Here is a 57,671-nt window from a genome sequence, read left to right as displayed (position 1 = left end):
GAGCGTGTGGCTGCGGCAAACTGGTTGAGTGTGCTCGACGGTGACCCCGAGCTCGAGCCGAGTGGCCCGCTTTGGGGGCGGGGCTTAGCCCTTAGTCACGGCGCTTGCCTTGAGTTTGAGCAGCGGGCGCTCGAGGCATTTGAACTCTGGTGCTCGGCGTTAGAAAATGTCGGCCTTCAACAGCAAAGGCGCGCTCTGGTATTGAGGCCGCGCTTTATCGACTGGGAATTTGTCGATAAGTCCGTGGTGCTGAAGCTCGAGCTCGAGCCCGGCCAGTTTGCAACCTCGGTGCTGAGAGAATTAGCAATATTGGAACAACCCGAGCGTTAAGGTTAGAAATCGTGGATAACCTCAGTTTTCAAGGTGTGGGCATGACGTCCAAGCGCACGAGGGATCGTTTGGTCGCTCGCCTGCAAGAGCAGGGTGTCACCGATCAAGCGGTGCTGGATGTGGTGGCCAATACGCCTCGCCACCTGTTTATCGATGAAGCCCTGTCCCATCGCGCGTATGAGGATACGGCGCTGCCGATAGGTTTTGGGCAGACCATCAGCCAGCCCTACATCGTTGCGCGGATGACGGAGTTGGTTCTGGCTGCGGCTGCTGAACCCAAAAATGTGCTTGAAATTGGCACTGGCTGCGGATATCAAACCGCTGTATTGGCGCAGTTGGTGCCGAAGGTGTTCAGTGTCGAGCGCATCAAACCGCTGCAAGATAAAGCCAAGCAGCGCTTAAAGGGGCTCGGTATTCGCAACGTTGAGTATCGCTACGCCGATGGCGGCTTTGGCTGGCCCGAGCGCGAGTTAAGCTTCGACGCAATTTTGTCGGCAGCGGCGCCGCGCAGCTTGCCGCAGAGCCTGTGTGATCAGCTAGCACCGGGCGGCGTGTTGGTGATTCCTATTGGTGCGGACACACAAGAACTTACAGTTGTCATCCGCGATCGGGAAGATACAGACAAGTTTCACAAGCAGGTCTACGAAGCGGTCAAGTTTGTTCCGCTCTTATCTGGGCTCGCCTGAGCCTCTCGTCTATTCAAATTAAGGACTTTTTATGTCATCCCGCAGTATCAAGGATTACCTGAAGATCAGTGCTAAAGGCATGGCCATGGGCGCGGCCGATATAGTGCCCGGCGTTAGCGGTGGAACCATTGCTCTGATTACGGGTATCTATGCTGAGTTACTGAGCAGCTTGAGGGGCTTGACGCCGGCCAAACTTGCGGTGCTTGTCAAAGATGGGCCGCTGGCCTTTTGGCAGAGCATAAACGGCAATTTTCTACTGGCCTTGTTCGCCGGCATCCTCTTAAGCATAAAAACCTTAGCTGGTCTTGTTTCCTGGGCGCTCGAGCATCACCCTCTGCTGTTGTGGGGCGGCTTTAGCGGCTTGATTTTGGCTTCGCTTGTTAGTTTGTATCGCCAGCAGGCGCGTTGGCAGTGGCCGCATATTGTACTGTTTGCGCTCGGCGCAGCCTTGGTTGTCGGCCTGGCCCTGGCCAAGCCGACTGAGCTTCCGGCTTATTGGTGGGTGCTGTTTCTAGGTGGTTTTATCGCCATCAGCGCGATGATTCTGCCGGGCATATCCGGCAGCTTTATTCTGCTTTTGCTCGGGCTCTACCCTCAGGTGCTCAAAGCGGTTGAGACACTCGACATTGTCGCACTGGCTGTATTTGCTCTAGGTTGTATTTGTGGTCTTTTGTTGTTTTCTCGTTTTCTTAGCTGGCTTTTATTGCGTTGGTATCAGGGCACTCTGGCGGTCATGCTCGGCTTTTTGCTCGGTTCACTTTATGTTACGTGGCCCTGGAAGCAGGTGCTCGAAACCACCATTGATCGGCACGGTGAGCCGCGCGCGCTGCGCCTGGCCAATATCAGCCCCGAGCAATACACGCTTTTAAACGGCGAAGCGAATCAATGGCCTGCGGTGCTGCTGTGTTTTGCCCTCGGCGCTGCCCTGGTTTTTATTTTAGATCGTTTCAGTGGCAGCTCTAAGGCCCAGGCTTAACGCACTGTTTTGGATGACTGCCTCGGAAATGTGCGGTCAATGCTAGAAAAATGTGCTTTTTGTTATAAAAAATATAGACTTTTTAGCGATGCATACGTGGAAAGCTATTTCATCCAGTTCTAAGACTCATAGGTTGTAGTAATAAAAAAGTGTGGGTTTTTGGTGGTGTTGATCTAAAGGTGACGGGGCGCCATGCTTAGGCTGTTTAATATATTAATCATATTTTTTGTGCTTTTGAGCTGCAGCTCACAGACAAAGCTGGCGCCCGTGGTCGACGCCCGTCAGCCCCCCGGCACCGCGCTTACCTACCATATAGTTGCACCCGGCGAGACGCTCTATAGCATCGCCTGGCGCTACAACTTGAACTATAAAAAACTCGCCAAAAACAACGGAATTGGCCGTTCTTACACTATTTACCCCGGGCAGAAACTAAGCCTTGTTGGCGGCGGCAAGGCGGCGCGTAAGTCGAGTGCTGCAAGCGCAAAATCTAGTACCAAAACCAGTTCTGTTGGTACTAAAGTCGCACCCAAGGCCGAGCCCACACGTTTAAAAAATCAAGCAGCCGGGCCTAAAAATCATACGGCAAAAAAAAGTGCACAAAAAAAGCCCAGCTGGGCCTGGCCGGCAAACGGCCGTTTGATTACGCGTTTTAACGCAAATTCGGGGCTGAGCAAGGGGATTGATATCGCCTCAAATTTGCGAGAGCCTGTCCGTGCGGCATCTTCGGGGACGGTTGTTTATTCCGGTGAGGGGCTGCGAGGCTACGGCAAACTACTAATCATCAAGCACAGTGATAAATATTTAAGTGCTTATGCTCACAACCACCGCTTGTTGGTGAAAGAGGGGCAGCTTGTAAACAAGGGTGAAAAGATTGCCGAAATGGGTGAAACGGGCACGGACTCAGTCAAACTGCACTTCGAAATTCGTTACGACGGAAAACCTGTTGACCCTCTAGCCTATTTACCGCCGAGGTAGTTACAAAGGAAGTACTAAAAGAAATGGCGCTGCTGCCGACACATAACTACTCGAGAGTTTGTTGTCAGCATCCGAATCAAACTCGGTGGGGGAAAAGAGAGGGATGTAAGAATCTCTTGGAACACAACTAATAGCGACCTAAATAGGTTTGCAAATAACCAAGCAAGAGGTACGGATTATGGCAGTGCAAGAGCTCGATGCAGTTTTTGAACAAAGCAACAATGCAGTCATTTCACCAGCAACGGCCGAGAACAAGGATATTAAAAAGAGTTCGCCGGCTAACGAAGTACCTAAGCGAAAGCGGACACGTCGTGCCAACGTTGTTGAGACCGATATCGAAGATACCAATGAGCGCAGCTTAGATGCCACTCAATTATATTTAAATGAGATTGGCTATTCTCCTTTGCTCAGCGCTGAAGAAGAAGTGTATTTTGCCCGTAAAGCTCTGCGTGGCTGCGAGGCCTCGCGCAAGCGCATGATAGAAAGCAACTTGCGTTTGGTAGTTAAAATCAGTCGCCGTTATATCAATCGCGGCTTGGCCCTGCTCGACTTAATTGAAGAGGGCAATCTGGGCCTGATTCGCGCAGTGGAAAAATTTGACCCCGAGCGCGGTTTTCGTTTTTCAACTTACGCAACGTGGTGGATTCGCCAGACCATTGAACGTGCGATTATGAACCAGACACGCACGATTCGCCTGCCTATTCACGTGGTGAAAGAACTCAATGTGTATCTGCGTGCGTCACGTGAACTGAGCCAAAAGCTTGACCATGAGCCGACAGCCGAAGAAATCGCCAATTTGCTTGAGCGCCCGGTTGCCGATGTAGAGAAAATGCTTGCTTTAAACGAGCGAGTGACATCGATGGATTCGCCCATCGGCCCAAGTTCTGACAAAACTTTGGTCGACACAGTACCGGATCAAAATGTCAGTAACCCTTCGTCAATTCTGCAAGATAACGATTTAACAGCAAGCCTCGATAAGTGGCTTGACGACCTAAGTGAAAAGCAGCGCGAAGTCATCGCTCGCCGCTTTGGCCTCAGGGGCTACGAGACCAGTACTTTAGAAGAGGTTGGTCGCGAAATCGGTTTAACCCGCGAGCGCGTTCGCCAAATTCAAGTTGAAGCCCTGCGCCGCATGCGCGATATCCTTGAGAGTCAGGGCCTGGATGCGACCGCATTGTTTGGTGTTGAGTAAAATACGTGGGCCAACGGCCCTTGTTTAGGCGGGTTCCTTACCTGTTTGAAGAGTAAAAAGCGCAGATACAAAAAAAGCCGCATCAAGCGGCTTTTTTTGTATCTGCGTACAAGCGTTTGGGTGTTGTGTAGCCCTAACGCTCGAGATACTGCAGTTTGTTTTCAACGCCGTCCCATTCGGCGTGATCGGCCGGGGCGTCTTTTTTCTCGGTGATGTTCGGCCAGACTTCGGCAAGCTCTGCATTGAGCTCAAGAAATGCTTCCTGATCTTCAGGCAGCTCATCCTCGGAGAAAATGGCATCTACCGGGCACTCGGGCTCACACAGAGCACAGTCGATGCACTCATCCGGGTGAATTACAAGAAAGTTTGGACCTTCATAAAAGCAGTCAACGGGGCACACTTCAACACAGTCGGTGTGTTTACACTTGATACAGTTATCGCCAACGACAAAAGTCATTTTCTTAGTTCTCCGTTAAATAACGGCGCGCATTTTAGCGAATGTGTGCATTTTTGTAAGCAAAAAGTGCAGATAAGCTAAATAAATTGCGCCGATATTTTTGATATTAACCATCGGTTCTACAGTTATAGCAGCTCTTTTAGTTTATATAGGGCTTCTAAAGCCTGGCGCGGGCTGAGCTCATCGGGCTCCAGGCTTTCGAGTTTCTGCTCGGCTGCAGACGGGCCGGAGCTGGCAAATAGGTCCGCTTGAATAGTGTTGGCACTCGCTTTTTGCTGTTTGGGTTGCGCGGTGGTGGCGTCGGATGCTTGCCCGGCTTCGAGCACAGCCAGCTGATGCTGAGCCTGCGCTAAAATAGCGCTTGGAATACCCGCAAGCTTGGCAACCTGCAAACCAAAACTCTTGCTCGCCGGGCCACTTTTAATATTGTGCAGAAACACAATGTCGTCGCCGTGCTCGGTTGCATCCAGGTGCACATTGCTGACGCCGCGCAAGCTGTCTGCGAGTTCTGTCAGTTCAAAATAGTGTGTCGCAAACAGGGTAAAGGCCTGAATTTCACGGGCCAGGTGCTCGACGCAGGCCCAGGCCAGGCTGAGGCCGTCATAGGTGCTGGTGCCCCGACCGATTTCATCCATAAGCACCAGGCTCTGAGCGCTGGCATTATTTAAGATATTCGCAGTTTCGGTCATCTCAACCATAAACGTCGACCGGCCGCCGGCAAGGTCGTCTGATGAGCCGATGCGCGTAAAAATACGATCGACCAGCGGCAGCTCGGCTTCACTTGCCGGGACGCAGCTGCCTATTTGTGCCAGTAACACAATAACCGCAGCCTGGCGCATGTAGGTTGATTTACCGCCCATATTCGGGCCGGTGATCAGCAGCATTTTCTGGCGCTCATCAAGCTCGAGGTCATTGGGTACAAACGGGCCGTCGAGTACTTTTTCTACAACGGGGTGGCGGCCTTCGCGGATCATCATGTGTCCGCTTTCGCTGAGCTTGGGTTTGCAGAAATTCAGCGCGGCGGCGCGCTCGCCGAGTGTGCACAAAACATCGAGTTCGGCTACGGCTTCGGCACTTTGCTGCAGCGCGACCAACTCGCCGGCGATCCTTTCGACCAGTTCATCGTAGAGCGCTTTTTCGCGGCTGAGGGCACGGCTTTTTGCCGACAGAGCTTTATCTTCAAAGGTTTTTAGCTCGGGGGTGATAAAGCGCTCGGCGTTTTTAAGTGTCTGCCGGCGAATGTACTCGGTTGGCGCGTCGACGGCCTGAGCTTTACTAATTTCAATGTAATAGCCGTGCACACGATTAAAGCCGACCTTAAGTGTCGATAGGCCGGTGCGTTCTTTTTCTTGCTGTTCAAGCTTGACTAAATAATCGCCGGCATTGCTGCTGATGGCGCGCAGCTCGTCGAGCTCACTATCAAAAGCTTCGCGTATGACACCGCCGTCGCGAATAACAACCGGTGGGTTATCAACCAGAGCGCGCTCAAGCAGAGCGTGTAGCTCGGGGAATTCAGCGATGTTTTTTGCCAGAGCGCAAAGGCGCTCGCTGTTACTCTGCGCTAACACGGCCTGCAGGGCGGGGTAGCATGCGATGGAACTGCACAGGCGGCTTAAATCTCGCGGGCGAGCCGAGCGCAACGCGATGCGGCCGAGAATACGCTCAAGATCGCCGATGTTTTTGAGCTCATCGCGCAGCTGCTCTGTGTGAAGTGCCGTGCGCAGTTCGTCGACCGCGTCTTGGCGCAGGCGTAGCGTGTCCAAATCGCGCAGGGGGTTGTTGAGCCAGCGGCGCAACATACGCGAACCCATTGCCGTTTTACTGGTATTGAGCACGTCAAACAGGCTGTTTTCTTCATTGCCCTGAGCGTTTTGGTCGATCTCCAGGTTGGCTCGGGTGGCGGCGTCGAGCTGCACACTGCGCTCGGGGTTTTCCTGCTGCAAACTGTATACGTGACTGAGCTCTGTGCGCTGAGTTTCCTGCGCGTAATTCAGCAGGCAACCGGCAGCGCCGATGGCGGCGGTCAGAGCCTCACAGCCAAAGCCAGCAAGATCGCGCGTGCCGAAGTGGCGGCACAGCTCGCGCTCGGCGCTTTCAATATCAAATTCCCAAGGCGCGCGGGCGCGCAGGCCCGGGCGTTCGGCAAGCAGGTTTTTTTCCGCCATATTTTCCGGTAGCAACAATTCCGCTGGGGCGAGCCTTGCGATTTGATCGAGCAGCTGTTCGCTGTGCTCAACTTCGAAGGCGCTAAATTTACCGCTGCTCATGTCCAGCGTTGCGATACCAAAGTGGCCCCCGCCAGAACACGCGGCAACTAACAAGTTGTCTTTTTGTGCATCCAGCAAGGCCTCGTCGCTCACTGTGCCCGGTGTCACAACACGCATGACCTTGCGCTCAACCGGACCTTTGCTGGTTGCAGGGTCGCCAACTTGCTCACAAATGGCGACCGAAACACCAACTTTAACTAGCTTGGCAAGATAACCTTCGGCGGCGTGATAGGGCACGCCGGCCATTGGGATGGGTTCGCCACCACTTTTGCCGCGCGCCGTCAGGGTGACGTCGAGCAACTGTGCGGCGCGTTTGGCGTCGTCATAAAACAGTTCGTAAAAATCGCCCATGCGATAAAAAACGAGCTCGTTTGGGTGTTCGGCTTTGATCTTTAAATACTGCTGCATCATCGGCGTGTGTTGGGCCGACTTGTTTTTATCGCTCATGCTCTTGTGTGCTGATTGTTTGAGGTTTTTAGGCGGCTAGGCAATGGAATAAGCCAGAGCTTGCGGCTTTCTACAAGGCAAAAAGGCGGCCCTGGATGCCAGCTTTTACAGCCTGTTCGCGAGGGCGGCAAGCATAGCACAAGCGTCGTCAGGCTTGAAAAGTATGCACCGCGCAGCAATGCTGCCTTACTGCTTAGATGCTATCTTTGTGTGGTCTATACAGGTATTATCTTCGATTGTATGGAAAACCATAAGCAATTAAGGGGTATGGTGTGAGTGAGTTGGTTTATTACGATCTGAAAGGCGCGGCGACGATGTCTCCGAGCCTGCCCGTTCAGGTCGCAAGGGAGCTTGGGCGCCGCATTGTTGCCGGCAATATAGAACCTGGCTCGCTAATTGACGATGAAAACGCCTTGGCCGAGCGCTATCAAGTCAGCCGTGTGGTGGTGCGCGATGCGGTGAAAATTTTAGTTGGCAAAGGCATGTTGGATGTGCGTCGGGGCATCGGCACACGTGTTAAACCTCGCGGTCAGTGGGTTATGCTCGACGATGATGTCTTGGCCTGGCATTTGAGTTCGACACCTAAAGCTGAGTTTCTCAAGCAGTTGATGGATATTCGCCTGGCTTTTGAGCCCAAAGCCTCGCGCTGGGCAGCCGAGCGCGCAACCGATGAGGATATTGATGATATTCGCGCGGCGATAGAGCGTATGGAAAGTGACGTAGGCGCCGTTGAGAACTTTATTGTTGCGGATGCCGGCTTTCACCGAGTGGTGCTCAAAGCCGCGCACAATGAGTTTCTCGCTGCGATGGAAGGCGTTATTTACTCGGCCATTATCGTCAGTGTCAATATGACCAATCAGGATCCGCGCAAGAATAAAAGTACCGTGCAATACCATCGCGATGTATTTGAGGCGATTGCCGCACGCAACGGCGACAAAGCAGAAAAGCTGACGCAAAAGCTGCTCGATGACGCCTGTCGCAAGCTGAAAAAGAATGTCGAAGGTTTCGCAGGTTTATAAGTTTGCGCTTATTCCGCTTTTATACATTTAGAGAAAGCCTCGCTTAGCGGGGCTTTTTTTTGCCTGAATAGTAGCTTGTCTATGCGTTTTTAACCGGGGATCTGCGCTGGTGGCACTATAGATTCTCTGAGTCGGCATTTGTGCTTCAAATGACTAAACTAGTTGAATTGTTAAACATCATATGTTTATATTTGTGCATTAACTTGCCGTTACTGCTGTAAGCAAAAGCTTGCGCGTCCCGGCATGACTCATTTAGCGTTGGGAAGACCATGGCTTATAGCAATAATAATGTAACAAAATACGCCCTGATCGCCGCTTTCGGTGGTTTTATTTTTGGCCTGGATTTTATGAATATTTCAGGCGCAATCCGCTATATCAGTTCTTTATTTGAGCTTGATGACCTGCAGACGGGGCGCGTGGTTGGTATCGGTTTTCTCGGTGTGGTTGGCGCACTGCTGTTTGTCGGTACGCTGTGTGAGCGCTTTGGCCGCCAGCGCGTATTGTTGGCCATCGCCCTGGCTTATTCGCTGTCGTCGATACTCTCAGCCTTTGCGCTGAGCTATGAAATGCTGGTTGTTGGCCGCTTAATAGGCGGCGCTGCCTTTGCGTCAATTACTGTATCGGCAATGTATATCGGTGAGATCGCGACACCAGACAAGCGAGGTAAATTTGTTTCGGTCAATCAGTTGATGATTGCACTGGGAGTTTTCCTGGCCTCAGCGATCAACTTCTTTTTAATTAAATATCTCGATGATATTCGCTTGTTAAACGCTGAAAATGTCTGGCGCTTTATGCTTGGTGCGGAACTCATTTTCAACGCCGTATGGGTGGCGCTGGTTTTTCGGCTGCCCGAATCTCCGCGCTGGCTACTTAAAAAGGGGCGCGAGCAAGAGGCGCGTGCAGTATTAGAAAAGACGGTTCCACCAGAGCAAGTTGACAGCACTATAAAAGAAGTTGTTGAAAGTTTTCATCAGCAAAGCAGTAGTAATACCTTTACCCAGTTAAAGCGCCTGTTCAGCAAGCGTATGACTCTGGTTCTTTCCATTGCAATTGTCTATGCGGTGGTTCAGGGCGGTACCGGCATGAATGCGATCTTGTCTTTTGCTCCAATGATTTTTGAGCAGGTAGGCATGAGTACGGAAGATGGCTTTATGCAAACGGTGATTATGTCCGTGGTCAATCTTGCCGCAGTTTTTATTGCCATATTTTTTGTTGAAAAACTCGGCCGGCGTTTTCTGACACTGGCGGGCTTAATCCTGGTCGTTGTTGCGCACCTTTCCAGCTGGGTAGGTTTTAAAGACAGCGACTACCACCTCGATGAACTCGCAATGCAGAGTATAAGCCAGGAGCTTCAAGGCAAAGGTATAGACCTTGCCAAGCTTGAGCCGATGCTCGGTCAAAGCTATCAAAACGATGTCGAGCTAAAAGCTGCACTTGCTCAGCACTTAAGTAAAAAAGAGTTACCGCTGGCGACCGGAGCAGTCATTAATCACAGCATCGATGGGGTAAAGCCAGCTTTAGTTCTATTCGGTATTTTTGCCATTATCGCCGCATTTAATATGTCGATTGGCCCGATACTCTGGGTGATATTGTCGGAAATATTTCCCAATAACGTGCGCAGTGTGGCGCTGCCATTTGCTGCGATGGTACAAACGCTCTCGTCGTGGGCTATTAGCGAGCTGTTCCCGTGGAAGCTAAATACCTTTGGTGCTGCCAATGTGTTTTTGCTGTATGCGGTGATTGCTGTTGTCGGTTTTGCACTGATGTACATGCTGCTGCCGGAAACCAAGGGTAAATCTCTTGAGACGATTGAGAAAGATTTGGTTCCGGCCTAAGTGTTTTAGCTTTAGATTGCCGCAGCGCCTGCGTGCTCGGCAACTGGCCGTGTAGCGACTTTTATTAGGTATTTTATTATATGACAAGCAAATTCAGCCACAAAAAAACAGAGATAGATACTTCTGCAAGCCCCCATGTAAAACTGCGCTCCGTTAATATGGGCGACTGTCGATGGACAGAAGGTTTTTGGGCGGAAAAAACGAAATTGTGCGAAGAGACGATGGTTCCGTACATGGGGGAGCTACTAAAGGGGGATGTCGGTCACGGTTTAAACAACCTGAAAATTGCCGCAGGTTTAATGCAGGGTGAATTTGGTGGTGAGTACTGGCACGACGCTGATTTTTTTAAATGGATGGAAGCGGCCTGTTATATCTATGGCTTAAATGGCGAGCAAAAACTGCTTGAGGAGCTCGACGAAATAATCGAGGTCATTGCCGCAGCTCAGGAAGACGACGGCTATCTGCACGCCTACATTCAGATCAACGGCATCGAGCATTTTTCAAACCGTAAATATCACGAAATGTATAACTGCGGGCACCTGTATACCACCGCTTGCATTCACCACCGCATGACGGGTAAATCAAACTTGCTTGATATTGCGCTAAAAAACGCTGATTTACTGCTGAAAACCTTTGGCCCGAACCCGCCTCACTTGCGCCGTTTTGGTTTTAATCAAACCCAGATTATGGGTTTGGTTGAACTCTACCGAACGGTTGGTAACAAGGCCTACCTTGAGCTTGCCGAGCAGTTTATTAACAATCGCGGCCAGTCGGAAATGGTGCACGATTCAAGTACTGAGGGTTATCCGATTGGCGATATGGTGCAAGAGCGTGTGCCTTTAAGAGAGGAAACAGAAGCAGCTGGCCACGCGGTACTAGCGCTTTATTATTATGCCGGCGCTGCAGATGTGTATGCGGAAACAGGCGAGCAGGCGTTGATCGACGCGCTTGATCGCTTGTGGAATAACGTTACAGAGAAAAAGATGTATGCCACCGGTGCCGTTGGCCAAACTCATTACGGAGCATCGCCGCGTCGAGACATGATCGAAGAAGGTTTTATCGACGAGTATATGATGCCCAATATGACGGCCTACAATGAAACCTGCGCAAATATTTGCAATGCGATGTTTAGTCATCGCATGTTGGGCATTAAAGGTGAGTCTAAATACGCAGATATTATGGAGTTGGTGTTACACAACTCCAGCCTGTCGGGCATTAGTGTCTGTGGTAAAAAATATTATTACGCCAATCCACTTAGAAAAATTCACGGCGCTCGCGATTACGAAAGTATGAATACCGAGTCGCCGGACCGCGAACCCTATCTATTTTGTTTTTGCTGCCCGCCAAACTTGGTTCGCACCATCGCTAAGTCGTCGCTGTGGGCTTATGGTTTGGCTGAAAATGGTATTTCAGTCAACCTCTATGGCGGCAACCAGTTGTCGACAACGATGTCCGACGGTTCCCAACTGGCGCTTACTCAGACGACAGACTATCCGTGGCAGGGCGCGGTAAAGATTGTTATCGACGCCTGCAAAGAGCAGGCATTTGATATTTTACTGCGTATACCTCAGTGGTCCGACGAGGCGAGCTTACGTATTAATGGCAAGCCTGTTGAGCTCAGTTTAGTTCCCGGTGAGTTTGCTAAGCTCACGCGCGAGTGGCGTGCAGGCGATGTTATAGAGCTTGATTTGCCTATGCCGATTACCCTGATTGAAGGCCACCATCGCATCGAGGAAGTGCGCAACCAAGTGGCGTTAAAGCGCGGCCCCGTTGTTTATTGTATTGAATCGCCAGACCTTCCCGAGTCGGCGAGTATTACCGATGTATATTTACCGAGTAATACCTCGTTTAGCTTAAAGCACCAGGCGGGGCTGCTCGGTGGGGTGAGCACCATTCACGCAGATATACAGCTGCGCCAAGACAATGAGCCGGGTATGTACAGAGCCGTATCAAAGCCGAACTTTGTTTCGCAAGCTGTGCAATTTGTGCCGTACTACAGCTGGTCGAATCGCGGTGAGGCAGAAATGACGGTATTTATGCCGGTTATTTGGTCTTAGCTGGCCGCATCACTTTTTTCTTGTATGCCATCCAGGCGCCCTAAGCGGCGCCTTTTTTGTGCGTGTTATTTCTTTTTTCGGCTTATCAGTAAATACGCATAAAAGTCTCCCTTATTTCAGTTTTTACGTTTAAAAACATAAAATATATATTGAATGATCAAACATCATATGTTTTTATAGTTGCTATGAGTGAGTTGATCTATTACGACTTAAAAGGCGCTGCCACAATTACCCCGAGTTTACCGGTACAGGTAGCGCGAGAAATGGGGCGCCGCATTGTCTCTGGTGCCTATGCCGCGTCAGAAATGATTGACGATGAAAATGCGCTTGCAGACAGATACCAAGTTAGCCGGGTGGTGATTCGCGACGCGGTCAAAATACTTGTTGGCAAAGGTTTATTAGAGGTTCGCAGGGGGCGTGGAACCCGAGTTCGCCCGCGCGATCAGTGGATGATGTGGGACGACGACGTATTGGCGTGGCACTTAACGGCAACACCAAACCCTAAATTCCTCGATGAACTGTTAGATATTCGCAAAGCTATAGAGCCCGTTGCGGCGAGCTGGGCCGCTGAGCGAGCATCGGATGAAGATATAAAGCGTATCGGCGCGGCGTGCGTAGCGATGGAAAATGAAAAGGGCAGTATCGAAAACTTTATTGTTGCCGACGCTCGTTTTCACCGAGCAGTATTGCGAGCCGCCCACAATGAGTTTTTAACGGCGATGGAAAGCGTTATTTATTCAGCATTGCTTTTAAGTGTAAGGGTAACAAACCAGGACCCGCGCGAGAACGCGGTATCAGTACCCATTCATCGCGAACTCTATGAAGCTATTGCCAGCCGCAACGGCCCGCTTGCAAAGCGAGCCGTTGAAAAGATGTTGACAAGTGTTTGCGATCGTTTAGCGCAAGCTTGTAAATCAGTTCGAGCCTACAGTTAGCGGCAAAGGAGTGCCCATTTTTTTACGCGGTATGAATTTTTGTAGGCACAAAGGATTAGCGGTTACACGAAGTACGTACTGTTAATAACGTATAAAAACAACAATAAAAAAGCAATAAACAGCTCGACCTTGGGGTCTGAGTGCCAGGTGAAGCACCGTTGACGTATTTGACAAGGGTGTCGGCAACTAGATGCGCTTGTTGCGTCATCAGGTTGAGCCAGAACATTTCTGGCTCAACCTGTATGTCTTAGTGCAGAAGTACGAGAAGAATAATATGAATAAAATCACATACACTTTAGCCTGTTTAAGTTTGGTGTTTTCGCTGCAGGCCTGCGCCAAAGAGCAAACACCAAATGCACATGGTGTTGCAGGGGAAAAACCCAATATTGTACTTATCTTCAGCGATGATGCCGGTTATGCGGATTTTGGCTTTACCGGAAGTGATGAGATCCGTACGCCTAACTTAGACAAGCTCGCATCACAAGGCATGGTATTTAAGCAGGCCTATGTAAGTGACCCCACTTGTGGCCCGTCCCGCGCGGGTTTAATGACGGGCAAATATCAACAGCGCTTTGGTTACGAAGAAAACAATGTTCCGGGATTTATGAGCCCTGTGTCGGCGCTAAATTTCGACGATATGGGCCTGCCCTTAAGTGAAAAAACCATTGCAGATTACTTGAAAACAGCGGGCTATCAAACGGCGGTATTTGGTAAGTGGCATCTGGGCAACGCCGATCAATACCATCCGTTAAAGCGAGGTTTTGATGAATTTGTTGGTTTTCGCGGTGGTGACCGAAGTTTCTTTGCCTATCCTGAAGAGCGCCTCCAGTCTTCCGACCCAATTTTTCAAGATAAGCGTATGGAAAAGGGTTTTGCCAACTATTTTGAGCCGGATTATTACCTGACAGATTTTCTCGCTGATCAAACCAATGACTTTATCAAACGCTCGGTTGCTTCAGATAAGCCGTTTTTTGCCTACGTGTCTTTTAATGCACCGCACACACCGATGGAGGCGACAGAGCAAGACCTAGCGAAGTTTCCAAACCTTAATGGAACTCGAAAAACCTATGCGGCGATGATGCTTGCCATGGATAGGGCCAGTGGCACAATTCTATCAACGCTCAATGAGCTTGGTGTTGCCGACAATACCATTATTGTATTTACAAATGACAACGGCGGCCCTTCTGATAAAAACGCTTCACTTAATAAACCCTTAAGTGGCACTAAAAGCAATCATTTAGAGGGCGGCATTCGAGTGCCTTTTTTGATTAAATGGCCGGGTGTGATCGAGCAGGGCAGTCATTACGACTTTCCTGTAAGTACACTTGATTTGCTGCCAACATTTTCTGCGGCGGCGGGGCTTGATACATCTCTGGCCGATATTGACGGTGTTGATTTACAGCCGTTTATTACCGGCAAGACAAACGCTCGTCCACACGAATACTTGTATTGGAAAAAAGATGCACGCGCATCAATTCGCAAGGGCGACTGGAAACTTATACGTTTTCCAGACCGACCGGCGGAGCTTTATTTTATCTCCGCTGAAGATGTTGGTGAGCACAATAATTTAGCCTCACAAGAACCACAGCGATATCGGGAAATGTATAAAGCTTTGTTCGAGTGGGAGCTCACGCTTGAGCGACCGCTGTGGATGCTGAAAAAAGAATACGAAAAATACGATATAGATCGTATGGACAAATATCGCTAACTCACCTTTGTCACGGCCAAATATCTGGGTTTGGGGATTTAATAATCTGGTGGACGGGTTCGGTTTTACCGAAAGCCTAAAAACAATAGCAATAGTGGAGAAACCACATGAGACGCAACTTTAAATTACACGCGCTTTCCGCCGCGGTTATGGGCGCTTTTGTCAGTGCGCCTATTTATGCGCAGGAGGAAGCGGCGACGGAAAATGACGAGAATCTATTAGCTGAAGAGCTAATTGTTACCGGTTTTCGCCAATCTGTTGAACGCGCAGTTGATTCAAAGCGTTTGGCCGATACGGTCAGCGATTCAATCTTTGCAGAAGATGTGGGTAAATCTACCGACCAGAATATCGCCGATGCTCTGTCGCGCATCACTGGCGTTAGTGTTACTGAAGAGTCAGGCGAAGGGGCTCGTATCACTGTTCGCGGTGCAAGCCCAAGCCAAAACGTTATTTCGATGAACGGTGTTGAATTGACCGGGGGCTTAGCCGGCCCGGGCGATGACGCAACCTCCAATAACAGTGTTGATTTAAGTTCGTTCTCCGCCGATATTTTATCGTCAATTAATGTAATCAAAACAGCTGCAGCAGACCAGAATGAAGGTTCTTTAGGCGCGAATATTGAACTCAATACGCTGCAGCCTTTAGCGTTGGCAGAGCGCCGCCGTATTTTAACCGCAGAGGGCCGCCACAATGAATTTCGAGGCTCCAACGACTACCGCATCTCTGGCTCTTACGGCGATAAATTTTTTGACGACAGCTTTGGCGTGGTTTTTACGCTAACGGCGGATAAAAACTCGACTCGGGAAGATCGCATTGAAAACAACTGGGAAGAGGGCTCTTATCGTATTGCCGATCCGCTTGAAGCCCAAAGTGCGTCGGTGTTTACCGCCCGCGACCTGGAGGGAAGGGTTATTCGTGTTGCCGACTACGATGGTACTGCGCCAGACGGCTATAACCCTGAGACCGAAACCCTGGTTCAGGCGCCATTTTCTGTTGCGGCGATGCAGTCGACAAACCTATCTACAAGCATTACCGACCGCGAGCGTGTTACCGGTAATTTAGGCTTGCAATTTCAGCCCACTGATAGCACCGATATTCAGCTTGATTTAACCCATACCAAACAAACGGTCGACAACGATTATCTATCGTTTTTCCTAGGTTATAGCGGCGATACCCCGCAATCAGACGATATTAACAGTTCTGACGGCACTAACTGGATTACTGAGTGGACGAGCGTTGATGTAGAAAATCAAACAATGGCTCGCCGTTTTGGTCGCGCCGCGCAAGGCAATACCAATACTTTTGAAAGCGAACGTGAACTGACGACAAATGTGGCGTCTTTGCGTTTGGACCAACAATTAACCGATAGCCTGGCGATGAAGTTTCGCGCAGGTTATTCGCAAACTACCGACGAACTACTCGATGGACGCGGCGTCAATACTGCAACGTGGGGAACGATACGCCCCGGAGACCTACCGAGTGACTCAAGTCAAATAGAACCGATTGGTTTTGACTGTAGTACTGGCAAATGTAGTTACCAAACTGGCGAGTCCTATGCCAGTTACGACCCGGTTTTTGGTTTGGTGACAGATGTAAATACAATTTTTAATCCCTACGATACCCGCTCGAGCCATATTGGTAATGTGACTTGGCGAACCAATACTCAGACCGATACCAATACCTCATTGAACCTGGATTTTGACTGGGATTTTGATGCGTTCTCGATAACCACCATTGAATTTGGTGCAAAGTACGGCACGCGAGAAAAAGAAGTTCAAACGCAGAACGAAACACTGACCACCGGTACCGTACTTATTTCTCGAGATGACCCGAACACCTCGTACTCCACAAACGGTATGCAGAATATTCGCCTCGATCAGTTCCAAACGGATGAGGCATTCCCGTTTGATGACTTTGCCGAAGGCCTTGATGTTGATCGCAGTCAGCCATGGTTTGGCGGTTGGCCAACGGCGGATATCGATAAAGCACTTACCTTGTTGAGTGGCCAGGATCCAAATTCCATCGGTCGCGCTGCGGTTGATGCAGGCTCACGAGAGATCGCCACAGACACTGCTGCGGCTTATGTGAAAGCCAACTTTGAATTTCTGGATGGGCGCCTAACGGCCAACGTCGGTTTGCGTTATGTACGCGATGAAACCGAAGCTGATGGTTATGGTTCTGCGCGTTTTACCCGTCCAAACTGGCTCTATGATGCGATTGATCTGTTTCAAGATCGCCAGCTGGCGAATACCGATCTTGCCCCGTGCCCAGTTCCCGCCGACGGTCGCGGCTGGGAATACGTAGACGACAACGGCAATTCGGTTGAGCCTACAGATACCAATGAAGATGGTACGGCTTATTTCTTATTTGACCCGGCAAATAAGGCCGATTTTAACAACTGTTTTGACTGGCGCTTAACCCACGCCTATGTTGCTGGTAATACCGGAACCTTCCCGGTGAACCCCGACGGAAGCTGGCGTTTTGTGAACCCAAATACCGGCGAGAATATTTATGACGTGAACCGCCTGCTGCACGTTGACTACAGCAGTGGTACACCAGTGGTTGTACAAAATGATGGTTTGACTCCGACCATCTACGATCCCACCCAGTGGAACTACGATGCGTGGGTGAACAACCCGGGATCCTTGCCGACAACAAATACGAATTCGGAAGCGTTCCGCCACTTTAATACCAGCGGTTTAATCTACGGTTACGTTGATCACACGACATCGTTTACCGGGCCCTTGGGCAATGACCCTGTCGCTCAGACACGTGAAGCGCCGGTTAGCGACCGCGCAACACAAAATATTTTGTTGCCGAGCATGACCCTAAACTTCCAAATAAACGACGACATGATTTTGCGCGGCGCCGTTTCCCGAACCATGACACGTGCGCCAGCTGATTGGTTAAACCCGCGCTTACAAATTATTGAAAACGTATGGGACCCACAAGACGCCGGCGAAAAAGGCAATACCGAGTTGAAACCGCTGACCTCGGATAACTTTGACCTGTCGTACGAGTGGTATTTTGGCGATGCCAATATGCTCTCGGCCGGTTTCTTTTACAAAGGCTTAAAAAATATGCCGCTGCAGGTGCAGTCTTATTATCACTACGAAAATATTCGCGGTGATTATTATCCTGCGGACCTTAACGTGCTGATGGATTACGATACTTCGCGCAGCCCGTTAACAAGTGATTGTGCCGCTCAGCGCAGTGTCGGGAACTTCAGCGCCGACAACGATGGCTGGAGCTTTAACTGTCGCGACCTTGTCGTAACCGAAACTGTAAATGGCAGTGAAGGTAAAATTGAAGGTTTAGAGCTTGGTTATACTCAGATCTACGATTTCTTGCCGGGTATGTTGGCCAATACCGGTGTGCAAGCTAACTACACCTATCAATATTCAACGAACGACCCAGTTGAAACCTCTGATGGGCGAGTCGAAGATCCGCTGCCCAACCCGTGGACACCACAACACTCGGCCAACCTAACCTTATTCTGGGAGAACGAAAAAGTTGAGTTGCGCCTGGCCAACCGTTACACCGGTGTGCAAATGACTGAGCGTACTGTTGGTGGTGCAATCTGGAAAGATGCGACCAACCGTATGGATTTCAGCGCAAGTTATCACATCAACGACTTCCTCTCCGTGTCCTTTAATGCATTGAACGTGCTCGATGAAACACATCGCACTTTCTATACCCTGAATCAGAGCCGTATGGGTGTTGAAGAAGATGGTGTAACACCGCACTTTGTTTCAGAGGATTGGGGTTTTTACGGCGATACCCACGATGAACGCACGGTTTCAAACTGGAAGACCGGTCGCCAGTTCCGTGTCGGCATTCGTGCGAACTTCTAAGCCTTGATTACCTTGCGTTAATAAATGAAAAGCCACTCAAAACTTTTTGGGTGGCGATAATAATTGGAGAAGTAAGATGAAAATGAACTTACTAACAAAAAGCATACTATTACTTGGGGCGACTTCATTGGTTGCCTGCGGTGGCCCCGGCGAAGGTTATGACCCTGGAATAAACACCGATGCAAAAATCACCACCAGTGCCGCGCCGACAGAATACAGCGTAAATGAAGCGGATGCCGGAGAGGACAACACCTACTCCATCGATCTTTTTGCCGGTATGACCGTTAATGGGCAGGCCCTGTCTGCATATGACGGTGCGGTATCCATTACCGGCTTTACTTTTGAAGGTGAAGACGGCGGTCCGGAAACGGGCGTATCGCCTCCGGAGTTTCAGCGCCGCACCCCTTTTTCTGTCGATGGTCAAAATTTGATTATTGATTTTTCCACAAGCTATTACGATGAAGAGTCCGATACGACGACTCTCTGGCTGGGGGATCGTTTGCGAGAGTGTGACGATACCGACGACTTGCCAACTGATGATGATGGCAACCCCATGGGCGATGGCATTGCCGATAATCCGAGTCAGATTGTTTATACCATTAGCTATGTTGTTGATAATGGTTATCCCCCGACCCTGGTCGAAGATGAAGACTCGCCAACCGGTACGCGCCCTGTCTATCCCGGTGAGCACGAAATTACCTTAACCTTAACGGCAAAGCCGGACGTTACCACGGGCCTGGAGGCTCAGCCTCTCGATGTGGTGGTTGGCGGCACAGGTCAGCTGGAAGTTACTCGCACACCTAATTACGCCTGCGACGGCACAGCTTTAAGTTACCAATCTCTGACGCCCGCCATTGCCACAGTTGATGATTCCGGTTTAGTTAGCGGTGTCGCCGAAGGGGACGCCAGTATTCGTGTGACCCATCTTGATACCGGGCTTAGCAATGATTTTGTGGTTCCCGTCAACAACAACATGGTGTTGCGTATTACCAATGCCGGTGATGATCCGAAAAATCTTGAAAAAGAAATTGCTGCATGTACGGCCGGTGCGTTAGATCTTGTACCCGAACCCAAACCCGGCGACAGCCTCACCGGCACCTATACCTACACCTGGACGACTGGGGACGAAGCAGTGGTCGATCCAAACGTCACTCAAGCCGTGCCGGTTGGTTTTGGCGAAACGGCGGTACTAACAATTCATGGCGGCGAGCAAAGTGCTGCAGGAAATATTGCCAGTGATATGGATGTAGATATTATCGCTGCGTACGAGTCCGGTGATTTGGGTAATTCTGATGCAGATAAAATCAATAAGCCGCTTGTCGCCGTTAGTGTGGTCGAAAATACTGCGTGCTGGGATACGAATATTTTCAGCAACTGGGAAGAGCAGCCTGATTTTACTTTTGATCACACCTTCGGCACTGCGAACTGGGGCAACCTCGGCGGTGGAAACTTCAATAGTAATGCCCTGGTAGCAGGGGCTGGCTTGCAGGGTGACAGCGCCATTGTGGTAAATGTTACGGCACTGCCAAGTGGCGACCCAGATACAATCGAAGGCGGTTATGAAGGTGGTGTTGGTATTCGCAAAGTAGATTGGGGCCACGTAAACGACAACAACTTGCACGGCTTTTTCCTCGGCCAGCCAAGCGCCCATGGCAAACTTATAAAAACGGGTGTCTGGGTAAAACTTAATACCAGTGCAAGTGGTCCGATTACCTTAAAGCACAATCTGTTTTCCTGGTGGTTTAGCGGTGCTTCAAGCTGGGGTGGTTGGGGACGACGAAATGACCCCGTAAATATGAGCTACGAGGCTCAGCTAGAAAATCACAACCAGTGGCAGTACGTTGAATTTGCTCACCCGGTAAGTGGGGCTGTACTTTGGGAAGTCCCAACTGAATGGGATGGTATTGACGATGCTACGGGTGAGCTTCGCAACGCTGACGCCCGTTCTTCGGTCATGCCGGAATTTGAGATCGAAGGTGTTGAGGTTGGCGATAGCATTACCTTTGATGACTACTCGCTGGTGATAACAAATTAAATTTCTGCACGCTTAGTTAGATTTTTAAATTTTTTACTAAAAGCCAACCGTTAGGTTGGCTTTTTTGTGCCCTCAAACTTTTTGTTGTTAACGGCTCTTTGTCACTAGCCGCTGCTGCGTTCGATACTTTCTTAATAAAGAATAAACATATTATGTTTGTGCTGGTATTGATCTTTGTTTTTTGATACAAATAACGCTGCCTATTTTTCAGGCGGGCGAGAACGGTATTTGCAACCGGCGGCCAAAACCATTTCATTAAAAATAAGAGAAATAATCCGTGACGCACAATCATCAAACTCAAGTATTCCCCGCGTGGCTGAAGCGAGCTCTGCTGTGTAGCGCTGTTACCGCTCTGGTTGCCTGTGGTGGTGACGACAACAGCGAAGCTTCGGCGACGCCTTCACCTTCAGTTGAACTCAGCCCGAGCCCTTCTCCGGAAGCCAGCCCGAGCCCAAGCCCGAGCCCAAGCCCAAGCCCAAGCCCAAGCCCAAGCCCAAGCCCAAGCCCAAGCCCAAGCCCAAGCCCAAGCCCAAGCCCGAGCCCGAGCCCAAGCCCGAGCCCAAGCCCGAGCCCAAGCCCGAGCCCAAGCCCAAGCCCGAGCCCAAGCCCAAGCCCGAGCCCGAGCCCAAGCCCGAGCCCGAGCCCAAGCCCGAGCCCGAGCCCGAGCCCGAGCCCGAGCCCGAGCCCGAGCCCAAGCCCAACACCTAATTCAGAAGTCGCGCTGGCTGACCCAAGCTTTGAGAGCGGCGCGCTTAACGCTGGCGATTGGGCTGCGGAGCCAAGTGGCGCGAGTATTTCCGATGCCGACGCGTTTGTTTCCGACGGTTTGTACGGTGTCAATGTCGGCGCTGCGCGCAACTACGTTGAGCTTGTACTGCCTACAGATTCCTTAGTTGAAGGGCAGGCGTACTACCTGAGTTTTGAAGGCAAAGTACCTGCCGGTGGCACCGTGTGGCAGTGGTGGCAGGCTCAGCTGCGCCAGGCCGGTGCCCCGATTGCGGCGGATATGTGGTATCCCAATAGGGGAGCTCAAAACGACTGGTTTAAGATCCCGATGTTTTTCACCGCTCCGGCTGCGGTCAATGGCGCCGATGATATTAGCCTTCGTTTAATTGGCGTGAAAGACGCCGCCATCGACAACGTGCGTTTAGTTGAAGATGACAGCAGCAACCCGCTGATTGCCAGCTATTTTGAAAACGGTGATTTAGATGGTTGGGTGGTAACCGGCCAGGATGACAGCAGCAGTGCCGTTGTTGAAGCGCGAGAAGAAGCGGCCAGAGGCGGAAGTTTTGGTTTGTATTTTGATACCAATGGCAAGAATGACGCGTCGACGGTCAGCATCGAATACAGCTTGCCAGCAGGATCAATTAAGGCGGGCAAAGAGTATCGAATTGTTTTTGATTACCAGTGCCCCGGTGCAGGTGATTGTGCCGCAAGTGCCTTTGGTCCGCTTATCGTAAGCGGTGACGGTTCAACAAGTATTGGCGCTGGCCGAGCTAAAAACGCCATTATCGAAGGTTCTGGTCTTGGCAACGGCAGCTGGTCTACGGTGCCGGGTTCATTTGTATTCAGTGTGGATGAGGAAGCCAGTGATAATTACGACTGGGAAGCAAATCCTGCGATCGTTCGAATCAGTCAGCTCGACTGGAATGGCACAGCGGCTTATTACCTCGACAACATTCGTTTTTACGAGCTGAAATAAATTTTATTTCGATAAGTTGTTTTGATTCAGGCCCCTTTAGGGGCCTGTTTTATTTTAGGCCCTTACCGAGTTGCTCTCGGCAAGTATTTATCCCGGTGTCGGTATATGTCGATACCTCTTAAGCGTGAGAATAAAATATGAATGCTGTAAATACATTTAGTTTGGGTGCATTGGCTTTGGCTCTTGTCGCCTGTGGCGGCGACAATTCATCTAACGAGCTTTCGCCCAGCCCCGCACCCGTTGTTAGCCCGTCTGCTGAGCCCGAAGCCCAGCCGAGCGCTGAGCCAAGTGTTGAGCCGAGTGCCTTACCCTCTGCTGCGCCATCTTATACTCCGGCGCCAGTACCCAGCCCCACAGCTTCGCCGGCACCATCGCAAGTGCCCGTTGAAAGCCCGGCACCCGATGGCAGTGACGGTTTTTTTCCAACAATGCAGGGCGTAAATAAAGATGCTTGGTTTTATGTTGAGGCGCGCTCAGATGAATTTAATGACGATGTGATTGATACCGGAAAGTGGAATCACAATATTGCTGATTGGGGGCCGTGGTCGTGGGAGCCGGATAATGTTTGGCAGGAAAACAACGTGCTGAAAATCCAAATGCGTTATGAAGAACACAACACTGCACGCCATACCTGGGCCGGTGACGGTTCGCTAAAAGATGTTGAGCTATTTTATAAAAGTGGCATATTGCGTTCGCGCAGTTACCAAACCTACGGGTACTACGAAGCTAGGATTAAAGGCACAGCGACGTTTCCCGGCAACAGCCCCGCATTTTGGCTTTACAGTCTTCACGCCGATGTAGCTGCTGAAGGCCTGTTACCGGATGCAGATGGTGAGCCGAACTACGCCGAGGTTGACGTGGTTGAGTTGCAGCAGAGTGAATGGGATTTTGATCTGAACCAATGGCACGGCCCGGAAGTCATCGACATGAATTTGCACACCCGGGTGCTGGAGAATAATCAGAGTCTATGGAAGCGCCCAGGCACACACCCTGAACTCACTAAAAATACCGTTCACGCAGACTTCGACCCGCGCGATGATTTTCATATCTACGGTGTTGAAGTGGGTGAAGATGTCATTAGCTGGTATCTCGATGGCGTAAAGGTGGCCGAAAAAGCCAATATCTACTGGTATTTACCTATGCGCGTTACGCTTTCGCTCGGCTTGCGTCGACCTCACGTTAGCTACAATTGCGCTGGGGTTTATCAGGGTTTTGATCGCTGCCCCGTGCCGAGTGAAGCAACGCAAGAGGGTTTTCCAACAGTGATGGAAGTCGACTGGGTGAGGGTTTACGAGCGAAACTAAGCCAGTGTCAACAGGCCCTGTGACAATCGCGCCAAGGGAAAGAAGAAAAAATAGCTATAAAACTAGTTATTAACAAGCGCGCAGAAAAAAGCCGGCGCCGATATTCTGCACTGAATATCGGCGCCGGCTTTTTATTGTTGCCAGCCTTTATTGTGCTTTTACTGTAAACAACGCGACGCCTTTGGCTTTGAGCTCAAAGCTTGATGGCAGGGGATTTTCAGTAAACAGGTCGGTTATTGTTAACGACTGTGCACCGTCGACCTCGACACTAAGTGTTGCGGTATGTTTACCGATATTAAGTGCGCTGACTAAGTAAGAGCCGTCGCTTTGCTCAACAACTCGCCAGGTTGTACCGGGGTGCGCGCTGCCGTTGTCTTCATTGAGTGTTAGTGCAGGTAAGCTCGCTTTGACCTCGTTCAGCGCGGCTTTGCGCAGCGCCTGGACCTCGTGGCTGTCCAGTACCATTAACTTGCCTTGATTCTTTTTGCTCAGAGCGCTTTGCTGCAAGGGGCTTGGATGTTTTTGGCCGTATTCGTTCATGCTGAGGCTGCTTGAACGATCCAAAATGATGGTACCACCTGCATCTAGGTAATTTTGTAAGGCTGCAAGCTCTTCTTCAGTCACGTACTCGTGCCGGTGCACCACAACAAGGTCCCAGTTACTTACATCTTGTTTTTGCAGGATGTTTTTAGTGGCAAAACCGACGGGAAAGCCGTCAAAGAAAAGACTTTCGTACAGTTTCCACTGCTGGCTCATATGCTCAGCTTTATTGATTGCCGAAGTTTCTGAATAAAACAGGCGGATAGGGCGGCGCTGTTTTCGCAGCTCGATAATCTCTTCTGAGAAACTATTGAGGTCATACATCACCTGGGTATAGGCGTTGGCGATATGAGGTTGCTGGTTTACCGAACCTGCAAATGAGCCCGCCAGTGCCGGGTCAAAAAAGTCGAGCTCGCCTTCTAGGCGATCTTCTGGTGAGCCATCGGGGTCACGCGCCCAGAACCAGGCCATGTTGGCGTCCATGCCCTGTAGTGTGGCCAACCAGTAGACGCTGTGTACATAGTCGACCGAGGTATCGAGTTTGCGCCACCACGAGGCGGATAAAAAGTGAGACTCGGAATTGACGTGGATTTTCTCGGGCGCAACGGATTCCATAAAGTCGTAGCTAAAGCTGAGCTCTTCCCAAAACCAGCTGTAGTGCTGCTCCCACTCTTCGGCCCGGTTAAAGTTCAAGCGAGTGCTTTCTCTACTTTTTGCGTCGTTGCCGATCATTGAGGTCAGCTCTGTTAAAGCTTCGGTATCGATGCCGTGAGAGCGAGCATTTTCGGTAAACATATCCGGCATGATTTTAATGCTGGTGTCGGCCTCGGGGTTGCCTTTGCGCAATTCGCCTTGAAGGTAGCTAAACCACGCTACCACTCTATCCATATTGTAGCGCGACCAGTCGTACCAGCTGGGCTGGCCGCGTGTGGCCGGGTCGTTTGGAATGCTGTAGTTGACGTCGTTAAAGCTTGTAAACGCGCTGTTCCAGTTTTTATTTAGCTCGTTTATATCACCCTGATATTTAGTGTTTAACCACTGGCGAAAACCATCCAGGGTATAGGTGCTGATGTTATTCATTTCCTGGAACTGCTGGCTCCAGTGGCCTTTTTCTGAGAACCAGTGGGGCTCGTTTGATAAAATATAACCCAGCTGAGTCACTTTTTTGCCGCGGGTGAGCTCGCCGGTGTGACTGGCGATTTTTCCCCAAATGTCGCGTGCCAGAGGGTTATCGATATCGTAGCCGGTAAACAACGATCGGCCTTTGCGAATGTCAGGCTCCTGTTTTTCAGCCCACTCGGGGATGCCCATATTCCAGTAGATCAAAAAGCCGACATTGCTGTTGTCAATGTTGGTTACTTCTTGCATAAGTTCTTCATTAAAGCTGCCATCTTCATTTAATAAAAATGAGTTGATAGCCCGGTCGTGGTCAACGGGGTAGAGATTTTCACCACCGTGAAAAATAGCGCCTAAGTGGTCGTTGTAAACTTGGCTATCGCTGAGCGGGCGGCCGACCGATTTTGAAAAATAATCATAGAGAAAAATAGGTTTACCAGCGCTTAGCAGCATGTTGTCGCCGACTTCAATATTTTGCCAGTCAACTTTGGGCACGGGCCGGCGCTTGATAGCACCATTTAAAACAGCCTGTAAATCAGCAATACTGGCGTCGAGAATTTCAATTACTTTTTGGCGTTCAAAATCTGGCAGCTCTTTGGCGAGCTGATCTTTTTGTTCTTTATATGGTGCGTATTGGGCAAACATATAGGCCACTGCATCTCGGTTGGCTTCGTCCCAATTGGCGAATTTTAGGAACTCTTCGGCAAACCAAAGCGTGCTTTGCTCACGGGTGATGTCGAGCTGTTCGGTCGAAGCTTTTTGCATCAGGGTTTTGAGCTCAGTAATCTTTTCCCTGGCTTTTGCCTCGTAGCTATTGTGTGGCTTTATTTTTTGACTGTGCTCGTCTGTATCTAGATTTTGCGCGCGTTGTTCGCCGGCATTACTGGCTTGGGCTGGCTGGATATTTGCTTCGCTACAGGCGAGCAGGGCAGCTGGGATCAGCGCAAATAGCGCCTTTGAGCTAAGTTTTGTTTTCATAAAAAATCTCTGCACAAACGAGCCTTATAGCTCGATAACACTAATGGTATAGGGTTTGCTGTGACCGCTGTTTACAATACCTTTGCCTTTCATTAGGTCAAAATTGGAAACAAGCAGCTTGTTGTTCCAGACAATCAGGTCAGCCGGTTGGTCAATTTCACCCTTGCTGCCGTTATTGTCTGCGTACTCGGCGATCAGCGTAGCTTGGCCGTCTTGGGAAACTTTAAAGATCTGGTTTTTTAAAAAGCCGGCGACATATAAATTATTCTGACTGTCGATACTGATACCGTCGATGCCGGTGCTCGGGTCTAGCTGAGCAAATACTTCGTGTGATGCTAAAGCGCCGTTTTCAAGCTGCAGCTTGTAAATTGTGGCGTCGCCAAAGTCGCCGACATACAGATTGCCTGCGCTGTCAAAAACCAAACCATCAATGCCGTATTGGCGCTCAGGGTTTTGGGTCTGAGTTGAAAACAGCAGCTTTGTTGAACTTAAATCACTGGCAACATTGATATTTCTATCGTTTTCATCAAAGACATATACGGCACTGCTCATGCTTTTACTATTGGCTTTGGGCAGCTGTAGCTGAGTCAAATACAGCTTGCCTTGGCGGTAGCGCAAGCCGTTGGGTGAGCTCATGCCCTCGGCTACGGTTTCAACTTTTTCAACCTTGTTGTCGCGAAGTGTGAGTTTGAGCAAGCTGCCTTTGCCCGGGCCGGCATTGTTGGCGACGTACAAGCTGCCGTCGCTGCCGTAGGCCAGGCCCATAGGGCGAGCTTGTACGCCCGGAATGGCGCCGATTTCAGAGACCTCGCCGCTGGCGCTTAAGCTAAGCAGTACGCCCGGTTTACCCCCGGCGTAATTAACGCAGCTGAGGCTTATGCTGCCGTCCGGGGCTAAGGCAAAGGCGTCGGGCGTTGGGCAGCTGTCTGGCAGCGTTGCAAACAGGCTGGCTGGCTGCATATTTTGTGATGAGGCCGAGCCCGGCTCGGCCTGACTTATTTGGGCGCACACTGTCGAGCAAAAGGCCGCCAACAACAGCGAGGGTTTGAGTGCTTTCATTTTTGTTGCCTAATTATTATTTGATATAAACATCATACCTTTGTTTTCATTCTAAATGTAGTGTTTGCTGAGTTGAGATATATAACGGCGTAAACCAGGTGACTCGCTGGCCTGTCTGTATTTGCACTAACAAAGTGTTTTTATTGATGTTTTAAACATATTATGTTTATATATATTCATTCATCTGCTGAATTGCAGTGGCGGGGGTAGGGTGTCGATGCTGCTATGTGGCCTCGACGGCAACAAATGGGTGTATAGGATTTGGGTACTGCCTGTTTGCCCCGTAGATCAAAGACAGATAAGAAATAGTAATAATGAAAATTGATTGCATACGCACCTACCATTTGCGCTGTGAGCTCAAAGCGCCCTTTGGTTTTTCTCAGTGGTATTACGGCCAGCGCAACGTGTTGGTGGTAGAGGTTGTCAGCGACGGCGTCAGCGGTTGGGGTGAGTGTTATGGCCCGGCCGATGTTATTCAGGGCTGTGTTGAGAAGTTCTACGCCTCGCGTATTGTCGGCATGAATCCGGTGGCCACCGATGCGATTTGGCAACATATGTGGCGCTCGTCACTCGATTTTGCTCGCGCAGGGGTGATGATGGCGGCCATGAGCGGCATCGATATGGCGCTTTGGGACTTAAAAGGCAAATTGCTTGGCCAGAGTGTCAGCGAGTTGATGGGCGGTCGTCAGCGAGACAAGGTCAGCTGTTACGCGACGGGTATGTATTACCTCGATCTACCCGAAGACAAGTTATTGCCGGCGCTGATTGAAGAGGGCCTTACCTATGCGCAGCAAGGCTTTGAGGCGATGAAAATCAAGGTTGGCAAAAACCTTGAGTTCGACGAAAAGTTTGCCCGCGCTTTGCGCGATGCTCTGCCCAACACCGAGTTGATGGCCGATTCAAATCACGCCTTTGACCTACCTGAAGCTGTGCGTATTGGGCGCGTGTTAGACGAGCTGAACTACCGCTGGTTTGAAGAGCCGCTAAGCCCAGAACACAGCCATATGTTTCGCCAGTTAAGCGACAAGCTTGATCTTGCCATTGCAACCGGGGAGTGTGAGCAAACACGTTTTGGTTATCAAAAATTGATAGCCGCCGGAGGTGTGCAGATCTTGCAGCCGGACATGGCGTACTGCGGCGGGCCGAGCGAGGCGCTAAAAATTCGCGCCCTGGCTTCGGCAAATGGCTTAAATTGTGTCGCCCATGTTTGGGGGACGCAATTAAACTTGGCAGCGGCAACACACTTTTTGGCAAGTGCCTATCCCGAGCCAGGCCGCTATGAAGAGAAACGTTTACTGCTCGAATACGATCGCACGGAAAACCCGCTGCGCGATGATATTTATGAACAAGTGATCGACGTTAAACAGGGGCAGGCCAGCGTACCGACAGCGCCGGGGCTCGGTGTGAGTATTGATAGCGAAGCAATGAAACACTATTTAGTTAGCAAAACGGAAAACAAAGCATGAAGCACAACTACCGTATGTTGATCGATGGCAAGCTCGTTGGTTTGGCTGATGGCTTGGTCAGTTCAGGTGACAGTGCCGATAGTTCAGGTGACAGTACCGATAGTTCAGGCGACAGTACCGACAATGCCAACAATAGCATCGATGTTTTTAACCCCGCAAACGGTGAATTGATCGCTCGGGTGCCGCAAATTAACAGTGCTCAAATAAAGCAAGTGATTGCTGCGGCAGATAAAGGTTTTGCGCAGTGGTCGGCGACATCACTGGCTGAGCGCAGCGAGCTTATTTTGCGCTGGGCAGAGCTGCTACAAGCAAAGCGCGAAGATATTATTGCTGTTTTGATCAGTGAAACAGGCAAACCCTACGACAATGCCGATTACGACTTTGGCATGTTAATTACCTGCCTTAAGTTTTTTGTCGAAGAAGCAGCGCGTACGGATCAGCCGACTATTAGCGACCCTGATGGCCGCTTTTTACACTATATTCGGCGCCAGCCACTCGGAGTGGTGGTCGGGTATCTGGCGTGGAATTTCCCGCTGTTAAATTTGGGTTACAAGCTTGGCCCATCACTGGCATCGGGTTGTGCGGCCATAGTCAAACCGTCGGCGGAAACGCCGCTTGCAAGTTTGCTGTGCGCAGAACTTGCGCTTGAGGCAGGTATTCCCGCAGGCGTGATAAATGTTATTACCGGTGATCGCTACGACATTACCGACCCGCTGTTAACCAGCAAAAGCACCGCCATGTTTACTATGATTGGCTCGACCCGCTCAGGTGTTGCGGCGATGAAAACTGCGTGTAGCAGTGTCAAGCGTTTCTCGTTAGAGCTCGGTGGCAATGCTCCGGTTGTTGTCTACGACGATGCTGATTTGGAAAAAGCCGTCAACGATATTGTCGATTTGAAATTTGCCAACAGCGGGCAGGTTTGTGTTTCGCCGAATCGCTGTTTTGTGCACGAGCGTATTTACGATAAATTTCTGGAGCAGGCTAAAGCGCGTGCCGAAGGTATTGTATTGCAGGCTGGAAGCGGTGAAGGCCGCAAGATGGGGCCGCTAATTAATGACCGCGCGCGCGACACTATTGTTAGCAATATTCAAGCTTCATTGGATGCCGGCGCTGCCCTGGTAACCGGTGGGCAAATACCCGCGGAAAAATCCGCAGGCTCGTGGCTACAGCCGACAATACTGAAAGATGTCAGCCTGGATATGCCTATTGCCTGTGATGAAATTTTTGGCCCGGTATTGCCGGTGATTAAATTCAGCGACAGTGACGATGTTATTGCTCTGGCCAACGACAACGTCTACGGTTTGGCCGCCTATGTCTATACCAGCCAGTTGCAACGAGCGATGCAAGCGGCAGAACAAATACAGGCCGGTAGTGTCTGCATCAATGAAGTTCACTACGCCGTGCACCTGCCGCACGGTGGCTTAAAACAAAGCGGGGTGGGCAAAGACTGCTCTCACTACAGCCTTGAAGAGTATCTGACGCTCAAGCGTGTATCGGTTTTAATTAACGAATAGGTTTAAGCTCTCCCTCTTTTCTTATTCGTAGATAGCAGCGCTGGTTCCGTGATGGCGGTCCAGCGCTTTTTTTTGAGACAAGTTTATGCAAGACGCCGCAGTAAACAGTTTAATTGTGGATTGGGGCACGACCAATTTTCGTGCCTTTCAGCTAGATAGCGATGCAAATGTTCTCGGGGTAATCGAGCGCCCCTTGGGCTTGTTACAAGTTGAGCAGGGCGCTTTTGCCCACGCGCTTGAAAATGTGCTCAGTGACTTTTTACCAGATTATCAATCAATACCGGTTTTTATGGCGGGCATGGTCGGTTCAGCCAAAGGTTGGGTCAATGTTGCGTATGTTCCCACCGCGGCATCGCTCGCGGATCTTGCCCGTGGCGCCTGTGAATTTATTTTGCCTTGGGGGGCAAAAGCAACCATCGTACCGGGCGTCAGCTGCGAGGTGCAAAGCGCTGTATTCGACGTGATGCGCGGTGAAGAAATACAGATTTTTGGCTTGGCAAATTTAGTTGGGAAAAGCGAGTTTAACGCGATGTTTCCGGGCACACACAACAAGCATGTGCATGTGGTGGACAATAAAATACAGTCGTTTGCCAGCTACTTAAGCGGCGAGATGTTTGCCGTTGTCAGTGAAAATATGTTGCTTGGCAAGGATTTGCACTTAGATGAATTGGGTAAGCACAACGGCGCATTTTTGCGTGGGGTGGATGATGGGTTCGCAAGCTCAGCGCTCAGCAATACCCTATTTCGCACTTGGACGCAGCGTTTGTTTAATCATTTAGATGAGCTAAACGCAGCTGATTATTTAAGCGGCGTATTAATAGGCAACGAATTAAAACAGGCTGTTGCAGCGCATTATTACCTTGTCGGCGGCGCAAGTTTGTGTAATCGCTACGAACTTGCCTGTAGCCACTTAGGAATTCACAGCACGACGATAAGTGGCAACGACTGTTTTCTTGCTGGTATGGCTCAATTGATTCAGGAAAAACAAAATGGCTGACTTTGATATCAAACAACAACTTCCACTGATTGCCATTTTGCGTGCAGTGACGCCCAATGACGTCGTCAGATGTGCTTCGATTCTAATTGATGAAGGCTTTACGATGATCGAAGTACCGTTAAATAGCCCGGAGGCCTTGCGCTCGATTCGCCTTTTAGTTGAACACTTTGGTCAGTCGCGTCTGGTCGGTGCTGGCACCGTTACCACTTTGGCGCAAGCTGAAGCGGTTATTGCTACCGGTGCGCGCTTAGTGGTGACACCAAACTTAAATGAAGGTGTGATACGCGCAGCGACAGCGGCTGGCTGCGTTTGTTTACCCGGTGTGGTTACGCCGAGCGAGGCGTTCACTGCCCTGGCCGCTGGTGCGAGTGGCCTTAAGTTGTTTCCGATTTCACAAGTCGGCCTCGACGGTTTTAAGGCGCTGAGGTCGGTATTGCCGGCAGGCACATTGTGCATACCCGTTGGTGGTATTAACCCAAGTGTTGACAGTATGAAACCCTACTTACAGTTGGGCGCCGATGGTTTTGGCCTCGGCGCTTCGCTATATCGCCCTGATTTGGATGATCAGCAGCTGCGTATAAATGCGCGTGCGTTTGTTAAGAGTTACTTTCAGGCGCTGGAGGCCTGTAAATAACAATTTCCCAGCGAGGGATACTAAGCCGAGGTTATAACGATGAAAATAAAAAAACTCTCTTTTACCTGCTTTAAAGCTCTGCTTGTAAGCGTATTCTTTTTCGTTGCTGTTGTACATGCTAGTGAAAAAAAGGTTGATCAAATCAATACGTTTTCGGCGGTTGAATATATTGGCGGCAAAGAAAAGTTGCGTGTCGATTTTGATGTTGATATTAAAAAAGCGCGAGATATCTACATTCTTGTTCGCTATTTTGATACCTGGAAAAATATCAGTGAAAGGCGCCTGCGAATAAAGAAAAGTGGCACCTATCATGTTGAGCTCGATACCGAAGGTTTAAAACCGGGGCAATATCGCGTTGGTGCCTATATGACGCCGCGAGGAAAAAACTGGAACGCGCGTGTCGGCAATGAAATGAACAGTGTATTTACTGTGGTCGATTCGGATGTGTACCAAGAGCAGGTTGTGTTTTCCGATACGGATAAGGTCGACCGTGTGCGTTGGCCCAAAGAAGTTGGCAATGAAGAGAATACCCTGCACGTGAACTATTCGATCACTCAGCCCCGTGATTTACATATCAAGCTCTTTGACAAACAGAGCAACCAAGCGGTAACCACCATCGTCTATCCGTTAACAAAGCCGGGTGAGTGGAGCCTGCCAATTACCAAGCTGGCCGAGAAGATTCCCGCCGGTGGCTATGTCTGGGTTGTCTATGTCTCTGAGTCCAAGGCTGATGAGGCCATCGGCGAAAAATATCATATGCCGTTTGATTTAACTGCCGGCTAAGCATAGAGGTATTTACAGTGAAAAAATCAAGTTTATGGGTGCTGACATGTGTTTTGTTTGTGGCTGCTGTTTGTGTTGACACCCAAAACTCGCTAGCTGCCACTGATCAGAAAAGTACGCCAGCGGATAGCGCGCGAGAAAGACCGAATATCGTTTTAATTTTGCTGGATGATTTAGGTTATGCCGATGTTGGGTTTATGCCTGAAGCCGAGTCTGATATCCATACGCCCAGCATCGATGAACTGGCGAAGCAGGGCACGGTGTTTTCTCAGGCCTATGTCAGCCATCCCTATTGTGGCCCAAGTCGCGCGGGTTTGATGACAGGGCGTTATCAGCACGAATTTGGTTCGCAATTTAATCTTGCCGCTTACAGCGAGCACGGTATCAGCACGGACGAAATATTTTTCAGCAAGGTGCTGCAAGATGCGGGTTATCGCACGGGGCTGATTGGCAAGTGGCACCTCGGTGAGCAGCCGCAGTATCGCCCCAATGTGCGCGGTTTTGACTATTTTTACGGCATGCTCGGCGGTGGCCATGTATATCACAGCAAGGACTTTATTCGCCAGGCGAACTACGACCCGGAAAATAAGCAGATCTGGGATTATAAAATCCCGTTGATGGAGAACGAGAACTACGCGTCCGAGAGCGGTTACGACGACAATCTTTATATTACCGATATGTTAACCGACGCCGGTTTGGCATTTATTGATAGAGAAAGTAAAAATAAAGCGCCGTTCTTTTTGTATATGAGTTACAACGCGCCGCATACGCCAGAAGAAGCGAAAGCAGAAGATGAGCTTGCGCTTCAAAATATTCTCGGTGACCGAGCTGCCCAAGGTAAGCGCTTGACCTATACCGCTATGGTTTACGCGGTAGACAGAGGTGTTAAGCGCCTGGTTGAAAAACTTAAAGCAACGGGCGCTTATGAAAATACCTTGATTGTCTTTTTAAGTGACAATGGCGGCCGAACCAATCAAGCCAGTGCCAGCAATAAACCATTAAGGGCGGGTAAAACATCGCTTTATGAAGGCGGTATTCGTGTGCCGATGTTCTGGCACTGGCCCGATGGAGCTTTGCACAACGGCCACTATGGGCACGCTATTTCGTCGCTGGATTTTTATCCGACATTTGCCGCCCTGGCTGAGGCTGAGATTCCCGCGGGCAAGCGCCTTGACGGTGTCGATGTACTGCCACATATTCGCGCTGGCACTAACGCCCGCGCCGATCGACCTTTGTTTTTTATGATGCACCAGCCCGATCGCGGTTTAAATCAAAGCGCTGTGGTGCTCAATAACCAGAAGTGGTACAGCAGTGGCAACGGCCAATGGTTTTATTACGATCTTAAGCACGACAGCAGTGAATCAAACCGTAAAAACGCTGCTAAGCAAGCCGCCAAGCAAGACAGGCAACTTGTTCAAGCTCTGTATGACTGGACGTGTTTGCATAGCGAGCCGCAGTGGTTTGATAGTCCGTCTTACGGCTGGGAGAGCGCCTGGAAAACAAAAGGTTTACCCGATTGGCAAAAAACCTTCCCAAAACTGTATCGTGCCAAACACTGCAATGATGCGCCCCAAGTTAAGCTAACAACAAATAAAGGGGGGAGTTAACGTGAAGGTGCTTTCTTATTTGCCCCTGTTGTTTTTTGTATTTTTGAGTGTGTCCGTGCGAGCGTACGATGCGCCGCCACCGCTTTCTGACCCTGAAAATAGCGCAGGCTGGGTTATTAATGAAGCTGTCAGCGACGAATTTAATGGCGACAGTTTTGATCGCAATGTCTGGTTTAATCAAGGCGAGAACGGCCAGTGGAACGGTCAGTGGAAGGGGCGTGCACCAAGTCAGTATGACCCGGCCAATGTGCGAGTCAAAGATGGCTTTTTGTATATGACTGCGCGCTGGGATACACAATTTAAATTCGCCAGTGGCAATGGTGGAGGCAATTCGGTCGGTGCCTGGCAGTACGGCGATGTGCCGCTTACGGCCGCTGCGCTGCTGGGAAAAAACTTCTTTCACTACGGCTATATGGAGATGCGCTCAAAGGCGGCTCCGGGGCCAATTTCCAGTTCGTATTGGACAACGGGCAAAGGCGGTGAAACCGACGCCTTTGAAAGTTATGGTTGGAACCCAAACAATCGCTGGTCTGCAAAACGCTTTCACACCAGTTTCCACGATTGGCGTAAAGGTTCAAAAAGCTACGGTAAGCGCATTTGGGAAAATGATCACATCTTTGATTTTAATGTTGCCGACGATTTTCATACCTACGGTTTTGAGTGGGATAAAAATTACGTTGCGATTTATATAGACGGGGCCATGATCCAGTGTAAAAACCGCAGTGACCTCGGCGACGCCTGGGTCGCCAATAACCCTCAGCGCCCGTGGATTGATATGGAAAGTTTTGACTGGGAAGTCAATCCGAACAAGCTAAAGGCTGAGCACTTTAACGGTGAGCAGGGTATTGATTTTATTGTTGATTATGCGCGTGTCTATCAGCGCAAAGACGGTAAGTCTGGCGGCAAGTGCCCAGTGCGAAGCAACCTGTTGGAAAACGGTGATTTTGAACAAGGTTTAAAGTACTGGTCTGGCCCGGCTAGTTTAATTGATCGCGATGGCGGTAAAGCTGTGGTGCTAAAAAAACCGGCAACCTTAACTCGCACAGTCGCGGTAAAACCAAATACCAGTTATTTGTTGCTTGCCTCGGCCAACAGTGTCGATACCAATATGCGTGACAAGTGGTTTAACAGCTACTTTGGTGTACGAGCCAGGGGCCTAAAGGTTAGCGGCGGCGACGGTAAATTTGATGTGCGCTATTTTTACAATCGCTGGCATGAAAAAAGTCTGCAGTTCACCACAGCCCGGCATACAACGGAGATTGAGCTGTACCTTAGCAATCAACCTCAAGGCGGTGAGGTGCAGCTAGACGATGTTCAATTGTACGAACTCACCTTTAGCACGCCAAATGTAAATAGCCACTAAGCGCAAAATATAGCCGCGCTATTCCCGCGTTTACTTGTTGTGCCATTTGTGCGCTTGCTGAGCTTTGCAGCGCACGCAGTTTAGCTAGCGCCTTGCTGTTGTGTGTTTGTTAGTGGCTGCTGAGTACTAAACATCAAAACACATTGCCCGCCCAGCGGTGTATTCACATCGCTACGTATCCCTCCAGACTTTCGCTGTCAGAAGCGCTCCCCAGGCTGTTTATACGAACGACTTGCACCTTGTTGCCCGCGAAGTTTGCCCGTTTTGAGCGTTGTTTCGACGTTGTTTCGACGTTGTTTGGATGCGATTTACTGCAGTATCCACGAGACACAGTTCTCTCTAATTTTGTATGTGTGATATTCGTATTTGTATGATGTTTGTTTTATTGCTATTTTTAAGAGTCACGACGCGCACGGAGTGCGAGTGAGCCTTTGCTAGAGTATTCGTTTCAGCTGCAGTTCCAGGGATGAGCCACGATGCTTCGACGTTCTAGATCATAAAAATAATTTTGGACGTAAACCCGATGAAAACACGCATCACTTTGCTGACGCTGGCGGCCTTGTTGCCGACAGCTGGCGCAGCTGCACCCGAACGACCGGTTATCGACCGCGACATCCATATGGCTGAGGGGCACGTACCCGGCGGTACGGACAGGCGCTGGTTAAACCCCTATGTACCGCCATTGACGACGAGCAAAGATGGCCGCATAGGCCTTACTCATCGCCCTTACCAGGGCATCTACTTTCGCCTGTTAAAGCCTGAAAATATTCAAGTGCCATTTGTTGAGTCCGAAGCGGGCATGGCAATTATGAATCACAGCGAGTACCTCGATGAAATGCGCCCTGATAGCGATATTCCTATGCGCGGTACCCAGGCTCACGTAAGTATTTGCGACCCCGCGGCGGCTCTGGCCCACGATCCTCAGGCATCAACGCAGCAAGCGAATGCCAACCCCTATAGCTGCGGGCTTGACGGCGCTGATGATTGTTATGACCTGGTGGTCATTTCAATGCAGGAAAACGGCCACTTAGGTGGTACTGATGTGCATCTACGGGTTGAGAGCCCGAAAACCATCGATGCAAATATTGCCGAGATTCGTGTAGGTGAGACTCAGGTTGGCCCCGTGAGTTTTGGCAGCGCTTCGTTTTTTGAGCCGAGCATTACCGGCGACGGTCACTTGTTGGTATCGCGCAGTGACAATGCGCGCTTTTCGTGGCGCCATCCCGATGGCAGCCAGCGCAGCGTTGAATCCGATATTGTCTATTACGTAAACGACAACCCAGATGATTTTGCCGCCTGTGACGTCGACCAGTTTACCGACCGATATCCGATTGGCCACGCGCCTTACGATGCGACGATTAACCAGCGTTACGGTTTTGCCATGCACGAGTTTGAAACCGTTGATCACCGCGGCGAACGTTTGGTGTTGCCCGACGGTTTTGGTTTTGGCACTTATCCGTGGATAGATAAAGCCGGCGCCAATATCAGTTTTACCTCGATTGGCGGCCGTTTGGCTGGGTCGGGTTATAGCACGCGTTGCCCGGACGATATTCTTGCGCTCTACGGTGGTTGTAATGACAGTGCGGAGAATTCACCGCTGAACGGGCGCACGCTGATGGGGCTTTGGACTCGAGGGAAAATGGTCTTGCTCGACAATATGATCAACCATATGGACCATATGGAGAATGTGCAGCACAACGCGCACCGCGATGTTTTATTGTACGAGCCCGAAGCGGGGGACAGCGGTTACAAGCGTGTTGGCGATACGCGCAGCCGGGATATTCACACGATGCCCAATGGCAATGTGCCCAACAGCAGTTTTTTTGATTCGAACGAGCACCGCTTTAATATGCTTGAATCCATGCGCCCGGTCAGCCCAGCTGATGTGAGCTGGTTGATGAGTAGCGGCCGCTCGAGTGACGAAGTTGTGTTTGACGATTATTTAAATGTCCATGGTTTTATTGTCTCTCATATGGTGCAGCAGCTTCGCTTTAATACCCAGTACAACGTCAAGGCAGTGCTTAGCGGTGCGCTGCAAAATTCGGCGACGTCCCCGCACTGGAACAAGCCGCTGTTTGCTGAGATGAGCGGTGATGGTCGGGCTGAGATTGTCGCCAACGGCGGTGTGACCGGCAAAGGTTACTGGCTTGATGGCAACGGCATAGGCCTTCACTACACGATTGATGAGCAGTCGCAAGATGTACTGCAAAGCCCGTGGTACTACAGCATTTTTATCGACAGCCGCGACAACAGCGCCGAGCGGGATTTGCTGAGTTTTCCGGATGCATCGCAAATTCGACTGCGCGATAACAATCGAATTGTGTTTGTTGATGCTTCGGGCGAAACACTGCACGAGGTAGATACCCTGGTCGCGATTCCCGATGGCGGTTGGATGCATCTCGCGTTTCAGCTTAGCCAGGGCAACCGCTATATTGAGACCTATATTAACGGCTTTAAAGCCGACTCCTGGCTCAGTGATCAGCCGCTGTTTGTCTTGAGCCCGGGTAGCTTGAGCCTCGGTGACAACGGCGGTGGCAACCGATCGTTTCGCGGCTGGATTGACGATTTCAAGGTTTTTGCCGAGCTTGTGAATCCCGAGCTCGCTTGCAACCACGCAAAAGGCAGCTTAGTTGCGCTGCGCGATGTAGAGCAGGGCTATTGGCGCGAGCTCGCCAACACTTACCCGCAAGTCTCTCACTCTCAAATCAGCAACCGCCTGGCAAGTAGTGGCCAGGCAAGTTACGCCGCGTATGCGTGTTACCACGATTACAGTTATGACTATGCGGCGCATTTACAAAATATCCCCGCGAACTTAATTAGCTTACGCGAGGCGATTAACTTCCCCGAAGGCCCGCTGTACCGCGACCGTCCCCGGCCTGAATCTCGCGCCAATACGTTTTGTTTGAGCTGTCACACGCAAGAGGGACGCGGAGGTCTAGACCTCGACGCGCTGGCATTTCGCGCAGGAGTTAACGCACCGGAGGATCACCGCCGCCAACCTCTGCAGAGCGACCCGTATATCTACGGCAATATCCCCGCCGCTTGGTTGGCCGAGGCTGTTCCGGCAAGTGCCCTGCGTTCGCAGCGCAACAACGCGCTGAATATTGATTACCTGTTACTGCCCAGTGCAGATGAGTTGGCGTTACTGCCAAGCCCAAGCCCAAGCCCAAGCCCAAGCCCAAGCCCAAGCCCAAGCCCAAGCCCAAGCCCAAGCCCAGTTTTTTCGCCTAGCCCTGACGTTTTACCCAGCGCGTCACCAGTGCCAAGCGCCGCGCCAACGCCGCAAGTGAGCGCGCAACCGACGCCTGTGCCGAGTGCAACGGCGCAGCCGACCCCTGCGCCGTTGCCAAGTCCTGAAACCACGGCGCAACCGGGCCTTAGCTCGCTGATGGCAAACAGTGATTTTGAGCAGGGTTTAGATGGCTGGACGACCTTTGGTAATACTTCGGCCGCTGCTGAGCGGGGGAACAATTTTGTTTACGCCGGTGCAAACGCCGCTTATATCGCTGGTAATGGTGGCATTAACCAAGTATTGCAACTTGAGCCAAATCGCGACTATGAAGTCAGTATTCGCGCGCGAGTGGGCGTTATTGGTGAGGCCTTTTACATAGGTGCGAGCAATGTAAGCACAGGAGCATTTATTGTGAACGCCCAGATTCACTCGAGCACGTATGAGTTGTATCAGTTCCGTTTTCGCACCAGCGCCAATGCAAACGACAACTACCGCATCTGGATGTGGGGCAACGAGGGTGGTGACTATTTTGGCGATAACTTTGTGATTAATTTGCTATCAATTGCACCGGAGCCAACACCGGAACCAACACCGGAACCAACGCCGGAACCCTGTGATACGTCATGGGTAAGTGTTAGTGGTGTTGATATTGTTGCCGAGACATTCGCGATGTCAGTTGGTGAGCAGCGGCCACTCGATTACCAGGTTTTCCCTGCGTGCGCATCACAACAGGGCGTCACGTTTAACAGCACCAACTGGCAGGTAGTGACGCCGAACCCCAGCGGCTTGTTAACAGCAAATCGTGCAGGTAGCGCAACCATTACCGTGCGCACAAAAGATGGTGCTTATGTGGATACCGTGCTGGTAACGGTTGATTAAGCGTTTGCTTGCTGCGCAACGCGGCAGTATAGGCTTAAGATAAAGGGGCCCGGCAGGGCCCTTGTTTTACCTGCTGGCTTGCTTTTTGTTATGCCGGGCGACGCAAGCCGCCACGTTTACTGAACTTTATCTAAATCTTCATAGCGCTGATTAAGGGTTTGTTGCACTGCTTTGGCATCATCGATCAGCTGGCGAACGGTTTCGGGGTTATATGGGTTGGCGGGCAGGACAACCGGCTGCTGCTCGGATTGATTGGGCTCGGCTGCCTGTTCCGCTTTGATTTCGATGCCCTGAATAATATTTTGTTGGGGATCGACTTCCAGCACTTGCGCTTGCATCTGTTCTGGTGGTGCTTCACTGCTGTAGTGGGTAACGCCGTGTTCATCGACCCATTTATAGGCTTTTTGTTTGCCTGCAGGCAGGGAAGGGGCTTTGACTTTGAGATCAGCAAAGCTTAAGCCGCTGCCAAGGTCGGCAAAGGGGCTCTTTCCTGTTTTTATATAGATCAGGTAATTGGATATGCCGATAACTATAAATAGCATCATCGCGACTTTAATAATCAAGCCTTTCATGGTGTCTGTCCGTGGAAGTTTCAGGGCTATTGTAGATCAGCAAAGGGGCTGAGCAGTAGTGCCAGGGTTTTCAGCTAAAGCTGAATCGACTAAGGTGCGGCCCATGAACAGCGATATATACAATCTAAGTTTAGAGCTCGGCCAGTGTTTGCAGCGCGGCCATAGGCAATTCACCTGTGCCGAATCGTGCACCGGCGGCCTGATTGCCGCGGCTGTTACCGATGTGCCGGGCAGCTCCGCTTGGTTTGAACAGGGCTTTGTCACATACAGTAACCAGGCGAAACACGATTTATTGGGTGTTGATACAGGGTTATTTGAGCGCCACGGAGCCGTTAGCGAAGCCGTTGTTGAGGCAATGTTGCGCGGGGCTTTAATGCGCAGTGGAGCCGATATTGGCCTTGCTGTAAGCGGTATTGCCGGCCCGGGTGGTGGCTCTGAGCAAAAGCCCGTTGGCACGGTTTGCTTTGCCTGGGGCAGCTTGAAACAGCCTAAAGTGCAGCGCTGTCTGTTTGACGGCGATCGCGCCGAGGTCCGCCGCCAGGCGACTGAGTTTGGCCTGCGCGCGGTGCTCGCTTTTATTTCATCAACTACTGTATAAAAACCTAGTATATGGTTGCATATACAGTATTTATCATTTAGGCTTGGCCTATAAGTTGAAATCGGCTTCCGATATTTGATTTCCGAAATTTAGAGGTGACCCAATGGATAGCAACAAAGAGAAAGCGTTGGCTGCGGCTTTAGCCCAGATTGACAGACAGTTTGGCAAAGGCACAGTCATGCGTCTCGGTGACAGGGAAAATGTCGCAATTCCAAGTATTTCAACCGGTTCTCTGGGGCTCGATGTTGCACTGGGCATCGGTGGTTTGCCTAAAGGCCGTATTGTTGAGATCTACGGCCCTGAATCTTCGGGTAAAACTACGCTTACGCTGCAGGTGATTGCCGAAGCGCAGAAGGCCGGTGGTACCTGTGCGTTTGTTGATGCCGAACACGCGCTCGATCCCATCTATGCCGAAAAGCTTGGCGTTAACGTTGATGATTTGATTATTTCTCAGCCCGATACCGGTGAGCAGGCTTTGGAAGTTGCCGATATGTTGGTGCGTTCGGGCGCGGTTGATGTATTGGTTGTCGACTCGGTCGCGGCGCTGACGCCAAAAGCTGAAATTGAAGGTGAGATGGGTGACCATCACGTCGGTTTGCAGGCGCGCTTGATGAGCCAGGCCTTGCGAAAAATCACCGGCAATATCAAAAATGCCAACTGTCTTGCGATCTTTATTAACCAGATTCGCATGAAGATTGGCGTGATGTTTGGCAACCCTGAAACCACAACAGGCGGTAATGCACTGAAGTTTTATTCTTCTGTGCGCCTCGATATTCGCCGTATTGGCGCTGTTAAAGAGGGTGACGAAGTAACGGGCTCTGAGACGCGCGTGAAGGTTGTTAAAAACAAGGTTGCACCGCCGTTTAAGCAAACTGAATTTCAGATTCTCTACGGCAAAGGCATTAACCGGCTTGGCGAAATTATCGATTACGGTGTCAAACTTGGCTACATAGAAAAAGCCGGTGCTTGGTACAGCTACCAAGGCGATAAGATTGGCCAGGGCAAAGCCAATTCCATGAATTATTTGCGTGAGCACCCGGAGATTGCCGAGTTGCTTGAGCAAAAAATTAAAGCCGAGCTGCTCGGTGTGGAAGCACCTGCAGCCGAGCAAGACAGCGAAGTCGCTGGCGAGGCATAGTTTCTGTGGCGGCCGACCAACTGCGTCAGCAGCTTTTGAATCAGGCTCTGGCGCTGTTGGCTCGGCGTGAATACAGCCGAGCCGAATTAACGCAAAAGCTGGGGCAAAAATGTGACGACCTGCGCCAGGTCGAAGCGCTGCTCGACAGCTTAGCTGAGCAAGGTTTGCAAAGCGATGAGCGTTTCAGTGAGGCTTTTGTGCGCTATCGCGTTGAGCAAGGTAAAGGGCCCTTGCGTATTCGTCAGGATCTTCGTCAAAAAGGCATAGCTGAAACACGCATAAGTGAGTTAATTGAACACTATGCTGATCAGTGGTTTGAACAGGCGTTTGAAGTGTATGTTCGAAAATTCAAGCTCGATGCACCGACCGAAGCCAAAGACAAAGCTAAGCGTTTGCGTTTTCTTCATGCCCGCGGTTTTAGCCCCGACATTGCCTACCGGGTGCTAGACCGGGTTTGTGGCAGATGAGCTATTAAAGTTGTCATTTCAGTACAAAAAAATATGTAAATGTGACAATTAGCGCTGCTTGCTGGTCAAATTTCGGCAATAATAGTCGGCAAATAATCATAGCGACCGACTGGCAGCAATGGAAAAAGATCTCCTTAAGCAATTTACCCCTTTTGATGGTTTACAAGACGAGTATCTCGTTGAGGCACTTGAGCACATTAAGCTCGAGCAGCTTGAAAAGGGTCAGATGATTTTTAAGCGCGGCCGCGCTGTTGCTGCACGCTACTTCTTATTGGACGGTCACGTCGATCTTATCGATAGCCAGTACCAGGCGACGGCGATCAAGTCTTCTACGGTGCAGTCGCGCACAATGTTGAATCCCGAGAATCCTACGCGCTGTTCCTGTGTTGTCAAAGGCCCAACGGCGAGCATTTTTTCTATTGATGCCGAAGCGCTCGACCGAATCACCGCTTGGTCAGAATCTGCTGAATCGGCGTTTGAGGCCGAGATGAGTGCTCGCCACCAGGATTTTGATCCGACTCAAACGGGCTCGTTTGACGTGATTGAAGTTGAAGAGGTGCACGAGGAAGAAGCCGGTGACTGGATGTCGGCGCTGTTAAAGTCGCCTTTGTTTTCGCGTGTTCCGCTTACCCACGTGCAGGATCTATTTGCCAAGTTTGAAGATGTTGAGGCCGAGCCGGCTCAGGTTGTGGTTAAAGAAGGGGAGAAGGGCGACTACTTTTACGTGATTGCCAACGGCAAGGCTCGGGTCAGCAATCACAGCGACAGTGTTAATGTTGAGCTCGGGCCCGGTCAGCACTTTGGAGAAGAGGCTCTACTGGGCTCGACACTTAGAAATGCAACGGTGACGATGACTGAGCCCGGGCAGCTTAAGCGCCTGAATGCCGAAGACTTTCAGGCGCTGTTGAGTGAGCCGGTACTGCAGTACGTTAGCCAGGAAGCGCTGGAGCAGCTCGATCGCGCCTACAAGCTTATCGATGTGAAAATGCCTCTGGAATATCGTGTTGCTCACCATAAAGAGAGTATTAATTTGCCGCTGTCGAGATTGCGAAGCTCAATGATGGACCTCGCTAAAACCAAGGTCTATGTGGTGGTCGGCGACGCCGGAAGCCGCTCTAAAATCGCGGCGCATTTGCTCTGTCAAGCAGGCTTCGAAGCCTATATTCTCGAAGAGTCTTCCGAAGCTGCCGCTTAAAAACAGATTGTGCGTGTACTGCTACTTTCAGCGTATGACGCCGCCAGTCATCGCAGTTGGCGAGAGGGGCTCTGCCAGGCTTTTACCGAGTTTGAGTGCACGGTACTGACGCTGCCGGCGCGTCACTTTGCCTGGCGTATTCGCGGTAATGCCCTGTATTTTGCAGATCAACTGCGCCGATTACAAAAAGATTACGACTTGCTTATCGCCACCTCGATGGTTGATGTCGCCGGCCTGAAGGGTTTGTACCCAGCGCTGGCGCCGTGCCCCACTTTAGTTTTCTTTCACGAAAATCAGTTTGCTTACCCCGATAGTGCGTCAAAACACTCCCTGCTTGAAGCGCAGCTGATTAATTTTTATTCGGCGCTCGCGGCAGATTATGTTGTCTTTAACAGTGCTTTTAATCGCAGGACTTTTTTTGATGGCCTGCAAGCGCTGCTTCAGCGTTTACCGGATGCTGTGCCTGCGAATACACTCGCCAGCTTAGAAAAGCGCAGTGCGGTGTTGGCCGTTGGCCTTGCTGACGATATATTTGCGCACAGCAACTTACGCGACCGACGCCTTCAAGGGCCGCGTGTTGATTTGGTCTGGAATCATCGCTGGGAATATGACAAGGGCCCGGAGCGCCTGCTTTGTCTGGTCAAACAACTCGATCCAAGTTTGAACTTGAGCTGGCACATCGTGGGTCAGCGTTTTCGCAAGCAGCCGAGCTGTATGGCGCAGCTGCACAGTTTACTCAATGAGCGAGGTTGGCTGGGTTCTTGGGGGCCGCTTGAGGCACGCAGCGACTATTTGGATTTGCTGCGCCGCTGCGATGTTGTGGTGTCGACAGCCCTGCACGACTTTCAGGGGCTTGCCGTGCTTGAAGCGATGGCCTGTGGCTGCGTGCCGCTGGTGCCAAAGCGGTTGGCTTACCCGGAATATATCGCTCACGCTTACTGTTACGATACATCTGATGAGCTTGAGCGCGAAGCTCAGCACGCAGCCAAGCTACTGCAGAACTATATCGCCGGTGATTGCAGCTGGCCGGCCAATGATGTTGACAGCTTGTCATGGCAGGCCTTGCGCCCGGCTTATCAGCGCGCTTTTAAAGCGGCTTTGGATTTTCATTCCCGAGCGCAGCGAGTATGATGCAGAGCTTTTGTTTTAGCGCGGCTAACTAAGCTCGCCGCCGATAATCTGTAACATAACAAGAGAGCTCGCATGACCAAATCTCGTATTCTCACAGGTATTACTACGACCGGTACGCCGCATCTGGGTAACTATGTCGGCGCGATTCGCCCTGCGATCCGCAGTGTCAGCGATGACTCGCAGGCTTTCTTTTTCCTTGCAGATTTACACGCGTTGATTAAATGCCAGGACCCCGAGAAAATTCAACAAAGTACCAAAGAGATTGCGGCAACGTGGCTGGCGTTAGGGCTGGATACGGACAAAGCGGTATTTTATCGCCAGAGCGATGTGCCTGAGATCTCTGAGCTGAACTGGGTGCTAAGCTGCATGACCGCCAAGGGCCTTATGAATCGCGCGCACGCCTACAAGGCCGCGGTCGATCAGAATGTTGCCGATGGGCTCGATGCCGATAGCGCTGTGACCATGGGCTTATTTAGTTACCCAGTTCTTATGGCGGCCGATATTTTAATGTTTAACGCCAGCGATGTTCCGGTCGGTAAGGATCAGATCCAGCACGTTGAAATGGCACGCGATATTGCTGGGCGTTTTAATCACCACTTTGGCGAGGTATTTGTGCAGCCGCAAGCTCGTGTCGACGACAACGTTGCGGTACTTCAGGGTCTTGATGGCCGCAAAATGAGCAAAAGCTACAACAATACGATTCCTTTGTTTTTGCCCGAGAAAAAACTGCGCAAACACATCAATAAGATCAAAACCAACTTGCTCGAGCCCGGCGAGCCAAAAGACCCGGATGGCTCTACCGTATTTCAGCTGTGGCAGGCCTTTGCAACGGATGAGCAGTGTGAGCAGATGCGCCAGGCCTTTGCCGATGGCATCGCCTGGGGTGAAGCTAAGAAACAACTTGCGGATTTGATTAATGAAGAGCTCGCCGAGCCGCGTGAAAAATACGAGCAGTTGATGGCCAACAGCTCAGACATTGAAGCGGTTTTGCAGCAAGGCGCGGAAAAAGCGCGAGCTCTGAGCCGTCCTCTGCTTGCCCAAGTCAAGGCAGCCGTAGGTATTCGCCCACTCTAAAGCTGTCTAGCCGAGCTGCGCCTTTAGATGCGATTCGGCGCAGCTCGTTGGCCCATAGTCAGGGCCTCCTTTTCTTCGTTTCTAGCTACCTGGGCTCCTTTGTTGCACGCGTTGTTGTAAGTGGTGTTACAAGTGGTGTTACAAGTGGTGATGGAGCCCAGTTCTGCTTTCCTTTGGCAGCCTTCCAAACCTCGGGCTAGGCTTAGTAGAGTCAATTACTGCTCAGCCAGAGGGCGCTGTGATCTCTACTCAGAATCGGGTCTTTGTTTTTGTCGCTGCTGCGGCTTTGTTTTTGTGCTGCTTGTTATTCTTTCAAAGCTTGTGGCTGCTACTGCCGGCATTTTTATTGTTCAGCGCTGTTGGTTTGTACTTGCTAAGCGCCAGCGAGGAACAGTACGAGCCGGGTGAAACAGATAGCGATGGCTTTTTGTTAAAACAGCGTTTGGACGCTTCAGTAAGTGAGCTGAGCACTCCGCTGTGCAATGACCTTGGGCAACTCAGTGAGGATATTCAGAATTTAAGTGAACGCTCTAGCTTGCAGCTTCACAAGAGTTTTCAGCTGTTGTCTGAATCCTCGCGTCATGGCAAAGAGCTACTTACTCAGATTGTCGATCGCTTGTCGTCAGAGGGTAAAGACGAAGTATCACTGAAGGGTTTTGCCGATGAGGTTGGCAAAATACTCGATGACTACGTCACCTTGTTTGTTGATATCAGCGATAAGAGTGTCCAGGCGGTACATAAAATCCAGGATATGGTGCTGCAATTTGACGAGATGTTTGGCCTGATCAAGGACATCCGGGGCATTGCCGATCAAACCAACCTGCTCGCTCTCAACGCCGCGATTGAGGCCGCAAGAGCGGGGGAGTCTGGGCGGGGTTTTGCCGTGGTGGCCGATGAAGTTCGCAAGCTGAGTCAAGATTCGAATACCTTGTCCGATCAGATACGGGACAAAGCCGAAGCGGCAAAAAACACCGTCAGCAGTGTTGAAACGGTCGTCGGTGAAATTGCATCGCTGGATATGAATATTGCCATTGACGCAAAGGGCCATCTCGATGCGATGCTCAACGAGCTGGAGCAGGTTAACACTCAGGTCGCTTCAAGCGTTGAAGAGGGCGCTGAAGTCGGGCGCGAAATTAACCAGGAAATCACCGATGCCATGGACGCGCTGCAAGCGGGGGATCAAGTTGCCCAGCTGGCAGTAAAAATTCACGCAATAGGCACTCAACTTCAGCGTTTACTGCAGGTGCTGAGTCAGGGTAGTTCACACGAAGATTTAATTGAGCAGTTGCGCAGCAGGATAGACGAGCTTGAAGCCCTGCCGGCGCACCATAGTTCTAATAAGTCTTCATCGGTCAGCGGCAGTGATGTCGATTTATTTTAATGGAGAAAGGCCATGCAGCTTGAAAATCAAGATAGCAATAATGTAACGCTCAAACTCGGAGAGCGCTTTGATTTTGCCTGTGTTGAAGAGTTTCGAAAATGTTACGAAAGTCTTGAGCCCCAGGGGCGCTGCTTGCTCGTGATGGATTTTGCCAATACCAAGTACATGGATAGTTCAGCGCTTGGCATGCTGATCAATGCAAAAAATCACTTCAGCGGTCAATCAGTGAAGATTATGCTGCGTAACTGCAATGCACAAATTAGAAAAATCTTTTCAATTTCTCGTTTTGATCTGAAATTCGACATACTTTGAGCAAACTTTCATGAAAATATTGGTCGTGGATGATCACGCCTACAATCGTGAGCTACTTGGTTTTATGCTCGAAGATCACGGCTGTGTGCCGGTTTATGCCGAAAACGGCATGCTTGCGCTGGAACAGGTTCTCAGTGATACCAGCATCGATTTGGTATTAATGGATGTGATGATGCCGGTCATGGATGGCCTTGAAGCGACAACGGCAATTAAAGAACAGTGCCAAGATCGTTTTTTACCGGTGCTCTTTGTCACTGCGCTCGATGATGAAAAAAATATTACCGCGTGCCTGAATGCCGGGGGAGATGATTTTGTTCCAAAGCCGGTTAATGAGAATATTTTAGTGGCAAAGGTCAAGGCGCACGAGCGTTCTAAGGCCTTATATGATCAGGTAAAGAACAGCAATGAGGAGCTCACCTACCACCGTAAATTAATGGATAGGGAGCATAGCATCGTTGAGCATATTTTTGAAAACGGTAGCAAGCGCCAGCAAACCAGCTGCGATAATCTCAGTGTTTATACCTCTCCGATGTCGATGTTTAATGGTGATTTAGTGCTTTCTGCGCCTTCACCGTCGGGGGGGCTCTATTTATTGCTGGGGGATTTTACCGGCCACGGTTTGGCCGCATCAATCGGTTCACTGCCCGTTGGAGAAGTGTTTTATCAGCAGGTGCAACACCAGGCCAGTGTCAGCAAGATTGCAACAGAAATAAATCATCGTTTGAAAATACTCCTGCCGCAGAATATGTTCTTTTGCGCAGCAATTGCTGAGCTCGACGCCACCGGTGAACAAATGACACTGTGGCTCGGCGGCATGAACGATATTCTGCAGTTAAAAGCAGACGGCCGGCTGTTGCATCTTGAGTCGCGCCACATGCCTCTTGGTATTTTAAGTGATGAGGAGTTTGATGATAGCCCGGATATTTATACGCTAGAGGCCCAAGACAAACTGTATATCTACACTGACGGTATTACCGAAGCCGTTGACAGTGAAGGCAATGAATTTGGCCAGCAGCGCCTGGAACAAATTGTTCGCTCCAGCGAGGAGCGCAGCTTGCAGACTATTGTGGATGCTGTAAATGCTTTTTCCGAAAGTGACGAGCAAAATGATGATGTCAGTATCGCCCTGCTGAACGCCGGGCCGCTTGTGCACAGAGACAAGCTCAGCAACGAGCCGGTAGATATCGGTGCGGATTATCACACGATTGATTCCATTCCCTGGTCATTGGATTTGAGCTTGTTTGACAAAGATTTACAGCGCACCAATATTGTCGACCAGCTAATGAGTTTTGTCAGTTCGATTAGTGGAATGGAAGCCCATCAGGATAAAATTTTTACCATCGTCAGTGAGCTTTACAACAACGCGCTCGAGCACGGTATTCTCGGCTTGGATTCTCAGCTTAAAGCCGACGCCGACGGCTTTGAAAAATACTATCAGCTGCGCCAGCAGCGCTTACAAGAACTCTCTGAGCAAAGAATTAATGTCTCGTTTAAGTTTGTGCGCGCCGATCCGAACCAGTTGCATATCACCATCAACGACAGTGGCAGGGGCTTTGACGTTGAAGCTGTGTGTCGGCGCATCAACGAAGGTGAACAGAGCCACGGGCGCGGTATGCTGTTATTAGAGCAGTTGTGTTCTCACCTGGAATATCGAGATGGCGGGCGCACCGCATTTGCGCGCTATGACTTGAGTTTACATTAGTATCAACAGACTCCGGCCTAGCTCGCGCAGTACACTTTCTCCAGGCTCAAATACAGTGCATTGCACAGCTTAGATAAATCGTCATCAGTGCTTATATATGGCGGCATGCAATACACAAGTTTGCCAAAGGGCCGCAGCCAGATACCGTGTTCAACAAATATCGGTTGTAGCCTTCGCAGATCCACGGTTTCTTTCATTTCTACAACACCGATTGCACCGAGCACACGCACGTCGGCAACCGCCTCGAGCGTTTTACACGGGGCGAGCCCTTTCTTTAACGCAAGCTCAATGCTTTGTACTTGTTGCTGCCAGTTGTTTTCGTGCAACAGCTCTATGCTGCGACCGGCAACAGCACAGGCGAGTGGGTTGGCCATAAACGTTGGGCCGTGCATAAAAACCGAAGCGGGGCCGTCTTGTATTTGCATCGCAATGTTACTAGAGCACAGCGTTGCCGCGAGGGTGATGTAACCGGCGGAGAGTGTTTTGCCCAAACACATAATATCCGGTGCTAGCGCTGCGTGCTCACAAGCAAACAGCTTACCTGTGCGGCCAAGGCCGGTGGCAATTTCATCAAAGATTAGTGGCAAGTCGTAGTTGTCGCACAGCTCGCGCAGTGTCGATAGGTAGTTGGCATGGTAAAAAAACATGCCGCCGGTACCCTGGACGATGGGCTCAACAATCACGCCCGCTAATTCGCGGTGGTGCTTGTGCAGCAGTTGTTTGAGCTCTGAGCTTTCACTGTCGTGCCAGATATCGTCAATGCGAAGGCGCGGCGCTTCGGCAAAGAGCTGCTGCTGAATTGCATCGCTAAATAAACTGTGCATGCCGGTGACCGGATCACAGACTGACATGGCCATAAACGTGTCGCCGTGGTAACCGCGTTTAAAGGTTAAAAAACGGCTGCGTTGCTGCCCCCGGCTCGCCCAATATTGAATGGCCATTTTCATTGCCACTTCGACGGCGACAGAACCGGAGTCGCTGAAAAATACATGCTCTAGTGGCGCCGGGCTGATGTCTACTAACTGCTTGGCGAGCTTGACCGCGGGTTCGTGAGTTAGGCCACCAAACATAACGTGAGCCATGCGTTGGCTCTGCTCGACTAAGGCTTTGTTTAACTCGGGGTGGTTATAGCCGTGCAGGGTACTCCACCAAGAGCTCATGCCATCGATCAATTCTCGGCCGTCTTTGAGTTTTAGGCGAACGCCTTGTGCGGAGTCGACGGCAAACATTGGCGCGTCGCTGTTCAGTGCGGCATAGGGGTGCCAGACGTGTTTGCGGTCAAGGTCGTATAACTGCTGTTCGCTGAGCGTTGACATAAGGCTCCACTGATTCGCGCTGCAAAAAGCGCGAAGTTTGCTGCAGTTTCAGCGGGCCTGCAAGTTTAAGCCGCAAGCGCTGGCGTACGCTTTTGAGTGGCGCTTTCTAACAGCGCGTGCAGCTGACACTTTTGCAGCGCTTGGCCTTCGCTAATGTAAAAGCGCAGGCGCCGGTGCATACCGGGGCGGCGGTGCAGGCTGCAATCGAGCAGCTCGCAATTGAGGCTCAGGCAGAAGTGCTCGTTAAAGTTCAGGGTCAGCGTGTGCCGGCTGGCTTTGAGTGGGGCGTGTTCAAGTTGAGTTAACCAAAAATCGACTGCCAAACCGCGGCTGGACAGATCGCGCAGGTGGCCGCGGATGGCGGGGGAAAAATCCTGCTCAAGTTGCACCTCAGGGCCCTGCCAGTTGGCAAAATTTAAGCGTTGTTCCCAGCGGCGATTGGCACTCCAGTGACACGAGATAAGCGTACAGGTATAGAGGCCGTGCTCGGCTTGTCGACGGCTTAGTTCGCAGATCAGATCCTGCTGTTCGCCTTTTAACCTAAGTTTGAAGTGCTCGTTTGCTCGTAAGTCATTGGCGGTACTCAGCAGCAGCTCGGTGCTGTGTTCCTGAATGTCGGCACCGAGAAGTAAAGCTGTGCACGAACAGCCGCGCTGGGCCTGCCACAGCTCAAGGTTGCGTCGTTCGTTGAGGGCTTGAAGTAGCAATTGTATTTGTGCAGCTTTCAACATAATCTCAGTTTTATCGTTAAGGTTTCGTGCTAGTTGGTGGCGGCCCGCGGCCAACGGGGCAGGCCCTTAACCTAGAGTTAGCAAAGCAAAGGCCAACTTAAGCTTTCACTGTTAGCGCGGGCACAGGCAGTGCTTGAGGGAAATTGAGCACAAGGCTGTGCCAAATAGCGGCAAACAATCGCCGTTTTGCCGATCGTCGGGGGTGCGCTTGTCGCTAAATGTTTACCGGCCTGGCGGTGGCTTGTTTTGTTATGCCTGTCTTTGTTGCACCTGTCTTTGCTACAATAGCGGCCTTTTGCGCACTTATTTACGCGCCGTAAAACTATGCGTTTATGTGCATAGGCGTGTTGCTAAAGTCGTCCGTCTTAAGTTGTCTAAGTTATGTCCAAGCAGTCAAATGCCAAAAGCCGCCTAGAGTTCAACAAACTACAAAAGCGCCTGCGCCGCAACGCGGGCAAAGCCATACTTGATTACAACATGATCGAGGCCGGTGACAAGGTGATGGTTTGCCTATCGGGGGGCAAAGACAGCTACGCCATGCTCGATATTTTGATGAGCCTGCAAAAGTCTGCACCGGTAGATTTTGAGTTGGTGGCTGTCAATATGGATCAGAAGCAGCCCGGCTTTCCCGAACATGTGTTACCGGAGTATCTCGATAAGCTCGGCATCGAGTACCACATTATTGAGAAAGACACATACAGTGTGGTGAAGTCGGTTGTGCCTGAAGGTAAGACCACCTGTGGCCTGTGTTCACGCCTGCGCCGAGGCACCCTTTACGGTTTTGCCGAAGATATCGGTGCGACAAAAATCGCCCTCGGTCATCACCGCGATGACATTGTTGAAACGCTGTTTCTAAATTTATTTCACGCCGGCCGTTTGAAGGCGATGCCGCCAAAGCTTTTAGCCGATGACAAACGCAATGTGCTTATTCGGCCGTTGGCCTATTGCAAAGAGGTGGATTTGGCGGAGTTTGCCGACTACAAGCAGTTTCCGATTATTCCCTGCAATCTCTGCGGCTCACAAGAAAACTTGCAGCGCCAAAATATTAAGCACATGCTGGCGTCGTGGGAAAAACAACACCCAGGGCGCATCGATACCATATTTGCGGCGCTTCAACGTGTTTCGCCATCACAGCTGGCAGATCTTGATTTGTTTGATTTTGTTCATTTACAGCTCGACCGAAGCGACGACAGGCCGCCGTCGGCCTACGAGAAAAAGCAACATACACAAATGGAAGCCGTGCAACACCATGATGCGATCCCGAGTGTTAACCTGTGAGAAGCGGCAGATTCGCTCTCAGTTGATTCCCAACATATACTTGGCTGACGGGTACTCCTTGTCGTTTCATTGGGGTCGTAAGATAAGAACAATAGGGTAGGGCTAGGTGCAGGGCTACTTTGAGGGCATTTCATTCAGGCTTGCGAAGGTTGGAGTTATACTCGCCTTGATGATTGGTATCGTTATGAGCGCGGTACAAATCTATATCGATTATCAAAGTCAGCTCATTCAAACCGATGCGATGATCAATCGCATTATCAAAGTTGCGACGCCTCCGGCGGAGCGCGCCGTCTATACCCTCGACAGCGAACTGGCCGAAGAAGTTGTCACCGGCCTGATGCAGTATGAGTTTATTGTCGAGGTGGCGCTTAAAGATGAGCTCGGTGGCCTGGTGGCGAGCCAGGAGCGCGCGGCGAGGGAGTCCCGCACCCGCTGGTTAACATCGCTAATAAGCAAAGAATTTGTCAATTTTGAGGCGCCGCTGTCCGTCAGTCGCCACGATAGCAGCAGTGGTTATATCAGCTTTGTTGTGGATATGGACGCAGCGTTTTCCCGCTTTTATCAACTCTCGGCTGTTGTTATTGGCATAGGCCTGGTGCGCAGCTCAGTGCTGGTGCTTGCTTTATTTATTGTGTTTTACCACATGTTAACCAAGCCGCTGATCCGTATTGCCACGGAAGTAAAGGAGATTAACCCCGGCAGTCCGGGCGAGCAGCGGGTGAGTTTGCCCAAATCAGGGCGCAACGACGAATTAAAACAGCTGGTGCTTAGCACCAATACCTTGCTAGAGGCGGTGGATCTGGCTCTGGCAAAACGTCGCTCAGTTGAGGTGGTGTTGCGCAAGAGTGAAGAGCACGTGCGCCAGATCATCGACAGCCTGCCTGTCTGGGTCGGTGCCCGCAATCGAGACGGCCACTATATTTTCGCCAACAAAGCCTTGGCGAATTTTCTAAGCACCACCGCTGAGGCGATGCGCGGCGCCCACGTCAGCGACTTTAAGCGCCACTTTGCCACGGATACCGATGAGGTTGTGCGCCTTGATGCCGAGGTGATCGATTCGGGCGTGAATGCCCAGATCTGGGAGGAGAAGTGGTTTGACGCCTCCGGCGAAGAGCGGCATATGCACACTCACATTATGCCGATGGACTTCTATGACGAGACGGTGGCGCTGGTAGTGAGCTCGGATATTACCGAGCTAAAAGTGACGCAGGAACTGATGGAGCACATGGCCTATCACGACGCCCTAACAGATCTGCCAAATCGCAGTTACTTGGTTGAGCGCCTTGAAGAGGAAGTGAAAAAGGCATCGCGGCGCGGAGTGTTTGGAGCGCTGCTGTTTATCGATTTAGATCAGTTTAAAAACATCAACGATTCACTGGGCCACCCGGTTGGCGACGCTGTGCTTAAGCACGTTGCCGCGCAGCTCGAAGACAGTATCAGCGACGATGACATTGTTGTGCGCCTCGGTGGCGATGAGTTTGTGGTGGTGTTAACTGAATTGTCGGCAGATATGAACACAGCGGTGCTCAGGGCTGAAAATATCGCCGAGCGCCTGCGCGGCAGCGTTGCCGTGCCGTATTATTACAATGAGCTTGAGCTCCATGTCACGGCGAGTGTCGGCATCGTAATGTTCCCCGAAGACGATGTCAGTGTGCACGAGCTGCTGCGTTATGCCGATACGGCGATGTACCAGGTCAAAGCCCAGGGCCGCAACGACGTAGAGTTTTTCAATAAGCGCATGGCTGAGAACGCGCGCGATGTTCTGGTGATGGAGGGCGAATTGCACAAGGCCCTCGATGAGCAGAGCTTTGAGCTGTACTACCAGCCGCGCGTCGATATGCGCAGCGATCGCATTGTCGGCGCTGAAGCGTTGCTGCGTTGGAATCACCCAGAGCGGGGCATGGTAAGCCCTGCTGAATTTATCCCCGTGCTGGAAACATCCGGGCTTATTGTAAAAGTCGGTATGTGGGTACTTGAACAGGGCATGCAACAAGTTCTCGAATGGCAGCGCAAGGGCCTGTGGACGGCAGATATGCGCCTAGGTATTAATATCAGCCCGCGACAGTTTCGCAGTGTCAGCTTTGTGGATGACGTCGCCCAGCTGTTAAAACGGCTTGATTTTCCCGCGCGTATGCTGGAGATGGAAATCACCGAAGGCATTGTTATTCACAACCTCGATGTCACCATAGATACCATGGCCACCTTAAGAGAGTTGGGAGTTGTGTTTTCTCTTGATGATTTTGGTACCGGCTATTCGTCGATCAGCTATCTGAAAAAACTACCGGTAGCGATATTAAAAATTGATCAGAGTTTTGTGCGGGATATTTGTGTTGACCGCAATGACAGGGTTCTGGTTGAAACAATATCTGCAATGGGGCAAATGCTCGACTTAGAAGTGGTTGCCGAAGGGGTGGAAACTCAGGATCAGCTCGATCTTATTCGCCAATATCACTGCCGTTACTACCAGGGTTATTTGTGCAGTCGCCCGGTGACGGCCGAGAAGTTTGTGGGCTTGCTAGAGCACCGAGACGTCGATTGGATCTAGAGGCAGCGTGCCAGCAGTGTTGTCACTGCGGTTTCAACTTTGAGTATGCGCGGTCCAAGTTGTCTCGCTGTAAAACCGGCTTTTAAAAACAGCGCAATTTCAAAGTCGTTAAAGCCGCCTTCGGGGCCAATGGCAATGACTTTTTCAGCTTCGCAATGCTCGAACGCAAACATGGGGTAGGGGCCGGGGTGAGCGACCAGAGCCTGTTTATTGCGGCAGAGCTCGGGGCAGAGATCTTCGGCAAATTCGCGAAAACGGCGGTGCTTGCTGACCTTTGGTAGCTGGCTGGCTTTGGCTTGTTCGAGACCGAGTATTAGCTGCTCGTAGATCGCATCATCACTTGCACTCGGGCTTTGCCAGAAGCTTTTTTCAACCCGCCGGCTTTGAATTAAATGCAGCTCTTTTACGCCAAAACAGGCCACGGTTTGCAAAATACGCTTGAGCATCTGTGGGCGGGGCAGAGCCAGAACCAGGCTTACCGGCAGCTGTTTGGGCGGGTTTTGCTTAAGTTCAATATGCTCGAGGGCCAAACCGTGTTCGTCGCCGACAAGCTGCGCGGTGCCCATTAAACCGTTGAGTTTGGCAACTTGTAATGATTCACCTATTTGGGATTTCAGCACCTGTTTTATGTGTTGTTGTTGGCGCGCGTTTAATACGCAGCGCGTATCGTTTATAAACTGGTGCTGTTCAAGAATAAGCGTGTTCATGGCGGCGATAATAAGGCGGGGTGACTGATGGCGTCCCCACCAGGGCTCGAACCTGGAGCACGGGCTTAGGAGGCCCGGGATTTATCCTGTTAATCGATGGGGACGGCGGGCGCTACCTTGCCACAAGCATATATAAAATTCAATTTGCGAATTGTCGCGGCGGGCCTGCTTTGAACAGAGCCTAGGCCTGGCCAATATTGTTGCTGTGAGCCTGAGCGGAGGAGTAGCCCGAAGCGTTGTATAAATTGGGCGCGGCGGTCTTTCCGCGCATCAAATCGAGCAGGCGACTGACGGTTTTTTGGTGGCGAGATAATAATTTGCCGTTGATCTCATTTTGTTTTTGCACCTTGGCAAACAGTGATTTGAGTTCGTGCCACTGCTTGGAAATTGTTTCGCCGCCGAGTTGTTCAACGATCTTGTTCCACGCTTGTTCGTCGCTGCTATTGCCCATTTGTTGAGCCCAGTGCTGGCGTATTTTTGAACTTTGCTCGAGTTGTTCAAGTAGCGGTACTTTTTTCTCAAGTAGCTGATCGACTTGGTCGGCATCTCGGTCGCTCAGTGCCTGTTGCTCTTGCTCCAACAAAAGCAGCAGCTGTTCGCTGACGAGTTTGTCGCTACTGAGCTGTTTTTGAAAGGTTTGGCTATCAAATGGAAAGGGCATAGCAGCTTCCGTCAATTTTTTGATTCTATCTGCCGATAAAAAACCTTATCGGGGGGCTAGGGTAAAAGCTGCGAAATTCGTGCCGGAAGCGTTCTGTGTTGAGTTTAAACGCCGTCGTTTAGCAGTCGCGCGGCAATGGCATCGGCATCAATTTTATACTGGCCGCTTTGCAGCGCATCGCGAATTTCGGCTACACGCGAGGCGTTGATTTCTGGCACCTCAGCGACGGCGAGCTCTAACTTGCTCATCGACTGCCCGGTGCTGCTTAAACTGACGCTGTCGCTACTTGCGGTTTCGCCCGTTGCTTCGGCGGGTTTTGCCTCGGTTTTGTTGTCGGCGCGTTGCACACTCTGTTGGTTACGCGCTCCGCTGGTTCTGTTGTTGATGCTGTTGGGATCAATAACCATTGCTGTTCTCAGTGTCGGTACTACCGACTCCAATGCTATCTTAAACCGACCTTTAGGTCCTCTTAAGCTCGGTATCGGCCGGGCTTGACAATACTTTAACTAATTTTTATCTCGCCGCGACTTGCGCTTCGCCGGGGGCAACGATGCGAGCGTCGACAACTCTCTGTGAGCTTAAGTTGCGCACGCGTATCTGTTGGCCAAGGCTGGCATCTGACATGGCTTCTCCTTCTGAGCTGACGGTCAAGGCGCCCGAGCGCGCGAGTAGGCGAACGATTTCGCCGCGATAGACAAGCTTGACCGGTTGCAGGTCGCGCTCACTTAGTACCTGGCCTTCACCTATGCTGCGCTTGAGTTCAAACTGATCAAGTTTAGTGCCCGTTGTGATATAAAACTTGCTGATGCTTGAGCTCCGCCGGCGTTCGTAGCTGACATCGTCGAGGCTGAGGCGATCACCGCGCTTAAGTGGGCGATTGGCAACGGCCACTTCGGTGTAGTAGTCGACGTTAACC

Annotated in this window: 45 protein-coding genes and 1 tRNA gene (2 of these 46 cut by a window edge); 33 read left to right on the top strand and 13 right to left on the bottom strand. The window is 50.8% G+C overall.

Annotated features, from left to right (window positions below):
• The 5 genes from truD to rpoS all read left to right on the top strand — a co-directional run.
• Positions 1–330, top strand: partial view of a tRNA pseudouridine(13) synthase TruD gene (gene truD / locus CFK45_RS01575; RefSeq protein WP_096084636.1) — the end only. It extends 633 nt beyond the left edge of the window; only the last 330 of its 963 coding nucleotides appear in the window; its start codon lies off the left edge, out of view; the stop codon is at positions 328–330.
• Positions 331–371: 41 nt separating this feature from the next.
• The gene (locus CFK45_RS01570) at positions 372–1,016 is read left to right on the top strand and encodes a protein-L-isoaspartate(D-aspartate) O-methyltransferase (RefSeq protein WP_096084892.1); all 645 of its coding nucleotides are present in this window, start codon (positions 372–374) and stop codon (positions 1,014–1,016) included.
• A 31-nt stretch (positions 1,017–1,047) separates the two neighbouring features.
• Positions 1,048–1,992, top strand: a complete 945-nt coding sequence (locus CFK45_RS01565; protein WP_096084635.1) for a DUF368 domain-containing protein — start codon at positions 1,048–1,050, stop codon at positions 1,990–1,992.
• A 267-nt stretch (positions 1,993–2,259) separates the two neighbouring features.
• Positions 2,260–2,967, top strand: coding sequence for a peptidoglycan DD-metalloendopeptidase family protein (locus tag CFK45_RS01560; RefSeq protein ID WP_239923501.1), 708 nt, complete (start codon positions 2,260–2,262; stop codon positions 2,965–2,967).
• Positions 2,968–3,145: 178 nt separating this feature from the next.
• On the top strand, positions 3,146–4,159 hold the full coding sequence (gene rpoS, locus CFK45_RS01555) for an RNA polymerase sigma factor RpoS (protein WP_096084633.1): 1,014 nt from the start codon (positions 3,146–3,148) through the stop codon (positions 4,157–4,159).
• A 133-nt stretch (positions 4,160–4,292) separates the two neighbouring features.
• Here rpoS and fdxA read toward each other — a convergent pair whose 3' ends face one another.
• Both fdxA and mutS read right to left on the bottom strand, forming a co-directional pair.
• On the bottom strand, positions 4,293–4,616 hold the full coding sequence (gene fdxA, locus CFK45_RS01550) for a ferredoxin FdxA (protein ID WP_096084632.1): 324 nt from the start codon (positions 4,614–4,616) through the stop codon (positions 4,293–4,295).
• Positions 4,617–4,741: 125 nt separating this feature from the next.
• On the bottom strand, positions 4,742–7,330 hold the full coding sequence (mutS, locus tag CFK45_RS01545) for a DNA mismatch repair protein MutS (RefSeq protein WP_239923499.1): 2,589 nt from the start codon (positions 7,328–7,330) through the stop codon (positions 4,742–4,744).
• 272 nt (positions 7,331–7,602) lie between these two features.
• Between mutS and CFK45_RS01540 the strand changes: the two genes are divergently transcribed.
• The 7 genes from CFK45_RS01540 (at position 7,603) to CFK45_RS01510 (ending at position 20,773) form a co-directional block, all read left to right on the top strand.
• The gene (locus CFK45_RS01540; protein ID WP_096084631.1) at positions 7,603–8,349 is read left to right on the top strand and encodes a FadR/GntR family transcriptional regulator; all 747 of its coding nucleotides are present in this window, start codon (positions 7,603–7,605) and stop codon (positions 8,347–8,349) included.
• A gap of 269 nt (positions 8,350–8,618) precedes the next feature.
• Positions 8,619–10,184, top strand: a complete 1,566-nt coding sequence (locus CFK45_RS01535; protein WP_096084630.1) for a sugar porter family MFS transporter — start codon at positions 8,619–8,621, stop codon at positions 10,182–10,184.
• A gap of 80 nt (positions 10,185–10,264) precedes the next feature.
• A complete protein-coding gene (locus tag CFK45_RS01530; RefSeq protein WP_096084629.1) occupies positions 10,265–12,241 on the top strand; it encodes a glycoside hydrolase family 127 protein in 1,977 nt (658 codons plus the stop codon).
• Positions 12,242–12,426: 185 nt separating this feature from the next.
• Positions 12,427–13,176, top strand: a complete 750-nt coding sequence (locus CFK45_RS01525) for a FadR/GntR family transcriptional regulator (RefSeq protein ID WP_096084628.1) — start codon at positions 12,427–12,429, stop codon at positions 13,174–13,176.
• Between the two features lie 274 nt (positions 13,177–13,450).
• Entirely contained in the window at positions 13,451–14,884 is a 1,434-nt protein-coding gene (locus CFK45_RS01520) for a sulfatase-like hydrolase/transferase (RefSeq protein WP_096084890.1), read from the top strand.
• Positions 14,885–14,991: 107 nt separating this feature from the next.
• Complete coding sequence (locus CFK45_RS01515) at positions 14,992–18,738, top strand: TonB-dependent receptor plug domain-containing protein (RefSeq protein ID WP_096084627.1); 3,747 nt, start codon at positions 14,992–14,994, stop codon at positions 18,736–18,738.
• 76 nt (positions 18,739–18,814) lie between these two features.
• On the top strand, positions 18,815–20,773 hold the full coding sequence (locus tag CFK45_RS01510) for an Ig-like domain-containing protein (protein WP_096084626.1): 1,959 nt from the start codon (positions 18,815–18,817) through the stop codon (positions 20,771–20,773).
• Between the two features lie 16 nt (positions 20,774–20,789).
• Here the strand turns inward: CFK45_RS01510 and CFK45_RS01505 are convergent, their stop codons facing one another.
• Positions 20,790–21,074: a hypothetical protein gene (locus CFK45_RS01505; RefSeq protein WP_143247446.1), complete on the bottom strand. Its 285-nt coding sequence runs from the start codon at positions 21,072–21,074 to the stop codon at positions 20,790–20,792.
• Here CFK45_RS01505 and CFK45_RS18540 point away from each other — a divergent pair.
• Together CFK45_RS18540 and CFK45_RS01490 are read left to right on the top strand one after the other, a co-directional pair.
• The gene (locus tag CFK45_RS18540; protein WP_192870727.1) at positions 21,051–22,475 is read left to right on the top strand and encodes a hypothetical protein; all 1,425 of its coding nucleotides are present in this window, start codon (positions 21,051–21,053) and stop codon (positions 22,473–22,475) included. The genes CFK45_RS01505 and CFK45_RS18540 overlap by 24 nt on opposite strands.
• A gap of 137 nt (positions 22,476–22,612) precedes the next feature.
• A complete protein-coding gene (locus CFK45_RS01490; RefSeq protein ID WP_096084623.1) occupies positions 22,613–23,779 on the top strand; it encodes a family 16 glycosylhydrolase in 1,167 nt (388 codons plus the stop codon).
• A 147-nt stretch (positions 23,780–23,926) separates the two neighbouring features.
• Here the strand turns inward: CFK45_RS01490 and CFK45_RS01485 are convergent, their stop codons facing one another.
• Both CFK45_RS01485 and CFK45_RS01480 read right to left on the bottom strand, forming a co-directional pair.
• A complete protein-coding gene (locus CFK45_RS01485) occupies positions 23,927–26,413 on the bottom strand; it encodes a glycoside hydrolase family 42 (RefSeq protein WP_096084622.1) in 2,487 nt (828 codons plus the stop codon).
• A gap of 24 nt (positions 26,414–26,437) precedes the next feature.
• Positions 26,438–27,472, bottom strand: a complete 1,035-nt coding sequence (locus CFK45_RS01480) for an SMP-30/gluconolactonase/LRE family protein (protein ID WP_096084621.1) — start codon at positions 27,470–27,472, stop codon at positions 26,438–26,440.
• Positions 27,473–27,786: 314 nt separating this feature from the next.
• Between CFK45_RS01480 and CFK45_RS01475 the strand changes: the two genes are divergently transcribed.
• The 8 genes from CFK45_RS01475 to CFK45_RS01440 all read left to right on the top strand — a co-directional run bounded on the left by CFK45_RS01475 (position 27,787) and on the right by CFK45_RS01440 (position 39,947).
• Entirely contained in the window at positions 27,787–28,938 is a 1,152-nt protein-coding gene (locus CFK45_RS01475) for a mandelate racemase/muconate lactonizing enzyme family protein (RefSeq protein WP_096084620.1), read from the top strand.
• Positions 28,935–30,452, top strand: a complete 1,518-nt coding sequence (locus CFK45_RS01470) for an aldehyde dehydrogenase family protein (protein WP_239923498.1) — start codon at positions 28,935–28,937, stop codon at positions 30,450–30,452. The genes CFK45_RS01475 and CFK45_RS01470 overlap by 4 nt, the downstream gene beginning before the upstream one ends.
• A gap of 85 nt (positions 30,453–30,537) precedes the next feature.
• Entirely contained in the window at positions 30,538–31,449 is a 912-nt protein-coding gene (locus CFK45_RS01465) for a 2-dehydro-3-deoxygalactonokinase (protein WP_096084619.1), read from the top strand.
• Complete coding sequence (locus tag CFK45_RS01460; RefSeq protein ID WP_096084618.1) at positions 31,442–32,083, top strand: 2-dehydro-3-deoxy-6-phosphogalactonate aldolase; 642 nt, start codon at positions 31,442–31,444, stop codon at positions 32,081–32,083. Before CFK45_RS01465 ends, CFK45_RS01460 begins: the two co-directional genes overlap by 8 nt.
• A gap of 39 nt (positions 32,084–32,122) precedes the next feature.
• Complete coding sequence (locus CFK45_RS01455) at positions 32,123–32,866, top strand: hypothetical protein (protein ID WP_096084617.1); 744 nt, start codon at positions 32,123–32,125, stop codon at positions 32,864–32,866.
• Between the two features lie 17 nt (positions 32,867–32,883).
• Positions 32,884–34,473 carry a sulfatase-like hydrolase/transferase gene (locus tag CFK45_RS01450; RefSeq protein WP_349677392.1) on the top strand — a complete coding sequence of 530 codons (1,590 nt, stop codon included), beginning with the start codon at positions 32,884–32,886 and terminating at the stop codon, positions 34,471–34,473.
• A 1-nt stretch (position 34,474) separates the two neighbouring features.
• Positions 34,475–35,836: a family 16 glycosylhydrolase gene (locus CFK45_RS01445; protein ID WP_096084615.1), complete on the top strand. Its 1,362-nt coding sequence runs from the start codon at positions 34,475–34,477 to the stop codon at positions 35,834–35,836.
• A 523-nt stretch (positions 35,837–36,359) separates the two neighbouring features.
• On the top strand, positions 36,360–39,947 hold the full coding sequence (locus tag CFK45_RS01440) for a LamG-like jellyroll fold domain-containing protein (RefSeq protein WP_096084614.1): 3,588 nt from the start codon (positions 36,360–36,362) through the stop codon (positions 39,945–39,947).
• 116 nt (positions 39,948–40,063) lie between these two features.
• On the opposite strand, the gene CFK45_RS01435 is transcribed toward CFK45_RS01440, so the two are convergent.
• Positions 40,064–40,519, bottom strand: a complete 456-nt coding sequence (locus CFK45_RS01435) for a DUF4124 domain-containing protein (RefSeq protein ID WP_096084613.1) — start codon at positions 40,517–40,519, stop codon at positions 40,064–40,066.
• A gap of 103 nt (positions 40,520–40,622) precedes the next feature.
• On the opposite strand from CFK45_RS01435, the gene CFK45_RS01430 reads away from it, so the two are divergent.
• The 9 genes from CFK45_RS01430 (at position 40,623) to CFK45_RS01390 (ending at position 49,517) form a co-directional block, all read left to right on the top strand.
• Entirely contained in the window at positions 40,623–41,117 is a 495-nt protein-coding gene (locus tag CFK45_RS01430) for a CinA family protein (RefSeq protein WP_096084612.1), read from the top strand.
• Positions 41,118–41,220: 103 nt separating this feature from the next.
• A complete protein-coding gene (gene recA, locus CFK45_RS01425; protein ID WP_096084611.1) occupies positions 41,221–42,255 on the top strand; it encodes a recombinase RecA in 1,035 nt (344 codons plus the stop codon).
• Positions 42,256–42,260: 5 nt separating this feature from the next.
• Positions 42,261–42,722 (top strand): regulatory protein RecX, encoded by a 462-nt coding sequence (locus CFK45_RS01420; RefSeq protein ID WP_158224568.1) that lies wholly within the window; start codon positions 42,261–42,263, stop codon positions 42,720–42,722.
• A gap of 118 nt (positions 42,723–42,840) precedes the next feature.
• On the top strand, positions 42,841–43,917 hold the full coding sequence (locus CFK45_RS01415) for a cyclic nucleotide-binding domain-containing protein (protein WP_096084609.1): 1,077 nt from the start codon (positions 42,841–42,843) through the stop codon (positions 43,915–43,917).
• 9 nt (positions 43,918–43,926) lie between these two features.
• A complete protein-coding gene (locus CFK45_RS01410) occupies positions 43,927–45,048 on the top strand; it encodes a tRNA-queuosine alpha-mannosyltransferase domain-containing protein (protein ID WP_096084608.1) in 1,122 nt (373 codons plus the stop codon).
• Between the two features lie 72 nt (positions 45,049–45,120).
• The gene (locus CFK45_RS01405) at positions 45,121–46,122 is read left to right on the top strand and encodes a tryptophan--tRNA ligase (RefSeq protein WP_096084607.1); all 1,002 of its coding nucleotides are present in this window, start codon (positions 45,121–45,123) and stop codon (positions 46,120–46,122) included.
• Positions 46,123–46,360: 238 nt separating this feature from the next.
• On the top strand, positions 46,361–47,503 hold the full coding sequence (locus CFK45_RS18780) for a methyl-accepting chemotaxis protein (protein ID WP_275655666.1): 1,143 nt from the start codon (positions 46,361–46,363) through the stop codon (positions 47,501–47,503).
• 12 nt (positions 47,504–47,515) lie between these two features.
• Positions 47,516–47,815 (top strand): STAS domain-containing protein, encoded by a 300-nt coding sequence (locus CFK45_RS01395; RefSeq protein ID WP_096084606.1) that lies wholly within the window; start codon positions 47,516–47,518, stop codon positions 47,813–47,815.
• Positions 47,816–47,825: 10 nt separating this feature from the next.
• Positions 47,826–49,517, top strand: a complete 1,692-nt coding sequence (locus tag CFK45_RS01390) for an ATP-binding SpoIIE family protein phosphatase (RefSeq protein ID WP_096084605.1) — start codon at positions 47,826–47,828, stop codon at positions 49,515–49,517.
• Between the two features lie 17 nt (positions 49,518–49,534).
• Here CFK45_RS01390 and bioA read toward each other — a convergent pair whose 3' ends face one another.
• Both bioA and CFK45_RS01380 read right to left on the bottom strand, forming a co-directional pair.
• On the bottom strand, positions 49,535–50,833 hold the full coding sequence (gene bioA, locus CFK45_RS01385) for an adenosylmethionine--8-amino-7-oxononanoate transaminase (RefSeq protein WP_096084604.1): 1,299 nt from the start codon (positions 50,831–50,833) through the stop codon (positions 49,535–49,537).
• 65 nt (positions 50,834–50,898) lie between these two features.
• Positions 50,899–51,564, bottom strand: coding sequence for a hypothetical protein (locus CFK45_RS01380; protein ID WP_143247445.1), 666 nt, complete (start codon positions 51,562–51,564; stop codon positions 50,899–50,901).
• A gap of 381 nt (positions 51,565–51,945) precedes the next feature.
• On the opposite strand from CFK45_RS01380, the gene ttcA reads away from it, so the two are divergent.
• Together ttcA and CFK45_RS01370 are read left to right on the top strand one after the other, a co-directional pair.
• Positions 51,946–52,842: a tRNA 2-thiocytidine(32) synthetase TtcA gene (ttcA, locus tag CFK45_RS01375; protein WP_096084602.1), complete on the top strand. Its 897-nt coding sequence runs from the start codon at positions 51,946–51,948 to the stop codon at positions 52,840–52,842.
• 106 nt (positions 52,843–52,948) lie between these two features.
• On the top strand, positions 52,949–55,387 hold the full coding sequence (locus tag CFK45_RS01370) for a putative bifunctional diguanylate cyclase/phosphodiesterase (RefSeq protein WP_096084601.1): 2,439 nt from the start codon (positions 52,949–52,951) through the stop codon (positions 55,385–55,387).
• On the opposite strand, the gene CFK45_RS01365 is transcribed toward CFK45_RS01370, so the two are convergent.
• The 5 genes from CFK45_RS01365 to flgA all read right to left on the bottom strand — a co-directional run.
• The gene (locus CFK45_RS01365; RefSeq protein WP_096084600.1) at positions 55,384–56,094 is read right to left on the bottom strand and encodes a 16S rRNA (uracil(1498)-N(3))-methyltransferase; all 711 of its coding nucleotides are present in this window, start codon (positions 56,092–56,094) and stop codon (positions 55,384–55,386) included. The two genes, CFK45_RS01370 and CFK45_RS01365, sit on opposite strands and share 4 nt — an antisense overlap.
• Before the next feature lie 28 nt (positions 56,095–56,122).
• Positions 56,123–56,198: transfer RNA gene (locus CFK45_RS01360), tRNA-Arg, on the bottom strand.
• Positions 56,199–56,275: 77 nt separating this feature from the next.
• Complete coding sequence (locus CFK45_RS01355; RefSeq protein WP_096084599.1) at positions 56,276–56,755, bottom strand: flagella synthesis protein FlgN; 480 nt, start codon at positions 56,753–56,755, stop codon at positions 56,276–56,278.
• A gap of 104 nt (positions 56,756–56,859) precedes the next feature.
• Entirely contained in the window at positions 56,860–57,162 is a 303-nt protein-coding gene (gene flgM, locus CFK45_RS01350; protein WP_096084598.1) for a flagellar biosynthesis anti-sigma factor FlgM, read from the bottom strand.
• Positions 57,163–57,268: 106 nt separating this feature from the next.
• Positions 57,269–57,671 carry the 3' portion of a flagellar basal body P-ring formation chaperone FlgA gene (flgA, locus tag CFK45_RS01345; RefSeq protein WP_096084597.1) on the bottom strand. Its footprint extends 305 nt past the window's final position, so only the last 403 of its 708 coding nucleotides appear in the window; the start codon falls outside the window, past its right edge; it ends in the stop codon at positions 57,269–57,271.

This window comes from Agaribacterium haliotis (assembly GCF_002312815.1).
GTDB classification, from domain to species: Bacteria; Pseudomonadota; Gammaproteobacteria; order Pseudomonadales; family Cellvibrionaceae; genus Agaribacterium; species Agaribacterium haliotis.
Note: the sequence above shows the minus strand (reverse complement) of the source record. Positions and strands in the feature narration are given on the sequence as shown.

Coding starts and splice junctions, on each gene's coding strand:
- CFK45_RS01530 (WP_096084629.1), top strand. CDS start 10,265: ATGACAAGCAAATTCAGCCACAAAAAAACAGAGATAGATACTTCTGCA.
- CFK45_RS01405 (WP_096084607.1), top strand. CDS start 45,121: ATGACCAAATCTCGTATTCTCACAGGTATTACTACGACCGGTACGCCG.
- CFK45_RS01525 (WP_096084628.1), top strand. CDS start 12,427: ATGAGTGAGTTGATCTATTACGACTTAAAAGGCGCTGCCACAATTACC.
- CFK45_RS01460 (WP_096084618.1), top strand. CDS start 31,442: ATGGCTGACTTTGATATCAAACAACAACTTCCACTGATTGCCATTTTG.
- CFK45_RS01440 (WP_096084614.1), top strand. CDS start 36,360: ATGAAAACACGCATCACTTTGCTGACGCTGGCGGCCTTGTTGCCGACA.
- CFK45_RS01390 (WP_096084605.1), top strand. CDS start 47,826: ATGAAAATATTGGTCGTGGATGATCACGCCTACAATCGTGAGCTACTT.
- CFK45_RS01355 (WP_096084599.1), bottom strand. CDS start 56,755: ATGCCCTTTCCATTTGATAGCCAAACCTTTCAAAAACAGCTCAGTAGC.
- CFK45_RS01435 (WP_096084613.1), bottom strand. CDS start 40,519: ATGAAAGGCTTGATTATTAAAGTCGCGATGATGCTATTTATAGTTATC.
- mutS (WP_239923499.1), bottom strand. CDS start 7,330: ATGAGCGATAAAAACAAGTCGGCCCAACACACGCCGATGATGCAGCAG.
- CFK45_RS01485 (WP_096084622.1), bottom strand. CDS start 26,413: ATGAAAACAAAACTTAGCTCAAAGGCGCTATTTGCGCTGATCCCAGCT.
- CFK45_RS01465 (WP_096084619.1), top strand. CDS start 30,538: ATGCAAGACGCCGCAGTAAACAGTTTAATTGTGGATTGGGGCACGACC.
- CFK45_RS01395 (WP_096084606.1), top strand. CDS start 47,516: ATGCAGCTTGAAAATCAAGATAGCAATAATGTAACGCTCAAACTCGGA.
- CFK45_RS01535 (WP_096084630.1), top strand. CDS start 8,619: ATGGCTTATAGCAATAATAATGTAACAAAATACGCCCTGATCGCCGCT.
- bioA (WP_096084604.1), bottom strand. CDS start 50,833: ATGTCAACGCTCAGCGAACAGCAGTTATACGACCTTGACCGCAAACAC.
- CFK45_RS01565 (WP_096084635.1), top strand. CDS start 1,048: ATGTCATCCCGCAGTATCAAGGATTACCTGAAGATCAGTGCTAAAGGC.
- CFK45_RS01455 (WP_096084617.1), top strand. CDS start 32,123: ATGAAAATAAAAAAACTCTCTTTTACCTGCTTTAAAGCTCTGCTTGTA.
- CFK45_RS01490 (WP_096084623.1), top strand. CDS start 22,613: ATGAATGCTGTAAATACATTTAGTTTGGGTGCATTGGCTTTGGCTCTT.
- flgM (WP_096084598.1), bottom strand. CDS start 57,162: ATGGTTATTGATCCCAACAGCATCAACAACAGAACCAGCGGAGCGCGT.
- CFK45_RS01510 (WP_096084626.1), top strand. CDS start 18,815: ATGAAAATGAACTTACTAACAAAAAGCATACTATTACTTGGGGCGACT.
- CFK45_RS01380 (WP_143247445.1), bottom strand. CDS start 51,564: ATGTTGAAAGCTGCACAAATACAATTGCTACTTCAAGCCCTCAACGAA.
- fdxA (WP_096084632.1), bottom strand. CDS start 4,616: ATGACTTTTGTCGTTGGCGATAACTGTATCAAGTGTAAACACACCGAC.
- CFK45_RS01520 (WP_096084890.1), top strand. CDS start 13,451: ATGAATAAAATCACATACACTTTAGCCTGTTTAAGTTTGGTGTTTTCG.
- CFK45_RS01470 (WP_239923498.1), top strand. CDS start 28,935: ATGAAGCACAACTACCGTATGTTGATCGATGGCAAGCTCGTTGGTTTG.
- ttcA (WP_096084602.1), top strand. CDS start 51,946: ATGTCCAAGCAGTCAAATGCCAAAAGCCGCCTAGAGTTCAACAAACTA.
- CFK45_RS01515 (WP_096084627.1), top strand. CDS start 14,992: ATGAGACGCAACTTTAAATTACACGCGCTTTCCGCCGCGGTTATGGGC.
- CFK45_RS01475 (WP_096084620.1), top strand. CDS start 27,787: ATGAAAATTGATTGCATACGCACCTACCATTTGCGCTGTGAGCTCAAA.
- CFK45_RS01570 (WP_096084892.1), top strand. CDS start 372: ATGACGTCCAAGCGCACGAGGGATCGTTTGGTCGCTCGCCTGCAAGAG.
- CFK45_RS01415 (WP_096084609.1), top strand. CDS start 42,841: ATGGAAAAAGATCTCCTTAAGCAATTTACCCCTTTTGATGGTTTACAA.
- CFK45_RS01365 (WP_096084600.1), bottom strand. CDS start 56,094: ATGAACACGCTTATTCTTGAACAGCACCAGTTTATAAACGATACGCGC.
- rpoS (WP_096084633.1), top strand. CDS start 3,146: ATGGCAGTGCAAGAGCTCGATGCAGTTTTTGAACAAAGCAACAATGCA.
- recA (WP_096084611.1), top strand. CDS start 41,221: ATGGATAGCAACAAAGAGAAAGCGTTGGCTGCGGCTTTAGCCCAGATT.
- CFK45_RS01480 (WP_096084621.1), bottom strand. CDS start 27,472: ATGAAAGCACTCAAACCCTCGCTGTTGTTGGCGGCCTTTTGCTCGACA.
- CFK45_RS01430 (WP_096084612.1), top strand. CDS start 40,623: ATGAACAGCGATATATACAATCTAAGTTTAGAGCTCGGCCAGTGTTTG.